Source organism: Enterobacter sp. BIDMC 27, assembly GCF_000534415.1.
Classification (GTDB): Bacteria; Pseudomonadota; Gammaproteobacteria; order Enterobacterales; family Enterobacteriaceae; genus Enterobacter; species Enterobacter hormaechei_C.
In genome coordinates this window covers 1414610-1471917 of the sequence record NZ_KI973178.1, presented here as the reverse complement: position 1 = coordinate 1471917, position 57308 = coordinate 1414610, and the positions used below count along the sequence as shown (strand labels likewise).

Sequence of the window (57308 nt, the reverse complement as noted above, 5' to 3'; positions counted from 1 at the left end):
CGGCAGACGCTTGCGCTGTTGAGCTGAAAACCGCCGGGTGGCGGCTGCGCCTTACCCGGCCTACGGTCTCCTGTAGGCCCGGTAAGCGTAGCGCCACCGGGCAACCCTATGCTCACACATCATATCGCGATAACCCGACGTCCTTGAGCTGCTCGTCGCTCATTTGGCTCAGAATACGGCGGGTACGGTTGATGCGATACCAGTTACGCAGCGTTTTCGCTACCCAGACAAACGCGATAAACGGACGTTTTGAACGATTCTCGTAGAATTCCATAATGCTCTCCTCGCTGTGCCAGTGGAGTTATCATCATGGAAAACGACCAGTACAATACAGATTCAAAAACTGCTTTTGTTTACCATACAGATCCGCTAAAACGGTATCTGCATGGTGGTTTACCCATCAATCTGTACTGGTTTAATGCTCTGTATGGTGAAAAAAAAGGATACAGCATGACGCGCTATCAACATCTGGCCAACCTCCTGGCGGAACGTATCGAACAAGGGCTGTATCGCAGCGGTGAACGTCTGCCGTCGGTACGCACGCTGAGCCAGGAGCACGGCGTGAGCATCAGCACCATACAGCAGACCTACCAGATCCTCGAAAACCGCCAGCTGATTACGCCTCAGCCGCGCTCCGGCTATTTTGTCTCGAAACGCAAAGCCCAGCCGCCCGTCCCGGCGATGACGCGCCCGGTGCAGCGCCCCGTGGACGTCACCCAGTGGGACGAAGTGATGATGCTGCTGGACGCCCGCGCCGACAAAGAGATGATCTCCTTTGGCGGCGGCTCACCGGACATTAACCAACCGAGCCTGAAGCCGCTGTGGCGTGAGATGAGCCGCATTGCGCAGCATAATCCGGGCGAAATGCTGAGCTATGACGTGCTCGACGGGCGCCTGGAGCTACGCGAGCAAATCGCCCGTCTGATGCTGGATGGCGGCTCCACCGTGGCGGCAAACGAGATTGTCATCACCAACGGCTGCCACGGCGCGCTGTCGATCGCTCTGCTCTCGGTGTGCAAGCCGGGTGACATCGTGGCAGTCGAGTCACCATCGTTTCACGGCACCATGCAGATGCTGCGCGGCTTTGACATCAAGGCCATTGAAATTCCCACCGATCCCGAGACCGGGATCAGCATCGAGGCGTTAGAGCTGGCGCTGGAGCAATGGCCGATCAAGGCGGTGATCCTGGTGCCGAACTGCAATAACCCGCTCGGGTTTATCATGCCGGAGTCTCGCAAGAAGCAGGTCTTAGCCCTGGCACAGCGGCACGATATCGTGATTGTTGAGGATGACATTTACGGCGAGCTGGCGGCGGAGTACCCGCGTCCGCGCACCATTCATTCTATGGACATAGATGGCCGTGTGCTCTTATGCAGCTCGTTTACCAAAACCGTGGCGCCGGGCCTGCGCGTCGGCTGGATCGTGCCGGGGCGCTATTACGACCGGGTGATGCACATGAAGTACGCCGCGGGCGGGTTTAACGTGCCGGGCACGCAGATGGCGGTGGCGGCGTTTATTCGCGACGGCCATTACCATCGCCACGTGCGCCGTATGCGTCAGATTTATCAGCAGAATATGGAAACCTATACCTGCTGGGTGCGGCAGTATTTTCCGGCAGAGATATGCGTCACCCGCCCGCAGGGAAGCTTCCTGCTGTGGGTTGAGCTGCCGGAGACGGTCGATATGGTGTGCGTCAGCAAGCAGCTGTGCCGTCTGAAGATCCAGGCTGCGGCCGGGTCGCTGTTTTCTGCCTCCGGGAAGTACCGCAACTGCCTGCGGATCAACGTGGCGTTGCCGCCGACGGAGAAGAACCGCGAAGCGCTGAGGAAGATGGGCGAGGCAATTGTGATTGCGATGGAGGAGTAGTGCGGCCTGTTGCCCTCACCCCAACCCTCTCCCACAGGGAGAGGGTGGAAACCGCCACCGGGCAATGGTCAACGACTCAGAACTTCCACGAAACGCTGCCCACAATGCTGCGTTCTGCACCGAAGTAGCAGTAAGAGAGTGAGTTACACGCCGCGACGTAGCTTCTGTCCGTCAGGTTATTGACGTTCAACTGCGCGCTCACGCCCGTGAGCCCCACTTTTGACAGGTCATACCCCACGGTCATATCCACCAGCGTGTACGACGGAAGCGTATGGGTGTTCTGGCGATCGCTGGCGATCCCGTTGACATAGCGCACGCCGGAGCCGACGGTCAGGCCGTCCAGAGGGCCGGTTTTGACGTCGTAGCTCAGCCAGGCGCTGGCCATGTTACGCGGGGCATAAACGGCGCGCTTGCCCTCCTCTTCCGGGCTGCTCTTCTTGTAGCGAATATCCGTGTAGGTATACGCCGCCTGCATACGCAGGCTGTCGGTCAGCTGACCAATCGCCTCCAGCTCAACGCCCTCGGATTCGATTTCACCGATGGAACGGTACGGATCGGTCGGCTCCTCTTTAGTGGCAATGTTCTTCTGGTTAATGCGGAACACCGAGGCGCTGAACTGGCTGTTCATCCCCTCCGGCTCATACTTCACACCCGCTTCCCACTGCTTGCCCTTCATCGGATCCAAAATGTTGCCCTGCTCGTCGGCAAAGCTGGTCGGCGTAAAGGCGGTAGAGTAGCTGACGTACGGCGCGACGCCGTTATCAAACAGATACAGCAGCGCCGCGCGGCTGCTGAAGTTGTTTTTATCCAGATCGCTGCGGGTGTGGTTGAAGTTGTCGACGTTCGACACGCTCACCTGGTCGTAACGCCCGCCCAGCGTGAGGCGCCAGCGGTCAATGGACATCTGATCCTGTAGGTAGTAGCCGGTCTGGCGCAGCTTGTGTTTTTCCCTGCTGTACTGGGTGATGTAGTCCGGCTTCGCGCCGTAAACAGGATGGAAAGCGTCAATCGGCGGGAAGCCGCCGTAGTAGCCGGTGACGTTGTTGGCGCGGTCCTGGTAGTCCATGCCGATCAGCACGCGGTGGTTTACCGCCCCGGTATCGAAGCTGCCGTCGACCTGGTTATCCAGGGTGATGGCGTTCATCTTCTCGTCGGAGCCGGAATAGCCGCGGTTCAGCTCGGTGTCATTCAGCCAGCCTGCGGCATACACCTGGTTCAGCTCGACTTTGGTGTGCAGGTAGCGCAGCTTCTGGCGCACGGACCAGCCGCTGTCAAACAGGTGCTCAATGTTATAGCCGACCATGTTTTCCCGACGATCGTACTTGTCGTAATCGTCCTCGCCCTCGAAGAAGGTGTTGGAGATTTTCTTACCGCTGTGCGGTACAACGGTGCCCTCAAATGGCAGGCCGGAGTGGCTGCCGCCTTCCGGATCGCGGTGCAGGTAGGCCATCAGATCCAGACGGGTGTTGTCGGTGATACGCCAGGTCAGGCTCGGCATCAGGGCGTAACGCTCTTCCTTCAGCGGATCGAACTGGGAATCGGCATAGCGGGTCATCCCGCTGAGGCGCACCGCCACGCGGTCGTTATCATCAACCGGGCCAGTGACGTCGAACATCGCCCCACGCTGGTTATTGTTACCGGCGAAGAGCTTGATCTCCCCGCCAGGATCGAACGATGGCTTACGGGAGGTGAGCGCCACAATCCCGCCCGGCGATGAGCGACCATAGAGCACGGAGGCCGGACCGCGCACGACTTCGATACTGTCCAGGAACCACGGGTCAACCACCAGCGAGCTGTGGGAGTTGGTGTCGCCCATCATCTTCAGGCCGTCGAGGTAGACGTTATCCAGGCTGCCGTCCGAGAAGCCGCGCAGCACCATGTAGTCAAAGCGGTTTGACGCCCCGATCTGGTTGCTGTAGACCCCCGGCGTGTAGCTCACGGCCTGACGCACGCTGGTTGCGCCCTGCTCTTCGAACTGCTCGCGAGTGACGATAGAGACCGACTGCGGGGTTTCAATATCCGGTGTTTCAAGCTTGGTGGCCGCAGACTGCATCTGCGAGGTCACCACCACGGTGTCAGTTTTTTGGGCATCCTGCGCCAGTAAAGGAAAAGCAACGCTACCGGTAACCCATCCCACCAGCAGTGCCAGACGCGATTTAGCAAACATAACCCTCTCCAGAGATATTTCTTATTGTTAATAAGAATTATTACCTTTTTGAGAGTGCAAACGGCTATGCGTGCCGCCAGGTTACGTATGCGCGATGCTAAACCACACGGAATGCATTCGCGCGACAGGAGAAATTACGTTAGCGGAGTTTGCGCACGTCCCCCGGTGAAATCCCGTAATGACGACGAAACGCGGTGGCAAAGTTGGTGGCATGCTGATACCCGCACATCCAAGCCGCCTGCTGCACGCTGTGGCCTTCCAGCAGATAGCGGCGCGCCAGCGCAAGGCGACAGTCGCGAAGGTAATCGAAAAGCGTGCAGCCGTAGCGCTGACGGAACTTGCTGCGCAGGCTGCTTGGGCTCATTGCGGCAAGGGCTGCCAGCTGCGCGAGAGTATGATCCCGTTCAGGAGACTGTTCCAGCAGGCTCCGCACGCGTTCAAGACGCGCATGCTCAGGCCGGCGCGGGCAAGGCTGCTGGCGCTGGTTGAGGCCATGGCCGAGCAGCTGATACATCAGCCCCTCCAGCAACAGCTTGCGTGAGAGCACGCTTCCCCCCTGCCGCTGCGCATGCAGAATACCTGACATCACAAACTCGGGAACCTGCCAGACAAACGCGGGTGCATTCAGGCTTTGCCATTCCAGAAGCAATGACTCAAGCAGGGCTTCACGTCCGGCATCGTGCGGGTAGACGCCAAACGAGAGCGTTTTCAGCGTGCTGTCGGCATCGTGACGCGCGCTCATCACCTGATCTTCACTCAGACGTGAGCTGAACGCCATGCCCGGGCGGACGGGATAATTGATACCATTGAGCGTGAGCGTCACGCACCCTTCCAGCACCACCAGCATATAGAGCGGGCTGCTGTGGCGAGAGGTGGTTTCATAGGGCTGTAATACACGTACGTCGGAGTGGGTCAGCGAAATGCCGGACGAGAGCATCATCTCTTCAACATTCCCCTGCAACACGGGGCTACCGCTGACCTGCGCCTCTTTTAACTGGGGGAAACGGTAGTCGATGCCGTAGCGCTCGCCGAATACCTGAAAATCTTCAACAAAAAATATGCGTTTCGCTGATCTATTTTCACTCTGGAGCATCATTCGGGGCCTGCATCGGGGAAAGGACAGGCAAAACAGTATCATCCATTTGTAATGGCAGCAATCACCGGGCGCAGACACTATTACGCTCCGGACGAAGCCGGAGCGAAGGCATATATTTCCTTGTGAGAAATATATTTATGCTTCCTGCCACTCAGCAAAAACCTCTTTATGGTTTTTGGTCAGGACAACTTTATTATCTTCGACCTTATCAACCCAGCCGAGAGGAATAAAGTGGTGTTTGCCGCCCGATTCCGGATCGCTCTTCGCAAGCTTGATACGCTCACCATCAAGATGGTCCACAACCCCGACGTGCGTTCCGCAGCTGGCGACAACCTGAGTGTGATCCTTAATTGCGCTTTTATCTACCATAATTATTCTCCTGTTTCGGTTATTTGCCTGTTGCACGAAATTAACTGTAGCGCATAAATTCAGGCTTAAACGTCTTATTAGCATTTTGAAACATCATTGACAGAACCGAATATTAAGTCTACTTAACGCCGAAATGAAAAAATAAGAATGAGATGAATTATTACCGACTGATTATTTCCCGTTCATAATTAAATTATCGCAACCAACGAGGAGGTATTTATGACGATTCGCAATAATCGGGCAGAAATTTCACTGGCTCTTGGTGAAGCGGTTTTAGACATCGTGCAAAAAGGCCATGAAGTATCGCGAGAAAATCTTGCCCGGGCGATGAAAATCAAAGCGGAGAAAGAGCGCGACGATGAGCGGCTTCTTAACTACTGGAAGGCCTGTAATATGCTGGTCTGAACCTGGCGGCGTTTAGCCTGACTAAACGCCGCCTGCTGTTACTCGTCGAAGAACCAGTAGCCCTGGTTAATCAAACCGGTCAGCTCTTCCACAAACGCCGGATTATTCAGCGCATCGCCCAGCTCAGCCTGGCCGAGCTCGGTGAAGCGGCACAGCGCGTCCGCCCCGTTCACATCCGCCGTTTCCAGCTGTTCGCTGTTGATAAAGACGCTGCCGTTGATGTTCAGCACGCGCAGCCCGCTCAGGCGGGAGAGCGTTTCGCCCCCTTGCAGCGCGTCGAGCACCTCTTCTGCGGAATACGGCGGCTCGGCGGCGGCAATATCCAGCTCGTGACGCGGCGTGGAGACGAAGCTGCCAAACCATTTCGTAAAATCATCTGGCTTGCTAATCATGTCGATCATCATCTGGCGAATGCGATCGAGCTCGTACTGCTCCACGCGGCCAGGGTGTTCGCGGCAGGTCAGATCCGGATCGCTGTAATGTTCGCCGCCCAGATCGTTCTCCAGCGCGTAGTCGGCAAAGCTGCTGATCAGATCGCGACCGTTCGGCCCGCGGAAACCGACAGAGTAGTTGAGCGCGGTTTCATGGGTGAAGCCGTCATGCGGGAATCCAGGCGGAATGTAAAGGATATCGCCCGGCGCCAGATCTTCGTCGATGATCGGCTCAAACGGATCGACATGCAGCAGGGCCGGATGCGGACAGAACTGACGCATCGGCAGCTTGTCCCCCACGCGCCAGCGGCGGCTGCCCATCCCCTGGATAATAAACACATCATACTGATCGATATGCGGCCCAACGCCGCCACCCGGGACGGAGAAGGAGATCATCAGGTCATCAAGACGCCAGTCCGGCAGGACGCGGAACGGACGCACCAGCTCTGCTGCGGGCATATGCCAGTGGTTCACCGCCTGCGCCAGCAGGGACCAGCCGGTTTCACCGAGGTTATCGAAATGCTCAAACGGGCCATTGCTCGCCTGCCACTTGCCGTTAGCATGGCTTACCAGGCGGCTATCAACTTCCGGCTCCATCGCCAGACCCGCCAGTTCATCAGGGGTAATGGGGTCGACAAAATTCGGGAAGGCATTTTTCAGCACAACGGGTTGTTTTTGCCAGTATTTTTCAAGAAATTCCGGCCAGTTCAGGTTCAGTTGATACGCCATGGATAGCACCAGTGAGAGGGGAGACAGGCGCGATTATAGAAGAGACAGCGAGGGGGGAACTTGTCATGGGTCAATCGAGCGCGCGTAGGTCGGGTAAGGCGAAGCCGTCACCCGACGCACACGCGGGCTTAAACTTAATCCAGGTTCAGCTCGTCATAATGGGTGATCAGTTTACCCACGATGCCGTAGTCCAGCGCTTCCGCCGGTGACATCCAGAAGTTACGGTCGGTGTCTTTCTTCACTTTCTCCAGCGGCTGGCCGGTGGCGTCAGCAATCAGCTTGTTCACGCGCTCCAGCATGCGGATGATCTCGCGCGCTTCGATTTCGATATCCGTTGCCTGACCGCGCACGCCGCCCAGCGGCTGGTGGATCATAAAGCGGGTATTCGGCAGAGCGTAGCGGTGCTCTTTTTTCGCCGCCAGGAAGATGGTGATCCCGGCGCTCGCCACCCAGCCGGTGCCGATCACATGCACTTCCGGACGGATAAACTTAATGAAGTCGTGGATGGTGTCGCCCGCTTCTACGTGGCCGCCCTGACTGTTGATGTACAGCTTGATCGGATCGTTGCTGACGCTTTGCAGCAGGATCATCTGAGTGATGACCTTCTGGGCCAGCTCCTGGTTAATCTCTCCGGAGATGACAATCGAACGGGATTCCAGCAGTTTTTGCTGTAGAGCGCCCGCGCCGTTTGTTCCTTCCGCTTTTTCCTTGTCGCTTTCTTTCAGTGTGTAGTGCATTGTTGTTTCCTCAGCTTGTCGCGCTCAAAACCAGAGTGTAGCCTGTTTTACCGGTGAAAGTCCTCACAGACAAATAACGAGGGATCTTATGAATATTGCACATGTCGCACTCTGGACCCGCAGCCTGGACGCGCAGGTTCAGTTCTGGGAAACGGTGTTTGGCGGCCGCAGTAATGACCGCTACGTCAGCAAAAATCGTCCGGGGTTTAAATCCCACTTTATTACCCTGGATGACGGGCCGACCATCGAGCTGATGACGCTGCCGGGCCTGCCCAGTGCACCTTCGCACCCGGAATTTGTCGGCTGGGCGCATATCGCCATCAACGTCGGCAGCAAAGCGCAGGTGGACAGTATGGCAGCGCAGGCGCAGGCAAGCGGCTCCCTGCTCAGCGCCCCGCGTATGACCGGGGACGGTTTCTATGAAGCGGTGATTGCGGACCCGGACGGCAACCGTATTGAGCTTGTCGGTGCATAAAAACAGCGTTTCGTTCCTTCATCGCCTCCGCTCCAGCTCGCTATACTTCATATGGTTATCATATTGCTAAATGATAATGATATTTAATGTGTTAAGATGAAAGTCAGCATAAACAGTCTCTTACGTAGCCATAGTGACTGTTTACATCCTCGACATTTAAATCAACACCGGGGCGGTGAATGGAACACATTGTTTATGTGGTTGATGACGATGACACAGTCAGGCAGTCCGTTGTCAGGCTGCTGGAATCTGCGGATATATATGCCCTTGGCTTTTCCTCAGCAGAAGCCTTTCTCAGCCATCCCTTTGAGGATCTGCCCTCCTGCGTGATCCTCGATATGCAAATGCCCACGATAACCGGGTTTGATGTCGCAGATGCGCTGAAAGACAGCGGGCGGGAAATACCGATCATCTTTCTCACCGGCCACGGCACCATCCCTATGTCCGTCCGGGCGATCAAAGGCGGGGCCTACGAATTTCTCACTAAGCCCGTTGAATCCAGCGCGCTCATCGGCTCCATCGAATCCGCGCTCAGGCTGGCACAGCACAACGCCGCCCGCGTCAAAGAGCACTACGCCCTGAAACAGCGCCATCTGTCCCTCACGCCGCGCGAGCATGAGGTGCTTGAGCTGGCCGTCAGCGGCAAGCTCAACAAGCAGATCGCCGCCGAGCTGGGCGTCAGTGAGATTACGGTTAAAGTGCACCGCCGCCGGGTGATGGAGAAAATGCAGGTCCGCTCCGTGGCTGAACTGGTCAGGGCCGTCGAGCGCCTGACCAAACATCAGCCAGCGGAATAACCGTTACATCTCCTGTCCGGCAAGCGGCAACGCGAAGGTAAACACCGTGCCGTACGGCTCTCTGCGGCGCGCGCTCAGTTTCCCCCGGTGCCGTTCAATGATGCTGGCGCTGATGGTCAGCCCCATGCCCATTCCCTGCGCTTTGGTCGAATAGAACGAGTCAAAGATCCGCTCGGTGAGCTCCGGCTCAATGCCGCTGCCGGTATCGGCGATCTCGAAGATCACCTTCCCCTCAGCGCAGTTCGCGGTGGCGATCGTGATGCTGCACGGGCGATCCGTCACTTCCGCCATCGCTTCCATCGCATTCATCACCAGGTTAAGCAACACCTGCTGGATCTGCACGCTGTCGCCGATGATAAAGCTGTCGTCAGCGTTCAGAAGATAATCAACGCTTATGTGTCGCAGCTCAAGTTCGCTGCGGGAAAGCATAATGATGTGGTGGATCAGGAAGTGCAGATCGATTCGCGTAAACGTGGGGTCCTGTTTGCGCGTCAGAGACTGAATGCTGCGGATGATCTCCCCTGCCCGCTCGCCCTCGGCGGCGATCTCCTCCAGCCCCTCGCGCACTTTTTCCAGCCGCGCCGGATCGCGGTTGAGCCAGCGCAGGCTCGCGCCGGCGTTCGAGACAATCGACATCAGCGGCTGGTTGATCTCGTGCGCGATCGAGGAGGTCAGTTGCCCGACGGTAGTGGCTCGTGAGACCCGCGCCAGATCCGCCTGCGCCACCCGCATCGCATCCTCCGCCGCCCGCTGGCTGGTGATGTCGGTAATGATGCCGTAATACTCATTCACCTCGCTGCCCACCCCCACCGGATCGCCAATCCCGAGGAGGTAACGAACGGAGCCGTCGGTGCGGATGATGCGAAACTCCGCGCGCATCGACAGCCCGTCACGCACGCTCTGATTAACGAGGGTGCTGATCCGGCCATAATCATCCTCATGCACGAAGGTCAAAAACTCCGCCATTGAGATCATCTTTTGCTGTTCCGGCAGGCCAAGGATACGGGCGTACTCTTCGGACATAAACATCAGATCCTGCACCAGTTCCCAGCGCCAGCTGCCGGTATGGCTGATCTGCTCGCCCAGCATCAGTGAGGTCTGGCTGGCGCGCAGCTCTTTCTCCACCCGTCGGCGCTGGATGTTTTCCGCCAGCAGCTCGGCGTAGAGCCGCGCCGTCTCCAGCGAAACCGCCGCCTGCGCGCCCAGCAGGCTGACCACGCGCGAATGTTCGGCGGTAAACACCTCCGGCATCAGGCGGTTTTCCAGATACAGAATCCCCACCAGCCGCGCCTGTTTGAACATCGGCACGCACATCACGGCGGCGCCGGACGTCACCAGATACGGATCCTGGCTGAACGGGTGGAACTCCTCCGGTTTGCCGGTGCGGATCTCCTGCCCGGTGCGGATCACCGCGGCCAGCACCGACAGCGGCATGTCCGTCGCCATCGGTGACGCTTTCAGGATGCGCACCCGCACGCCGTCGGTACTGGTCCAGGCGCTGGCTTCAATCTCCGGGATGTGATTATCGCTGACGCGCAGCAGCAGGCCACGCTGCGCCCCGGCCCGTTCAAGCAGCAGCGTCATCAGGTTTTCGATTAAACGTTCAAGGTTGATCTCTTCGGATAAGGCGCGTGAGGCTTTGATGACGCTCTGTAAATCGCGGATCACCTCGTTCTGGGCAAACGCCGCCGTGTCATACGCGCGGCTCTGCCCGGAGGCCAGCAGATGGGGGAAATCCTGCTCCAGCTGGCGCACCTTGGCCTGCGCCCCGACGCGCCCCCAGGCGGCAATCGCGCCGCGGAAATGGGCGTCGGAGGCGGTCGGGTAGCCGCAGGCCAGCGAGAAACGCCCGGCCAGCTCGTGCGCCAGGGCATTGATCGGGTTAAACCCGCCCTCCCGCGAGAGTCGCACCGCTTTTTCATACTGCTCCAGCGCGATGCTGTTCATGCCGTCCAGACGGACGATTTCGGCATAAATCAGCGCCTCTTTATCGGCAAACGTGCCCGGATTGATCCGCGCCCAGAGGGCAATTTTGTCGTAATGGTGATGAATACTGCGGCGATAATCCGCCGAAAAGGTTTCCGGCGTGAGCTGGCGGGAGAGCGCCAGCGCGCTGTAAAAATGGTAATCCAGCAGATGAATATGACCCGGCGCGGACCACGCATACCAGCCCGCCATTTCTAAATCCGCCTGTGCGTCGGCGTATTCGCCGCAGGAAAAGTGCGCCATCCCGCGATAGAGCCAGTACCAGAAGAGCATGGTCGAGGTCTGCTCGGGCGCCTGCTCCGGCGGCGCGGGCAGCAGATCGTCAGGCAGCGCCTGGGCGGCGCTCCATGGGCCCGTCACCGGCGTGCGTAAAAACTCCACGTAGCGGCGCTGAATGTGCAGAACGGTTTCAATGTCCTGGTAATCCGTTTTGCGCACAAAGGCCAGACCGCGATCGATGCTGGTCAGCACGCCATCCAGATGATCGCCCCGGGAGAGGAAGTTAATGATCTGATGACAGGCCGCGAAGCAGGCCATCGTCATGTCGCCGTGGGTCACCGCTGAGGTAAAGCAGGCCTTGGCGCACTCGATAGTGTACAACAGCGGCTGGGTCCAGACGCTGAGCTGGTCGAGCGGCAGCAGAGTTTTAGCTTCATAGGCATCATAGCCGTGGCGGTTCACCAGCTCACGAGCCAGCGTGCCGTACTCAAACCCGAGACGGTATTCGGCGTAGCGGTGGCCAATCAGCACGCCAAACCAGGCCATCGCCGTGGTGGAAGCACCGGTTATGCCGTGATCGAGCGTGAGGTGCATCATCCGGCACAGGAGTAAAAAGTGCAGGCGCGGGCAGGTAAAGCTGGCGAAAATACTGGCGCTGTAAAGCAGGTTCATCACCGCTTCGGTCTCTGCGTTCTCCATCAGCTTAAGCTGAGAAAACGGGTTCTGCGGCGCGTCGGCGGTGCGTTGACAGAACTGCTGCCAGGCCTCGTCACATTCGGCATTTTCCGGGTAGCGGCTGATCTGGATCCCGAACACGCCCAGCCAGCATAACGACGCCTCCAGCGCCAGGCGGATCTCCGACTGGCGCATATAAACTTCCGCCAGCAGGTTGGCGGCCAGCGCTTTCTCCGTCAGCCCGCCCGGTGAACCGAGGATCGCATCGCACAGCGCACGCGTGCGCTCCAGGTGTCCGAGCGCAAACTCACAGCCCGCCTCTTCGATATCCAGCATAAAGTCCGAGACCGGGCCCGCATTCCCCAGCGCTCTGGCGGTCTGGATATAGCTTAAGGCGGAAAGGTAATCGCCGGTACGCTTCGCACGCCGCGCGGCCTGAAGGCTCAGCTCCCGGAATCGCTGCCGCTGGGGTGCAGGCTGGATGCAGTCCAGCGCGGCGCTGACGTGGTGAACCGCGCGGAACAGCAGTTCGTTGCCCGCCGTCTGCCGCGCGGCATCCGCCAGCAGGCTGGCGGTGGTCAGGTGCAGATGGCTTTTCTCGCCCTCATCCAGCAGGGCAAAGGCGGCTTCCTGCACCCGATCGTGGGTAAAAGCGTACTCTTTCTCCGTCAGCACAATCAGCTGAGCGGTCACCGCCGGATGAAGCGCGTAGCGGATTTCCGCCGCCGACCGCCCCACCACGCGGCACAGCATCTCCAGCTCGCCCGTGCAGCCGAGGCAGGCGATGCTGCCCAGCAGGCGGCGCGTCTCGTCGGGCATCTCCTTGAGCTGTTCAAGCACCAGCGTCACCACGTTCTCGGTGTAGTGCCGGGCGCGGATGGCCTGGAGATCGTAATGCCATTTCCCCTGATATTTGTTGTGCACCACCAGTCCGTCATCGACGATGCGGCGTAAAAATTCCTGCACGAACAGCGGGTTGCCGCCGGTTTTTTCATGGATCAGCGTGGCAAGATCGGTGGTACCGGTACTGCGGGCATGAAAAATCCCCCCGAGCCAGCGCGCCACGGCCTTCACCGACAGCGGCTGCGGCACGATCGTCGTGGCGTGTTGCGCCGCCTCTGGCAGGCTCGCCAGCGCGGTCTGCAAGGTGGGCTCAGAAAGCGAACTGAGATCGCGGTGCGCCACCACCACCAGCAGCGGGATGGCGCCGCAGGCGCGCAGCAGGTGATCGAGCGTTTGCAGGCTGGCGGCGTCGATCCACTGCACATTATCCAGCAGCAGCACCAGCGGCGCGCCCTGGGTGGCGAAGGTTTTCACCAGCGCCAGCACCATATGGCTGAAGCGCGCCCGCGCGTCGATGGAAAAGGTATCCGCAGAGAAACGCGGTTTGTTCTCTAGGAGTAAATTCAGCTCCGGCACCAGGCTGACGGCCAGCTCCTCGAAGCCTTCCAGCGCGCGCGACAGACGGATTTTCCACGTCGCTACCTCCCCGGCTGGCAGCCCGAGCAGGTGCAGCGTGAGCGTCCGAAACGCCGAACTCAGCACGCCGTAGGGCAGCGTGGGAGAATATTGATCGACCTTGCCCACCGCCAGCAGCACCTTGCGCTGTTGCAGCGATTTCAGCGTGGTGGCGATCACGGAAGATTTGCCGATCCCCGAAGGCCCCCCAATCGTCACCAGTTCCGGCGCACCGCTCTGGCTGACCCGCTCAAACGCGGCGATGACGTCGCTGGCCTGCGGATGCGCAGAGAAAAGCGAATCGGCAAGATGGATCGCCGGAGAGCGATCCTGCTGGCCGGGAATAAAGTCGACGATCTCACCTTCGGCGGTCAGCGTCGCCTGGCAGCGCCTGAGGTCGGCAATCAGCCCGTCGACGGTCTGATAGCGATTCTCCGGATTCTTCTCCAACAGCTTAAGGATAATGGTCGACAGCATGCCGGGTACGTCCGGGCGCACCCGCCCCGGCGCAAGCGGCTCAGAGGCAATGTGGTAATGCGCCCAGTTGGTCTGGTCATCAGCGCTCAGTTCAAACGGCAATCGCCCGGTCAGAAGTTCATAAAGCACGATACCCAGACTGTAGAGATCGCTCCGGCTGTCGACGGCGCGCCGGGTACGCGTGGTGTGTTCCGGTGACATGTAGGCGGGCGTGCCGCCAGACGCGGCAAGCCGGGACTGGGAGAACGCGTCGGAGGTGCCGCAGGAAAGACCGAAGCTGCAAAGACGGCAGGTGGCGTCGTGATGAACGAAGAACGCCCCGGGTTTGATATCGCCGTGGATCAGGTTGTGCAGATGCATCTGGCGCAGGGGACCGCAGATGCGGATCGCCATTTCGATAAAGCGGGCGATCCCGGAAATCGCCTTACCTGCCCGGCACGCCAGCAGTTCAAAGCAGAACGGCGCGTAGACCAGCGCAAAACGTCCGCGGTACTGGGTTGAAGCGACGGGCCGGATAGCCCAGCCGTCATGAAGCCGGTCGCGCAGGGCAAACTCGTTTTTCAGCAGCCGCGTTGCCCGCTCCTCTTCTTCATCGCTGACCGCGGTGGCAATAATAAACGAACCGCCGGACTGGGGATGCCGCCCGTTCATCCAGGAGATGCCGCCCTCCTGCGCCAGCACGGTAAAAATGACATCCTCTTTCAGAACAAAAGCCCGCCCTTCATGGAGACTTCCCCGGGCGGGCCAAAATGCAGGCGACGTATGTTCGTTCATCCGCGATCCTTATTGTCGGCGGGTCAGCTCCCGCTGAATATGATCCAGCAGAATATCGATGTTAATCGGCTTACGCAAAAATGCAGCGGCGCCCAGACTGAGTGCATACCGCTGCATATTTTCATCAGCATGGCCGGAGATAAACAGTATTGGCGGTGGCGGCATGGCCAGCAACCGCAGCTTCTCAAACAGCTCGATGCCGTTCATGCCGCGTAGCTTGATGTCGGTGATCACCAGCGACGCGCCGGACAGGGCGAGAGGGTGGCTCAAAAACACCTCTGCCGAATCGAAGGTATCGGTAGCATACCCTTCCGATTGCAGCAGGTTACTGAGCCCGCTGCGAACAGAGCGTTCGTCATCAATGATGGCAATGCGCCACGGCAGCGTCATGCTGTCTTTCCTCAAACAAATCGTTACGCGTCGCGGCTTTCCTTCGCGGGCGCTGGGGGCGCGGTACCGCTGATCTTCGGTACGCATTCATGACGAAACCAGGCCAGGGTCAACGGTTCGCGGCTCACCAGACGCCGTCCGATGGGGATCAGCTGTTCACCCACCAGCATGCCGAACAGGCCAAGCAGCGCGACGACCGGCGGCGCCGGGGAATGCACGTCGAGCAGGGCGTAAAGTACCCCAGCCGCGACCCCGCACACCAGCGAAATAATCCAGGCCTTCATGATGACGCTCCGGACAGGTGCTGAACGTGGGGAACCGTCACCTGCACGCCCGCGGGATTGTCGCGGGATAAAAGATGACGCATCGCCTGTTCCCCCGCCAGCATCCCCAGCAGGCCAATCAGCGCCAGCGCGGGCGGCGCGGGGGAACGCACCTTCAGCACGGCATACATCAGGCCAATCAACACGCCTGCCGCGAGGGATATCAACCCTGTACTCATTGTGAACTCCAGAGAAAAAGGCAGCGGCGAGCCGGATGAGGGACCAGCCCGCCAGCGGGACTTAGCGTGCCGGAACCGGCGCTAAGGTGCGGTGCTCGCTCTTCTGACGAGACGGCGCTTTGTGCACCATGGTGTAGGCGTAATCCACACCCATTCCGTAGGCGCCGGAGTGCTCGCGCACGATATCCATCACCGCGGTGTAGGTCTCTTTGCGCGCCCAGTCACGCTGCCACTCCAGCATCACCTGCTGCCAGGTCACCGGGATCACGCCCGCCTGGATCATGCGCTGCATCGCGAAGTCGTGGGCTTCTTTGGAGGTGCCGCCGGAGGCGTCTGCCACCATATAAATTTCGTAGTCGCCTTCCAGCATCGCGCACAGGGCAAAGCTGTTATTGCACACTTCGGTCCACAGGCCCGCGACAACCACCTTCTTCTTGCCGTTGGTCTTCAGCGCGTCGCGCACCTTCTGGTCGTCCCAGGAGTTCATGGAGGTACGCTCCAGAATGTCCTGGCCCGGGAACACGTCCAGCAGCTCCGGATAGGTATTGCCGGAGAAGCTTTCGGTCTCAACGGTGGTGATGATGGTTGGGATGTTGAACACCTTAGCCGCTTTCGCCAGCGCCACGGTGTTGTTTTTCAGCACCTGGCGGTCAATAGACTGCACGCCGAACGCCATCTGTGGCTGGTGATCGATGAAGATGATCTGACAGTTGGCAGGGGTTAAGACTTCGAGCTTAGAAGTGGTCATAAGATTATCCAGTGAGGTTAAAGGTTAAAATCGCCGCGAACAGCACGCCGATAAAATCGCGTTCATCCTATGACCCACAGCGCTGTGGTGTAATTATCTCTTCGTATAGTTAACCTTAGGTATAGTTATACTTTGGTATACCTATCCTATTGTATAACTGGATCTTTGCCGAAACCGGTTCCCATAATCCTGACCATTCCCCTCTTAGTCTGGAGCTATTATGGTTACCCTCGGTAAAGCCGATCTCATTCTGGTTAACGGCCAGTTTCACACCGTCGATCGCGAGAATCCTGTCGCGGAAGCCGTTGCCGTGCGCGACGGAAAATTTCTGGAAGTGGGTACCGTCGCCGAGGTGATGCAACACCACTGCGACGGCACTAAGGTGGTGGACTTAAAAGGCCACACCGCCATCCCCGGCCTGAACGACTCGCACCTGCACCTCATTCGCGGCGGGCTGAACTACAATCTTGAGCTGCGCTGGGAAGGCGTGCCGTCGCTCGCCGACGCCCTGCGGATGCTAAAAGAGCAGGCCCTGCGCACGCCGTCGCCCCAGTGGGTGCGCGTGGTGGGCGGCTGGAGCGAGTTCCAGTTCGCCGAGCGCCGCATGCCGACCCTCGACGAAATTAACGACGCCGCGCCGGATACGCCGGTCTTCATCCTCCACCTGTACGACCGCGCCCTGCTCAACCGCGCCGCGCTGAAGGTGGTCGGCTACACCAAAGACACGCCGAATCCGCCGGGCGGGGAGATCCAGCGCGACGCCAACGGCAACCCGACCGGGATGCTGATTGCCCGTCCGAACGCCATGATCCTCTACGCCACGCTGGCGAAAGGGCCGAAGCTGCCGCTGGAGCAGCAGGTTAACTCCACGCGCCAGTTCATGCGCGAGCTGAACCGTCTGGGGCTGACCAGCGCCATCGACGCGGGCGGCGGCTTCCAGAACTACCCGGAAGATTACGAGGTGATTGCCGAGCTGCACGAGAAAAAGCAGATGACCATCCGCATCGCCTACAACCTGTTTACCCAGCGTCCGGGCCACGAGCTGGAAGACTTTGAAAAATGGACCGACATGCTTACGCCGGGCCAGGGCAGCGACTTCTTCCGCCACAACGGCGCGGGCGAGATGCTGGTCTTCTCCGCCGCCGATTTTGAAGACTTCCTCGAGCCGCGCCCGGATCTCGCACCGGGCATGGAGGACGAGCTGGAGCGCGTGGTGCGCCATCTGGTGGAGTACCGCTGGCCGTTCCGCCTGCACGCCACATACAACGAATCCATCAGCCGCATGCTGGACGTCTTCGAGAAGGTGAACCGCGACATTCCGTTCAACGGGCTGCACTGGTTCTTCGACCATGCGGAAACCGTCACCCAGGCTAACATCGACCGCATCAAAGCACTCGGCGGCGGCATTGCCGTCCAGCACCGCATGGCCTTCCAGGGGGAATACTTTGCCGAGCGCTACGGCATCGAAGCCACCCGCCACACGCCGCCGGTGGCGAAAATGCTCGAGACCGGCGTGCCGGTGGGCTTAGGGACGGACGCCACCCGCGTGGCGAGCTATAACCCGTGGACCGCGCTCTACTGGCTGGTCTCCGGCCGCACCGTCGGCGGGATGCAGATGTACGACCACAGCGCCCGTCTGGATCGCGATACCGCCCTGATGCTCTGGACCCAGGGCAGCGCGTGGTTCTCCAGCGAGCAGAACCAGAAGGGGCAGATCAAAGCTGGCCAGCTCGCGGATCTGGCGGTGCTCAGCAAAGATTACTTCCGCGTGCCGGAGGAGGAGATCAAGGGCATCGAGTCCGTCCTCACCGTGGTGAACGGCGATATCGTCTATGCCGCAGGCGCTTTTGGCCCACTCGCGCCGCCCGCCATTCCGGTCCTGCCCGAGTGGTCCCCGGTGGTGAAGGTGCCGGGCCACTACCGCAGCGCGCCGCCGCAGGCCGCACGCGTGGGTATGAGTGTGGCTCACCACTGTAGCGGCCCGTGCGGGGTTCACAACCACCAGCATGACTTTGCCCGCACGTCAGAGATGCCGGTATCCGACGATAACGCTTTCTGGGGGGCGCTGGGTTGCAGCTGCTTTGCATTCTGATGAAACAAAATGACGCTTCGCCCCGGATCGATCCGGGGCTGTTCTTTCTGCGCCTGACCGGCAGTCTGCTGCTGCTTTACGTGCACGGTCTGCCGAAGGTGCTGCACTTCAGCGAAGAGCTGACGCGCATCGAAGATCCGTTTGGTTTTGGGCCGTATGCCAGTCTGATCCCGGCGATCGTCGCCGAGGTGATCTGCCCGCTGTTTATCATTGCGGGGATTTACACCCGCCTGGCGTGCCTGCCGATTATCGCCGTGCTGCTGGTGGCGATGCTGGCGGTCCACCCGAACTGGTCGATTGCCGAGGGGCAGTTTGGCTGGCTGCTGCTGATTATCTTCACCACCCTCGCCCTTACCGGGCCGGGCCAGTGGCGAGTGCAGCCTAAAACAACGGAGAGGTTCGCATGACCCAGGTAAACGACGTTCGCGACGCACACGTCGAGACGACGCCCGCCCCCGCGGTTTCACCCTGGCAGCCGCTGAGCCAGCCGGTGTTCCGCATGCTGTGGATCGCCACGGTGGTCTCTAACGTCGGCTCATGGATGAGCGACGTCGGTATCAACTGGAGCATGCTGACGCTCAGCGCCGATCCGCTGGATATCGCGCTGGTGCAGGCGGCGAGCAGCCTGCCGATGTTCCTTTTCGCCCTGCCGTCCGGGGTGATGGCGGACATCGTTGATCGACGTAAATACCTGCTCTTCTCCCAGCTGTGGGTGTTCATTGCCGCCGCCGGGCTGACGCTGCTCTCTTTTACCGGACACGTCACCCCCACCGTTCTGCTGGCGGCGACGTTTCTGCTGAGCGTGGGTGCGGCCATGAGTTCGCCGCCGTTTCAGGCGATTGTCCCTGACCTGGTGAGCAAGTCCGAGCTGGGTTCCGCCGTGGCGCTTAACTCGCTCGGGGTCAATATCAGCCGGGCAATTGGCCCTGCGCTGGGCGGTTTTCTGCTGTCGCTTGCCGGGCCGTGGATGGTGTTTGCCCTGAACGCGCTGTCCGTGATGGGCGTGGCGTGGGTGCTGTGGCGCTGGCGTCCGGCACCGTCCATGCAGCGTTTGCCACCGGAGCACTTCTTCTCTGCGGTGCGCTCCGGGATTCGCTACGTGCACGCCGCGCCGGTGCTGCGCAACGTGCTGGTGCGCACCGTGGCCTTTTTTGTTTTCGGCAGCGCGGGCTGGGCATTGCTGCCGCTGGTGGCGCGCCGCGAGCTGGGCTTAGGCCCGGCGGGCTACGGCGTGATGCTGGCGTGTATCGGCCTTGGCGCCATTGCCGGGGCCATCCTGCTGCCGCGTCTGCGCCAGCGGCTGAACGCCGATCGGCTGATGGTGGCCGCCAGCCTGACGTTTGCGATCACCATGCTGGCGCTGGCATTTGTACGTCACTTTTGGCTGCTAAACTTGTTTGAGTTCTTTACCGGCTTCGCGTGGATTGCGGTGCTCTCCACCCTCAACCTTGGCGCGCAGCGCAGCGCCGCACGCTGGGTAAAAGCCCGGGCGCTGGCGGTGTATCTGACGGTCTTTTTCGGTTCGATGACCGCAGGCAGCGCCGTCTGGGGCCAGATCGCCTCGCAGTTCGGCACTCCGGCTTCGCTGGTTGTCGCCACGCTGGGGATGGTGCTGGCGAGCATGACGGTGTTCCGCTGGAAGCTGGAGAAAGATCCGGATTTAAATCTCGACCTGAGCGGGCAGCCGCTGGACGGGGTGGAGATTGAACTCCCGAACGAGCGTGGCCCGGTGCTGGTCTCGCATGAGTACATCATCGACCCGCAGAACGCGAAAGCGTTTTTGCAGGCCGTGCACGAGCTACGCCGGGTGCGCCGCCGCGCCGGGGCGATGAGCTGGGCGGTGTACGAAGATATTGAACGTCCGGGTCTGTTTATCGAAACCTTCCTGATGGGTTCCTGGATCGAGCATCTGCGCCAGCAGGAGCGCCACACCATGAATGACCTCCTGTTGCAGAGCCGCGTTCTGGCTTTTCATCAGGGCACAACATCACCGGCAATTCGTTATCTGGTCGCGCCGGTCTGAACATAACAATCACCTGTAGAGGAACACACTATGGCAACGTTTAAGGCAAAAGATGGTACGCAGATTTATTACAAAGACTGCGGCGCGGGCAAACCGGTTCTTTTCAGCCACGGCTGGCCGCTGGATGGGGATATGTGGGACAGCCAGCTGAACCACCTGGCCGAGCGCGGCTACCGCACCATCGCCTTTGACCGTCGCGGGTTTGGACGTTCAGATCAGCCGTGGAACGGCTATGACTACGATACCTTTGCATCCGACATTAACGACCTGATCACCACGCTGGATCTGCGCGACGTGACGCTGGTGGGCTTCTCCATGGGCGGCGGCGATGTGACGCGCTACATCAACAATTACGGCAGCGAACGCGTGGCCGGTCTTGCCCTGCTGGGCGCGGTAACGCCCATTTTCGGCAAATCCGAAAGCTACCCGGAAGGGGTCGATCAGAGCGTGTTCAGCGGGATTCGCGACGGACTGCGTAAAGATCGCGCCCAGTTCATCAGCGATTTCGCTACCCCATTCTACGGCACCAACGCCGGGCAGACCGTTTCTGCCGGTGCCCTGACGCAGACGCTGAACATCGCCCTGCTGGCGTCCCTGAAGGGCACCATCGACTGCGTAACCGCCTTCGCCGAAACCGACTTCCGCCCGGATATGGCGAAAATCGACGTGCCGACGCTGGTGATCCACGGCAGCAACGACCAGATCGTGCCGTTTGAAACGACCGGCAAGCTGGCGGCAGAGATGATCAAAAACGCCACGCTGAAAGTGTACGACAACGCGCCGCACGGCTTCGCGCTGACCCACCAGGATCAGCTCAACGAAGATCTGCTGGCGTTTGTAAAGTCGCTGTAAGTCATTACGCGAAGCCTGATGGCGCTTCGCTTATCAGGCCTACAAGGGCTGGTCCTGTAGGCCGGGTAAGGCGCAGCCGCCACCCGGCGCTTTCGCAGACGCATTCCGCTCCGCCAGCAGCCGACAAACCTCCGCATGCTTCTCCTCGGTAAAGGTGAAGCGCGACATAAACCCCATTCGAATCAGCGAGCCTATCGCCGGTAACAAACAAATCCCGAAGAACAGCCCCGCCAGCACGCTGTCGCTCTGGGCCTGTGCCTGCGGCACATAGTCGATCATCGTCAGAAACACGCCGATGAGCCCGCCGCCCACCGCCACCGACATCTTGCCGGTAAAGGTCTGCCCGGAGAAGGTGATCGCCGCGCAGCGCTTGTGGGTGTGATACTCCGCATACTCGATGGTGTCGGCAATCATCGACGAGGTGAGGATGTTGGTCATCATCACGAACAGCGTGCTCAGGCCGAGCAGGACAAACAGCAACGCCGTGTGCTGATAGCCCGTGAACCACATCACCACGCGCACCGCCACGTCCAGCCCGCAGAGGATCATAAACAGCTTCCGCTTCTGCATCCGACGGGTCAGCAGCGGGGCGACCAGGCACAGCACCGCCGCCACTATCCCCATCACGCCAATTGCCATTTGCAGGCTGCCGTCGCCCATATTGTTGATAAAGAAGTAGATATAGAGACCGCCCGCCACGTTATGGAACACGCAGAAAAAAAACGACAGCAGGACGATAAACAGCGGCTTGTTCTGGCGCAGGTTGTGGAAGGTGTCGCGCATCGTCACCTTTTCCGGGCTCGGCGGCACGCGCTCTTTGATCTGCATAAAGCCGTTGAGCATCAGCGGCAGGCCCACCAGCATCATCACCAGCGCCGCCATAAAGTAGCCTTTATCGTTGCTGTACTGGGCAAAGAACGCCGCCAGCTTCGGGAAGAAGATGTTGGCGCAGGCGATCCCGGCGTTCACTCCAAGCATCGCCGCCGTCACCGCGCGGGTGCGCTGGCCGGAGTCGTTGGTCATCACCGATGACATCGACCAAAACGGGATATCGGAGATGGCGTACAGCGTCCCCCACAGGATATACGTCACCCCGGCGTAGAGGATTTTGGTGGTCATGTCCGCTTCGATTTTATAGAACGCCAGCAGGGTGACCCCGGTGATCAGCAGCGGGGCGATCAGTAAAAAGTGGCGAAACTTGCCGAACCGGCTGTTAATGGTGTCCATAATGCTGGCAAACAGCGGATCGTGAACCGCATCCCACGCACGGGCAATCAGGAAGATGGTGCTTGCCGCCAGCGCCGAGATCCCCAGCACGTCGGTGTAAAAATAGTTAATAAACGAACCCACTAAACCAAAGCTAAAACACTGACCTAAACCATAGCCAAAGTAAGACCACAACTCGCGAGACGGTATTTTCATTGTCATTGCCATAGTGCGTACCTGGTTGCCCGGCGACAGCGCGCCGGGTCATTATTATTAGCCCTGCGGATTCGGGGCGATTTTGCGCAGCTTCTTCATCAGCGCGATTTCAGCGCGTGAGAACGGGATACCGTTCTCCTCAAACACGTCGTGGAACCACAGGCGGCAGTAGTCCGTGGACTCCTTCATCACTACCGGCCACGGCAGCCAGGTCTGGGTTTTACCGCGCACCAGCCCCCACTGATACGGCGCGACCTTCGCCATGTACATCAGCGGGAGCTGCTCTTCGATGGTGCCGCCCACGTGACGCGCCAGCCATTCGGTGCAGAAGATTGGGCGGCCCAGCGCCTGAAGCTGCTGGATAATCGCCGTCATGCGCCCGGTATTGGTATAGGCGTGGTAGCTCACCACATCTGACAGCGCCAGCGCGGTCTGGTCCAGCGGGTGCTGGTAAAACGTCTCGCCCTCTTCTTCCGCCGGCAGACGCCACGCGCAGATGGTGAGCGGCTGGGTCGGGTCTTCCTCACGCACCCAGCGGAACGCCTGCTTCATCAACTCGTGCGCGCAGGTTTCCAGCTTCTCGTCGTACAACACCTCCTGCGTGCCGGTCGCGAAAATGCCGCGGTTGCCCGGCTCGTTATACAGATCCCAGAGCAATACGCGCTTATCCTCGCGGAACTGGCGCACAACGTCGCGGATATAGCGCTCAATCTGTGGCCAGCAGTCGCGATCGCACACCTTATCGCGTCCCGGGCTCGCTGCCGCCTGGCTGTTGTGCTTGCCCGGTACGGGCGGCTTTTGCGGGCCGAGGTACGGCTCGTCGCCGGAGAACCCGCAGTCGTCCATCAGGGTCAGCATGGTGCTGAACCCGTGACCGTCGGCAATCGTCAAAAAGCGGTCGATGCGCGTCATCAGCCCGTCGCGGTCGTGCTCCCAGACGATGAACGGCAGGTTGATGCGCAGGGTGTTATAGCCCGCGTCCGCCGCCCAGCCCAGCTCGCGTTCGATGGTTTCGGCATCGAAGGTCTCTTCCTGCCAGATATCGGTCCAGTTCACCGCCGTCGACGGCAGATAGTTAAACCCGCACAGCCAGCCTTTTTGCTGATACCACGCCTGTGCCTGCTCCCTGCTCCACTGCTCTTTCATTACGCATCCTCTTACTGATAATGTTTAGCTAATAAATATTAGTTGCAGAATAAATGCGCAAATCGCGGCGCTCAGAAAAGCGACGCCTCTCACAAAGTTCACGCTTCGATGGATGAGAAACGTGATCGACGGCGCTAAAGCGTGCGGTTAGGGTATGATGCAAAATCGCGAAAGGGAGAGGACGGATGAAGCGAAAAACAAAAGTGACGATGAACGATATTGCGCGGGCGGCAGGGGTGTCGCAGGCGACGGTATCGCTGGTGCTTAACCAGTCCCGCAACATTAAGCTCAGCGACGATACCCGCCAGCGGGTGATTAATGTGGCTACCGAGCTCGGCTACGACCGCCTCCCCGCCGTTCACGCCCCGCGCAACCAGGAGGAGATCGCCCTGCTGGTCAGCTCCATGCAGAGCTTCGACCCGTTTATCGACGCCATCAGCCAGGCGCGGGAAGCGGCGTGGCGCAACGAGACCCTGCTCACCGTCTACGACTACGGCGACGACGTGGAGCTGGCCCTGAACATCATCCGTCAGCTGGACAAGCGCAACTGCATCGGGATTATCCTTGCCTCTCCGGTCACGAACGTCGTCGATATGACGGCATTCCAGGACTGCACCCGCATCCCGCTGGTGCTGCTCAACCAGCGCGACCCCGGCTCGCCGCTGCTGCCGTCGTTTATTCCGGACGACTACGCCAACGCTTTCCAGGTTACCAGACACCTCATCGCCTGCGGCGCCACGCGCATCGCCCACATCACCGGCGAGAGCTGGATGGAGGCCTCGCGCCAGCGTCTGGCGGGCTACCAGGCAGCATTACAGCAGGCCGGACTCGCGTGCGACGACGGCCTGGTGCGCCAGACCAACTGGCAGTTCAGCGAGTCCTTTACCGCGACAGCTTCGCTGCTGGAACTGGCCGAGCGCCCGGACGCCATCTTCTGCGCCAGCGACTGGCTGGCGATCGGCTGCTACCAGGCGCTGGCGGTGAACGGCGTGCGCATTCCGCAGGATATGCTGCTGGCGGGCTACGACGACCAGAAGATTTCCGAGCAGCTCACCCCGCCGCTGACCAGCATCCAGTTGCCTTACAGCGAGCTGGGACGGCTGGCGGTGGAGTACCTGTGCAATCAGGAAGATGCCGCCACGCACGTGACGCTGGCGGGCAGGCTGAAGGTGCGCGCCTCAAGCCTTGTCTGAGGTAAACACCATGCCCGCATAGGGCTTCTCGCGACACGCCGCCAGCCGCGCGGCGAGGCTACCCACGTGCAGCTCCAGCTTGTGCCCGTCCGGGTCGAGAAAGTAAAACGATGCTCCCTCGCTTTTGTTCTGCTTCCAGACGGTGACGCCCGCCTGCTCAAGCCTTTGCGAGAACGGTTCAAAATCCGCTTCCGCCACGGTAAACGCGTAGTGGGTATAGTCGCTCTCCTGCGGCGGCACGTACCGGCGCGCCTCGTCGTACGACAGGCAGACCCACAGATCGCCGCAGGTGAGATAGGCCCCGGTATTCCAGCGGGCGTGCAGCGCAAGCCCCAGCAGCTCGTGCCAGAAGGTGACGCTTTTTTGCAGGTCGCTGACCGCGAGGGTCAGGTGGTTGAGTGATTGCAGCATGACGTGCCCTTTTGTTTTTCGCGCCGGACATGGTACGGTAAAGAGATGAACATAAACCACGCCGTGCTCACCGTAAACCGCTGGTGGCTGCCTTCTTAAAGGCGGCACGGAGTAGTTTTCCTCATTTTCAGATAGCCGCCGAAAGGCGGCTTTCACTTTTCTAAGACCCTTTCGGCTACTGCACATTAAGGAGTCTTTATGAACGCACCCACCATCCTCACCGGCGATCGCCCAACCGGCCCGCTGCACCTCGGCCACTTTGTCGGATCGCTGCGCCAGCGCGTGGCGCTCCAGCACACCCACAACCAGTTTGTGCTGATTGCTGACCTTCAGGGGCTGACCGACAACGGCAGCAACCCGCAAAAAATTCGCGACAACATCCCCGAAGTGCTGGCCGACTACCTCGCCGCGGGCATCGACCCGAACCTGACCACGATCTGCCTGCAATCCGCCCTGCCCGCCCTTGCAGAGCTGACGATGCTGTATATGAACATCGTCACCGTCGCCCGCGTGGAGCGTAACCCGACGGTGAAAAACGAGATTGTGCAGAAAGGCTTCGCCCGCTCGCTGCCGGTCGGGTTTATGGCCTACCCCATCAGCCAGGCGGCGGACATCACCGCGTTCAAGGCCAAGTGCGTGCCCGTCGGCGACGACCAGCTGCCGATGATTGAGCAGACCAACGAGATTGTGCACAAGATGAATAGCCTGCTGCCCGCCCCGGTGCTGCGCCACTGCAAGGCGATGCTGAGCGACACCAGCCGCCTGCCCGGCATCGACGGCGGTGCCAAGATGTCGAAATCGCTGGGCAACACGCTGCACCTTTCGGCCAGTGAAGAGACCATTCACCGTGCGGTCAGCGCCATGTACACCGACCCGAACCACCTGAAGGTGAGCGACCCGGGGCAGATTGAGGGGAACGTGGTGTTTACGTATCTCGACGCTTTTCATCCGGACAAGGAGAAAGTGGCGGCGATGAAGGCGCACTATCAGGCAGGCGGGCTGGGTGACCGGGTATGTAAGAACGAGCTGGAGGCGTGTTTGCAGGAACTGATTGCGCCGATGCGGGAGCGGAGGGCGATGTATATGCAGGACAAGGGGGAATTGATGGCGATGCGAAGGCCGGACTCGAACATCACAACTATCCTTATGATCTTAAGAGATTAAAATTTACCACATTGGACATAATACCATCATTGATACCATCAGTCCCGATTGATGATAATCGAACAGTATTATGAGCACCACTCATCAACTTTGCAATTGCATGTAAAGCGAGATAAATAGCATTAAAAACAATATCTTTTCTCAGTTAACCTACTGAATTATTTATGTTTTAATTGATTATCACTACCTTCAAAAACGCTTCAATTACAGATTGGATCTTCAAAACACATTACCCATATGCTATGTTAGTTACACTCTTCACAACAATATGAATTAACATGCAGATTTCTAAGAAGATTTACTTTTCAGATTACAAATGTTCCTCGGCTAACAAGACTGGGATTACGATTGCTTTCTCTGAAAGTGAATATAATTTATACAATAATATCAAACATTTAAGTTCAGCCACCCTGAGGGATATGATTGACATACAATCATATGAAAAACTAGAAACAATCGCAAATGAAAAGAATGTAGGCAAGTCAACATTTATAAAAGATATTTTGGCAAAAAAATTTGTGAATCAGAAAAATGAAAAATCATTTATGCGTTTGCAATCAACCTTTAGCGGTGGCAAAGGTAGTCCAATGCATGATTGGTACCCATATTTAGAGGGTTATTCTCCCGAATTTGTGAAATGCTTGATTTCACGATTTGCTCCTAAAGCCAAAACAATTTTAGATCCATTTTGTGGCTCTGGAACAACAGCCATTGTTTCCGTTTTAGAGGGTTTAAATAATTACTACTGCGAAGTAAACCCTTTATGCCAATATATTATTGAAACTAAACTAATAGCTTTAACATTAAGCGAAGAAGAAAAAACAAAATTAGTAAATGAACTTTATTGTATTTCTAATGAAATAACTAATGTACTCAAACCTTCTGCAACCGAGACAGATCTAGAGAAATCATTTAAATCCGTTTTTGGTAATACGAAATTTTTTGAGGATCACATATTTAAAGATATACTTAGTTATCAATGTTACATTAGCTCTATCGAAGATAACAATCTTAAGAGACTTCTGACAATAGCAGGGATTAGATCGTTAATCCCTTCCTCGTTATTGGTAAGACGAGGTGATTTACGATTCAAGACACAAAAAGAATTAGAGAAAGGCAACCAGGGCTTTCGCTTTCATGTACAAAAAAGCTTAGAATTAATTGCCAGTGATTTATTAGACATTACGGAAGGTAGTGGTTTAGCCACCTTCTTATGTGATGATGCCAAAGAAATATCTGGGAATAACCTGATTGATGCTGTAATAACAAGCCCGCCATATTTAAATGGCACAAACTATTTTAGAAATACTAAAATTGAACTTTGGTTTATAGGGAAATTAAAGACCAAATCAGATCTAAGACATTATAGGGATTTAGCTATTACCAGTGGTATTAACGATGTAACTAAAGGTAAAAGCTTATCTTCAAATAATACTATTATCTCAGAAATACCATTATTATCTGAATGTATTAAAGAACTAAGCATAAAAGAGTATGATAGTCGTATTTCAATGATGGTTGAAAACTACTTTTGGGACATGTTCAAATTCTTATCAAAACTCCCCAAATTACTAACTAATGATGCGACTATCTGTATAGATTTAGGTGATTCTGTTTATTGTAACGTCTACATCCCTACACAAGATATTTTGAAAGAAATGATGTCAAAGTTAGGTTTTGAAGAGAACGAAAGGGTCATTCTTCGTGAACGAAAATCCCGCAATGGAACAAAGTTAGTCCAGACTGTTCAGGTTTTTAAATGAAAAATAAATATTTTAGTAAAAAATGGGAGCAATTCAAGAAAGAATTACCCCATCAATCAGGTGAAATGGTAAAGAGAAATTGGGGCCATAACTGGCACTCTATGTGTTCATACCAAGGGAAACTTAAACCATCAATCGCTAGATCTTTAATTGATACATTCATGCCATCAAGTAAGGGACGTATATTAGATGTCTTCTCAGGTGTTGGCACCATTCCTTTCGAAGCAAGATTACTTGGTCATACTGCATATGGATTTGATATTAGTCCAGCAGCAGTTAATATTTCACGTGCAAAACTAGAAGTTATAAGTAAAAATGAAATTCAAGAGGTAATCAATAAATTATCTGATTTTATTGATCAAAACAAAAATTCAATAGATTATAACGAACATAATTTAATAAGGTTTAATGGTTCAATTGAATCCTATTTTCATCCTGAAACTTTTAAGGAAATACTGTGTGCTCGTAAATTCTTTTTAATAAAAGGTGAATTAGATGCATCTGAATCGTTAGTACAGTCATGTTTATTACATATTTTACATGGTAATCGTCCGTATGCATTGAGTAGAAAGTCCCATCCTATTACACCTTTCGCGCCTACTGGAGATTTTATATACAGTAATTTAGTTATAAAGTTAATTAAAAAAGTTGAAAGAGTCTTGCAAAATTCTGATGATATCCCAGATACTGGCAGCAAAGTATTTTATCAGGACTCTACAAAAAGTTGGCCTGAAGAAGTAAATAATTTAGATGCAATTATAACATCACCTCCATTTTATGATAGTACCCGTTTCTATTCAGCAAATTGGATGCGATTATGGTTTTCTGGTTGGGAAAAAGATGACTTCCAAACGAAGCCAAAAGATTTTGTGGACGAAACTCAAAAAAAAAGCTTTGAAATATATGATAATATATTCAAACAATCTCAACAATGCTTAAAAAAAGATGGCGTTTTTTTAATGCACGTTGGTAAAAGTAAAAAAAGTGATATGGCAGGACAAATTGCTAAAATTGGTAGTAATTATCTTAGCCTTATAGATATATTTGACGAAAGTGTTGAACATTGCGAAAGTCACGGAATTAAAGACAAAGGCACGACAACCCATCATCAGTACCTTGTCTTTACGAAAGATTAGATAAGTTTATCGGCTTCGATAACCCAATTAGCAGAAATTTTCAAATTAGGGTTATCGAAGAAATCGAACCCTGTAACTCTCTTAATTCGATTGCGTAAATTATATACCTCATTCGGATATCTGGAAAACTTATCGACTAAACCTTCAACGAATTTAGGATTTTTTAAAATATCAATTGCTTCTGGATTAAATATTGGTGCCCCAGCCAAAACACGAGCTTCAACCCCGGTCAATCTTGAGAGTGATGCCAATTCTTGCCTTGAATAAAACTCCCCAGGCCATTTCTCTGCTTTTTCTCCATTATGTACTTTACAGAGCAATGTGGCATTATCAGTAGTCAAAGGCCATAAGTAATATACAGGCAATGTATGATCCAAATTACCCATTTTTTTCTCAGAGTTGGCTACTAAATCAGCACTTAAATCCAAACCACATTTGAAACATTTATTATCAAATCTTCTATATATCTCGTTAACATCAATTTTATTTTTAGAATCGAATTGCACATATAGTCTTCTTTTTTGAGACGCTTCTCTATGCTGCTCAGTCAATCTGGTTTGATTTTTTATAGAATTATATACATGCTTGCATAATCTACATTCGCCCTGCCTACCGGTTTTACGTCTTGAGTGTATATCAAAAGATTGCAAAGGCTTTAATAAGCCGCAAATAATACAATATTTATACTCTAATGCTTCAGCTATATAATCATCATGCAATATTGAAAACTCTCCATTTTCAATAACACGGTTTTCTGTATTATTAATTAAATTATATTCATAAATGTTAATCACCTCACCTGCTTTATGTTGAAAACCGCATTCTTCGCATTCAAACTCAAAATCAGGTGGTAAATCCTCAGTTTGAATCTGTATCATGTTACGACATTGTGGATTCAAGCATTCAAATACGCGATATCCTACATCACCTTTACCTTTAACATGTTCAGGTAAATTGAAGTTGATCCTTTCAACCCTCGTGTATGCTTGCCTTCTGCTCATCTTTAGAACCTATCAATCTATGACCAGTAGATATCATCTCTCAATGTAATTCAAATATCTAGTCTGATTACTTCTCACAGACAATCTTGATGATATCACACGATGTTATCTAATTGATTTCAATGACATTTTATTGATTGATATCAATGTTTTGTTGCCCTAGAATAGCCACATGAGAATAAGGAGAGAAAAAATGAGTGGATCTTCATTAATGATTATGTCTGTTTTTGGCTTAAAAAATATATACGGAAAAGATCCCATATATATAGTTTTTAGAACAGGTAGCCATGAAATTTTAAATGCATTTCTATCATTTGACGAGGCTCAAAATTTCTGTAATTTGCATTTAGACAAATCCCCTACAAAAATATTTCCAAAAGTAGTGTCTACTAAATCCAAATTTATACCAAAAAAACTCTCCATAAAAAGCATTATCGCTATTGAATATACCGGTAAATGGGTATATCTGAGCAAAGTTGAGATTAAATTTATAGATAATAAAATTGAGGATATTGGGATTGTGTCACATTCTAATATCGATGAAAAAAACTTACTACTTTTAAAAAATTATCTACCACTTAGAATAGAACGAGATATACTCTCTAAAAGTATAGAAAAGCCTAATATTATTAAAAAGTTATCCGTGTAGGTTCTGTGCTCTGGTGATTTCTTTAATCACCTTAGTGCATCCCTCCTTTTCTTCATACCAAAAACAAACATCTTCTCCTACTCCAATATCGACTATATATGCATATAAATTTTTTCCATAAGAAAAACTCATCACATTTCCATTTAAGCTTCTGATTTTTAATTCTGATTTAATGCTAATAACTTTACCCATTGAAAAAAAATAATCATCTGAGTTTAAATTAACTTTATCCATTTTGTTTCCTTATATATTTTAACCATATAGATATACATATACACTAAATTATGGATTGTCAATTCAATATACTTATAAAAGCAAGAGCTAACTCAGCGAAGCTGAGTAGTCTTGCTTTACTTGCTCTTCGATTAGTAAAGGGAAGCAAAATCTCAAATTCTTATTGGTCGCTTCGAATTCGTCAACATTAACTCATTTGTGATTATTGAATTGAAGTAGCCCTGATCAAGGAAATATAATAGTTGCTTCACTTCTCTTTTAGAGTTTGGCATAGTGATTTTATTATCACCATTCACATTAGTAATACCTAATTGATATCCAATCTTCTGGGCACACTCAATTAGATTTTCAATAGGCTGATCGTTGAGTATTCCAGAACTTATTATCAAAGATACTTTCTTTTTAATTGCAGAATCTGCAAACATCATAAAATCTTCAGCATTTTCCACATGAAATATATCATTACCGATAAAGTTATCTAAATCCTCTCTAGTAGCTTCATTAAAATACTCTTCCATGTTAAAAAATCGCCGGAGCATAAAGAAACTCTTGAACAATAATTTATCACCCACAAGAATAGCAGTTAATCGATCACTAAGCGAAAAACCAGGACGAGTGGACACTGAGAATCTATTTCCAGGCTGAGTTACTACTTGGAAAAAGGATTTTTCATTATTAATTATTTGTCGTCTATCGAAACATTGAAGCCAAACTTGAGTAGGATTACCATTCGAAGCTGGCTCACCCGTAAATAACGCTTTGAAATAATGAACTGACACATCATCGGGGTCCCAAACTGGAACAGCATCAGGCCGTTCGATTGCATTAATAATGCCTATTTCGTCATCAAATGGATTGATGGAAAATATCTCACCATCCTGAACATTATAAGATGCACAAAACTCTATTTCTTCGATATCTTCATTTATAAACTCACTCCTCTGAGTTCTAAATAGATTTTCTACTACCGTTTGTGCGGGAGCATCTATGTCAATCTTAATTATTCTAGTCGGTATTTCGCTGTCTGTAATCGCAAAAAGTTCCATATAATATCCTTATACAATCATATAGGTATGTTCAGTAAGCTTCTTTACCCTCAAACCTTTGATCTTCGCATTGGTAAGAGGTTTTGTTGACAAAAGAACAAAACTCACCCCAGTGTCATCTTCGGCTTCATAAAACTTGAATCCAAATATGATAGACAAAATTGGATTGAAACTATACGAAGACGAGTGCTTTATGTAGAAGAAAAGACTTAAATAAAAAAACAGGGCTAATCGCCAATCCATAAAAGTGGTCGGCCCAGATATAAGTGGAAATAAGTAAGTCAAGAAATAGTTGGTTATTTCCTTATCTGCCGGAGATGCCGATTCTAAGTTTTTCAATGTGACCGGATTATATTTTTGTGCTTGCTTGATTATAAAGACACAAAAAACCACACTTACGACAGCCAAAAGAATTGAGGAAACAAGAATCTTATAATTATCATTAATATAAGCTAAGAATGCCAATGTCAGGCAAACTGGGGCAACCGAACTAGCAGTCAAAGCATAGCGAGCAAATCCATTAAGCATACACCACCCACCATAACTGTATAAAAAACCAGTATACATGAAGTCCGTGGTCATAGCGATCAGCTTTAGTGCTAAATTTCATCGAACTCAATACATATTATAAAGTTCAGATTGACAAACACAATTCATTTGGTAGATGTATTTTATCATCATAATCAATAAGTTAACCAGATTCACCATTTTTTGCATAAGGAAATGCTATGGAAAAATCTAAACATGACGATCAGCATCGTGATCGATTTAGGAAAGATAAAAATCTAAGGTTGTTACGCCATTATTGTATCAGTGTCCGTTTGAATCAGGCAGAGCTAGAGCTTTTAAACAACAGAAGGGGCAAGCATAAAAAAGGGGAGTGGTTAAGATTAACCTTTTTAAATCACACCCCAACCGACATCCCGTTAGTAAATGTTGAAGCTTGGAAAATGTTGTCAGACATATCGCAAAAGCTAAATCGAATTGCGATCCATATCGATGGTAAGAGCAAAGACAGCAAGCTTACGAATACAGAATTGTTTGCAGTCAGAAGACAAATTGTAGAGCTTCGCCAGCACCTGCTAAATGCTGACATATGGAGCAAATCCGATGAAGGGTATGCAGAAGATCAAAAGGGGTAAGAGCTTCGCTGGTGTCGTTCAATATGCATTGAAACCGGGAGCACATCATAAAAGTGATCCCATCATCATTGGCGGGAACATGTTAGGTGATTCAGCCCTTGAACTGATCGCTGAATTCGATAGCACCAAGCATCTTCGCCAGGATGTCGCAAAATCAGTTTGGCACAACTCGCTTCGCTTACCCAACGGTGAATCACTAACGAATGAACAGTGGTCTAGTATCGCAGATGACTATATGAAACGAATGGGATTCAGTGATACCCATCTCCGTTGCTATGTCTTACATGACGACGAGGGCCAGCATATACACATTATCGCCAGCAGAATCGACATAGCCAGTGGGAAGCTCTACTTAGGTAGGAACGAAAATCTTATAAGCACGCGGATCATCAGTGAACTTGAAATCACTCATAACCTGACAGTGACCATGACAGCACCAAAGCAACCGAAGCGAAGAAAGGTTTCCCGCAATGAACAGATGCTTTCAGAACGGACTGGCCTTCCCTCCCCCAAAGAAGCTCTCCAACAGATACTTGATAAAAGTTTATCTGATAAGCCGGACCTTCTAACTTTCACAAAACGACTGGAAGAAGCAGAAGTCGGCTGGACGGCGAATGTCGCTTCAACCGGGAAAATGAACGGGTTCTCATTCTCTTACCGCGATATAGCTTTCAAGGCTTCGCAGTTAGGTAAGGGTTACTCTTGGGCTAATCTTCAAAAGCAACTTAACTACAATCCTGACCACTTAGAAGCTATACGAGCGACCAAGAAGGCTATCCCTGCTCCTGCTCCTGCTCCTGCTCCTGCTCCTGCTCCTGCTCCTGCTCCTGCTCCTGCAATAGTTTTGAAAACCGCTGAGAGAAAGGAAAGTATCGGTAAAAAAATTGCAGAACTGGAACTACGGCTCAGAGAAGACAAACGGAACGAAATCGTAGAAAAGATCCTTCAAAAGAATGCAGCCAAACAGCAAAAGCATCTCAGGCTCACCGGCTGGATTCCCTTTTTACAACGGCTCATAGAGCTTCTCAGAAAATATGGAAAGAGCATCCTCCACAAGGTTCCTACAAACTTCTCAGAAGTCTATTCAACACATCATCTGAAACCTACAAGAAAAATTCGTTTATAGACAGCTAGTTGTAAACACCTTTCGTAACCTAACTCAATTGCTTAGTAATAAATTTGTGTTTAGTCAAGAAAATATTGATCGTTATTACAGATCGATAATCTAGCTATGATAGACAATAACTATCAAGTAACAATCATCGATCGGTACAAGCAATTTTACTAAAGCGAGTCGGTCATCGAGAATCCCTACAAACAGCAGTAAATCTTCCACCCTGGGGTTGCTATGAAAAACGAAACAATTAAGTGCCCGTTCTGCTTTCAGGAGAGTCCGTTTGGTGTCCGTGTCTGCACTGGCTGTCATTCAACTATTAGATATGGAGCCCTTTCAGCCTGGTTAGCTTTACTAATAGGAATTGTGCTGTTAGCGATTGCTTTTCTTATATTCGCTATCAGTCAAAATTTTATATTAACTGTCGTTATCTATTTTGCGTCAGCAATTTCTTTAAGATTTTTTTTACGTAAGAAATTTGCACACAGAGCCGTTTTCACACATAAAAGCTAACCCTGTCCAAATATAATAAGGAAGATAAAATGAATAAATTTATTGTTACATCATTTTTTATTGCAATATTTTCAATTTCTGGCTGTTCTACATCCGGCAACCAAAAAATCAAAAATGAAACGGCACAGAGTCTACAATCAAAAATAATTAAAAACAAAACAACTAAGGCAGAGCTAGTTGCTCAACTTGGTGAGCCTGATACCAGAACGACTCTTGACGATGGCAACGAGCAATGGAGATATTTCATGTATAACAATCAGTTCAATGCCTCGACTTTTATCCCTGTTGTTGGTTTGCTAACTGGCGGTTCCCAGACTCAGTCTAAAACTCTCGAAATCGACTTCAATGGAGAAACCGTAAGCAAATGGACATTCTCTACTGATAATAACAATACAAAATCTGGCATTCTTAATTAATCGTTTCCTGGACAAGAAAATGAAAACATACTCAATTCTCGCAGTTATCCTTTCTACTTTTCTATTAACAGCCTGTAATTCAGAACCTTCTGAAAAAGATATATTTAATGTTTTTAAAAGTGTTGTAGACAGGTCAAATGCAAGTATGAAAGCTCTGAACTCAAGTATTCCCGAAAAAGATCTTTTAAGAATCGATTATGTGAAGAAAGTAAGTTGCACAGAAGAAGCAAACAATGTTTATAACTGCATTGTCGATGCCTCGATTAGCAATATGAAACAGACAAAGCCTGTTAAGCTTGTGAAAGCTGATGGTATCTGGAAAGAAATACAACAATAGAAAGCCATATTGCTTTAAAGCCCCTAATAGTAGGGGCTTTTATTTGAATATTCATTAAATATTTAGCTGTTTATTATAATTGTTACAGAAACCTTGTGCATCTTCAAGTGTAGTGTATTGAGTCGCTTCTGGACCATCATAAACATCATTAGTCCCTTCATAGTAGATAAAAATGACTTTTTTACCTTCGACTTCTTTTATCTCTGCGGTAAGTCTTTTTTGAGAGGTTTTAAAATCACCTGTTGGGAGTGGTGATTTTGAGAAGGGATTTTTTCCATAAGCCATGAGGTTGTTCTCTTATAAACCAAATGAGCTATAAGTATGATGCTATCCGTTGGGAAAATCAAACAAAAATTAGATTACTTAACAATATACAATTCTGGTTTCATTAATCGAAGTCTTTCAATCATTTCCTTAATATCAAAGAGAGTAATGTCCTTGCTATTCGCTCTGACACTAACTAATCTTATAGCTCTTTTTTGTTTGTCCAGATACTCTAAAAATTTGATGTAATCATTTCGTTTTTTCATATAGTATATTTTCATGTTAATATTCTCTTGCTCTGTTCGATACCATGCCTGCTCTTCATCCCAGAGAGTAATGTCCTCAATATTCATATAGCGGGGATAATGCACCTGAAAGCCATTTCCCAGAAGTATTTCAATACCTCGTTTCATTTTATCAATGTGGGATAAATGTATATCCCTGATATGAATGTCAGTAGACTTTATTTTGCCCCTGTGCTTCATAAATATTTCAGGATGTCCAAAATAACCCATTCCCGATAAAACATGCTCACCTTCAAAATTTAAAAGATCTGGATTAATACCTGCTTCAAACAATCGATCTATTATTTCAATTTCATAATCATAATAACCCGATTTCCACAGTGCGGTTTTACCAACGAAATTTCGGTGGTTGATATCAACACCATTTTTAATCAACCAGTTCACTTCATCAACGCTTGTAGCTTCAAATAAAAGAGTCTGGTCAAGCATCCCCCTATGTGTAGAAAGTGGTAAAACCTCTGGCTCTAACTCTAACCATTCTGTTCTTATCATAATTAATCCTGCAAAAATATTATCGTTTTCTTTTATTTAGCGCGAAAAAAGATAATATTCAAATAAATTACAGATTTATATTTATAATAATTAAAGCCGCAAATTTCTAACTTTTACAACTTCGTGAGTAATTTCTTTCTCTATAACTCTCATTTCATACTGAGCTTTAAAAATTGTATAGATTTCTTCTGCTTTTTCTTGATTGTTGTCAATATAGTTCACGAGAGAGTTTAGCTCTCTGATAACAGCCTCCTTATTGTTCAATCGCTGCAACAAAGTACTTGTAAGGCATTTGTATACAGAACTGAACATCGTCATAATGTTGTCTATGTTACGATTAGAGCGAATGTATAGCTGTCTTGGGTAGAAATACTTTAAATGATAGCCAACAAAAAGCAGATATAGCTGGTATGAGAAACTTTTATCGCCTGGCTGGTATCTTTTTGAGATATACTTATCGACAATAATGATAAGTTGCTCTTCTAGAGTAAACTCTGGATTGATGATGTTTTTGTCCATAAAATGCATCCTTGCATAATGAAATAGTCTTCCTGACCATATGTTTATATTTATCTCATTTATTTAACTTGTCAATAGGTGTAACCTATCAACTATTATTTTTTATTAAATGGTCTATTCAATTGTTCCATAGTGAGACCATGTCTGTAAGCATTATACTGCCAATAGCTAAATTGCTCTTTGTATCTATTGTTCTGTTTTTTCAACATTTCGTTTTCGGCTTTAAGGTTTATTATTTGTTGTGCCGCAATAGTTAAGTTAGCTGGTTTCTTTAGACCAGATTTTTTCAAATTGGACAAACTTTTCTTTATTCTATATGCTTCAACAACTTCATCATGAGCACTTAAAGATTGCCTTGTGATAGTTCTGTTTAGATTCTTATACACTGATTCACATAAATCACTCCATGTGATTTTACCGTCCCAAGTCAGTATAATGTGTTTAATTGCTTTTATTTCACTCCTGTTCAAATGTTTTGCCATAAGTATCTCCTGTTTTAATTATTCAAAAGCTTATTAATTCTTTCCAAATTTTTTTCATGGTGTTGCAACCATTTGTCTGCACCATAATCACCATTTTCATAAGCGATCTGAGTTATTCTCTTTAATTGCATTACTTTCTCTCGGACAGATTGCAGTCTAATTCTATCTACTGAGTTAATGTCCGGTGTTTCATTATCACATTCAATAAGATGATTAATTTTTGTACAAGGCTTGATTAAATAGTTATGTACACAGTAACCAAATTCAGTTAAGTGTATTGCACCTTGATTAAGGTTATCAAAATCAATTGTCAATTCATTTGTGGGTATTGACTCCCTTTGACAGTAATTACTCCTATTCAATTTAATAGCTTTGATTTTATCTAACATATCTTCTTCTGACACATGGTTATAAACTCTGTTCTGATTCGCATTGATACGACCAGACCATTTAGCTATATCCAGTTCAGACATTTCACCATAATGGGCTATTGTGTTTAAAAGGTGCCGTGGCTGGTGTGAGCGAATAAGTAGTGGTTTACCTTCATCATCATAATACCCATATCGGGAAAATATATTTTTATAATTCATCTCATAGCTTTTTTTTCTTTGTATGTCACTGAAAAAGAAACTTTTAGTAGGTTTGTAAAATGTGAAAATTGAAGTCATTCTTGATAAAGAAAATTGATCAGTATTGAGCAAGCATAAAGCATTACTAAATTTTATGGATTTTTCTTTATCATACCATGGAAAATCCCTGCTAAAATTAGAACTAATAATTTCCCACAAATTACTCAACGAATAGTTGTAATCATTGTGGTTTAAGAAACTTTTCCCACCATCCAAACTCGTTCTTTTAATTTTTAAAACACATGATTTATGATCAAATAAATTATACCCCAGTGCATGGCAAACTTGTACAACGGTCAATTTAGCTTTTTCATCAACTGTTGGGCAAAGCTCATGTCGGTAAAATTTATCCGGGTACTTTTCGCACCAGTGAGCAAGTGCTCTTGCATTTTGTGATAAGGAAAGTAATCTTCTAATCGCTTTCTTTGCAACTGGTATCATAACCCGTGGAATCCATTTGATATTAGGGCCATACCCTTTTACCGAATAAAATCTCAAACCATATCTTTCGATACCCTTGCCATCTATTTGTGTAATCTCACAATCAGCAGGTAAGGCTAAAATTTCAGAAATTCTGCTCGGACAACAAAGTAGAAGTGCAAATACTGAACTGGTGAACTTATCCCTTGGACTCAGTAACTCATCATTTTGAGAAAAAATATCAGCAATAGCGAGCAATGCTTCTTCATCTGGTAACTTATCGCTTCGGTGATAATCCTCAATCTCAGGAAGATAATTGTTTTTGACTTTCTGTTTTACATGGTTTTTCCATGAGATATATCCTGACTTCACAAGATTATGTTCACACAGAAACTTTGATATTTTTTCAAGCTGTATTCCACATTTAGCCAAAACGTTACCTTCAAAATATTTACTCCCGATCTGCATTGCCTCATCGAAAACAACGGCTGTAACATTATAAATGAGACCAGTGTTCTGAACCTGCAAAAGGGCCTGTTCGAGACATCGCAAGGCCATCATAATAACCCCATAATTTTTTAATGGTTTCAATGTGTGTTGATATCTGATATATGCTTTCGCAAAATTGATATAATCTTCGTGCATTGCATCAATGGAATCAAAGATTTTATTTCCAATCCCTATTTTTCTAAATGTGACATATCCTTTCCAGGCATACTGCTCCCAATCCTGAGTTTGGGTTAGTCCGGACAGTTGATAGCGACAAAATTTTATGAACTCATTATAATTTTCTTCTACAAGAATATGTTTTTTTGATTTGAACAAAATAATATTATTCATAGTTGATTCACCTCACTGCGATCAATCGGAATAAAAAATATACATTGATTGCAAGGGAATCCTGAATTCTGACTCTGGCATCTACTTGAAGAAAAAAATTTGAAATGACAACTCTTTTTCGATTTGATTCCGTTCATAAAAATATCAGCGACAAATGACAATTGTTCTGAAACAGCGGAATCAATCCTTTCAACACTGTCAGCATGATTTTTAATATAAATACCCGCACTTGAAGTAGAGGAATGATCCAATAACTCAGCTATAGTATTAACATTATGCCCATTCTTAGCCAGCATAGTTGCTATTGTATAACGAAGCCTACGAGGCGTAATATTTAGTATCGAACCGGTACGGTTGGATATTATATTCCCATTATTAACAATACCTTTCAATGCTACATTAGCAATTATAGGCTTCGCATATAATTTATTATATTCCAGAAGAATTGAACCTGTTATGGATAAATCTGAGAGTTTTTCCTCATTTAAGAAAATAGGAACTTCTCGTTTAGAATAATCATCAAGAGTTTTTCCAAGAGCTTGCTCAACGAGTTTCACTGATTGATTAGCTTGCAATTGAACAATTGATGCAACCTCTGATATTATTGCAAGTTCTCGATATCGTAGTTCTTTACCCCGTTGTTTTACTCGTGGCACTGAAATTACATATTCTACTTTGCCATTATCTAAGTTCTTTTGAAGAAGGTCTTTATATTTCAACATAACTAACTGCTGAGGTCTTCTACCTGTAAGACTGATCAATAGTGATATTGCATAATGTGGCAGTGACAGTTCACCTTTTCTATATGCATGATTCATAGCCTTAATCAAAGAAGTATGTTCTTCTTTATTTAATGGTCCCTCTGTTGGATCATCTTGAAGCACAGACTGACCAGATTTTTTTATTTTTAGGTCCAAATGCTTTAACAGTTCTACAGCACTTTCATCTATTCCCGGATATCCTAACTCAAACCATTTAATCAAAAATGGTCGTAAAACGCGAAATGATGCTGGGGCTTTTGATAATTTCTTATTTTGATATTCAATTAGAACCTTATCATCAATATGAGTAGGAGATAGTTTACGGATAAGACTCTCCATATTTCTAACAATATTTTTCACATACAAATAGCTGTTGCTATTAAAATAATATTGTACTGTATATACAAACCCACAAACCAAATTTTCGTTCATAGCAAATATTAAGTTTGTAAGATTGATTCCGTTATTTTCAATCGAACTGACGATTTTATGTTCATGCAAAGACATTTTATCCGAGTTGTATTTAATTAAATTATTCATCAAATTCTCCTTTGAATAGTTGCTCTTGTTGCTCAAGTGCAGTTTTTTTCGATAGCTCAAAAATATGCCTGCGATTATAAATTATTGAAGTTTCTGAACCCGGTCGCCATCCCATGAGATAAGAACGGATTTGTTGCTCTTTTTCATCGGATATGTCCTGATTCTTGTCTATTGCTTTCGAAAACTCATAATTCCATGTATGTCTGAGTTTGTGGCCTGTCAATCCCCCTAGAAGTGAGGAGGATTGACGAACAACACTCACCACTTTGTGATATGAAGAAAATGAAATAGGTTGCCCTTGAGTTTTTCCTTCCTTATAAGTAATAAACAGGAAGTCATGTTTGTTAGAATTTTTTATCTTTCTTCGATCATTCATAATATAATCTAAAATTTCAAACATGAGCTTTGTATCAGCAATTAATTTCCTCTCACAAGTTTTAACTAATGGCTGATACACTCGCGGATCTGTTTTATCATTTGCTCTTCTTCTTATTGCAATTGTCGATTCTGCAAAATCTATATCACCAATTCGCAGATTCAAAAGTTCACCTGCTCTCAGGCCAAAGCAGTATAATAGCAAGAATATTAGATTGTTTCTTTTTTGCACTTTTTCTGAAAAAGGATTTAATTTACTACCCGGTGCAAGAGTGCTAAACAAAGAATCCAATTGTTCTTTATCTAAGCTTTTTTCTATATCCATATTATATTTATCATTGTTTCTCGGTTTCTTTCTTTTTATGTTGTTAATGAAATCTAAAATATATTTGAGAGTATCCTTCTGTCCTGTATGAGAAAGATGTATTTTGCACAGCCATTCCAGATAGTTAGCTATGGTTGTAATCCGAAAGTACTTAGTTGGTTTTTTGACATTTGAACTCCTAAAGTTATCATCCTCGCCATCTCGGAAATTGAATGAAGTGAATTCAATCAAATCTTCAATTTCATGAGGAGCCAGAAATATATTTTTCTGAATTCTTTCATCAATATTGATCTCTTTCCTCATAAAGAATCGATATAACAATGAAATGCTACCGGCAATAACCTTCATTGTTGATATAGACTCTGACCGATTCCTGACCTGTGTTGTTATATACAAGTTAGGATAATACAATGGTTCACCAGTATTTTTATTTACAATATGACAATATCTCTCACCATTTTCGAACATAAAAGAATCCACACAAATACTACGCATATTTTCCTCCTAAACTTTACAAAAAGTATAATTCCAATATATTAATAATAAGCATTTCGTAGATTTACAAATTTATTTGAATCAATTAAGCCATTTAGTTAAATTAAAACAGTGAGATAGACGATTATTCCTGTCAAATTATCATCTGGTAGATCTAGTTATTATTATGTACACCTAATACTTCGAAAACTATCTCACTGCCTTACAAATAAACGGTCATAAAAATAATGTAAGTTATTCTGTAAGGTTTTAAGCCAAAATATGGAGCCAAACTTTACATTTTCATAAAAAGCTCTTAGTCCAATAGATATAAAATTATCTGCTTCGCTAGGAGTTTCGTTTCATCAGGACATTTAATTAGCGAGAACCAAGTCTCGTAAACATATATCTGTTTGGAAGCATTAAGCTCAGAGATCGAGTCTAAGGGTTCTCTCAAATTTCCTACAAGGTACTGACTGAGCCAGTAAATGATTTGTTTATTAAACTCGTTATTGGGTAAGTCGTAAATCACTTCTGGGTCAAAGATCTTGTAAAAAAGATCTCCGCATAAATTGCACATATGGTTATCTTCATTCACAAATTCTTCGATATTCATAAAATGTCTCCCCAAATCAATTAAGCAACATTATTTCGACTTGTTTCGATAACAGACTGAATCCAGGCATCTATCTCACTTTCGACGAAAGCTACGGCACGAGTTCCAATTTTGACAGGGGCAGGAAACTTACCATCTTTGATCAGACGATAGATCCAGGCTTTGCCGAAACCAGTTCGTTTCAAGACTTCTGGTAAACGAATTAAGCTTTGATTAGTTGTAGTCATTTGGCTGTCTCCTCCGCTTCCGTTACGAAGATATTAGCCACACAGATTTGTATCTATGAAGGGAATGCTGATAACTGAAAAGTTAGATGAGGGAAGAATGAAAGGAAATTCCGGGGAAGGAAAATATTTACGCCCTCCCCTTGACAATTAACATGATGATTTACAACTAGAAAGAGCCGAGTTCAGAAATCGGTATGTTGAGGAGATGGCTGTTTTTGCTGATAAAGTATTCGAGACTACGGGTTGTTTCTCCATTCAATGACTTCTCTGCAACAGGCCTGTCTGTATCTTTAATGTGATCTTCTCCTCTGATCTCACTTGTAAAGTCGGGATACAAGACACGAGACAAGACCATATTTGAGATTTTTACTTTTTTAAATTTTGCCCAAATCAATAGATCCATCATTGGGATAATATTGTAATCGACAAGTTTTCTTATCTTTGCCAGTCCAATTTTTTCTGTTTTTACTGGCTCAATTTCATATTCTTTCCTGAGAATGGGTAGCATCGTTTGTAAGGCTGTTATAATTTCTTCATCGCTGGACATTCCTAAATCAAATGAAACATATATTTTGCTGCTATTTTGGTTAAGAAAAAAGTCTCTCATAGTTTTTGTTATTGGTTTCTTTTTCAACTCTTTTTTGAAATCGCCATTTTCTTCAAAAAAATCCATGCTAAACATTATTAACTTGTTCTCTAATTTTTTTATATCACCAAAGCTAACCTGCGCAACATGTCTTTGGCCCTTGCCAAAATGACCATGATTATTATCTTGTATGCTTAAAATAGGATTACCTTCAAGGATAGACCTTAAATTTTGATTATCATCTTCCCAACCAAAATTTACACTGTCGAAAATCGCTTCTCTAAAGGCAAGCTCTGTATGCAGTTCTTTGATTGTAAGTGATTTTAACTGCTCATAGTTTTCGAGACTAAACCAGCTTTTTAATTCTTCATAAGGGCTTACTACTTTCATTAATCCCTCCACTGTATTCAAAGCTTGAATGAGTTAACACTGCTTATTTGAATTACTTCTCCCTTAACAAGGTTGATAAGGGAGAACGATTAATTAACTACTTATTCATAGTTAAGTCTTTTTAAAATCAAATGGTGAAACTTGTCGTATTCTAAGGAGGTCAAGGTAATCGGCCCACCACTGCAACATAAGCTTTCTCTCATCAAGGTGCTCTGCTTTATGTATGTAGGCAGCACGAACTGAGTTCCGCTCCTGATGGCTCATTTGCCGTTCAACAGCATCTTTCGACCACAAGCCGGATTCAATCAAGGCACTACAAGCCATAGCCCTGAATCCATGTCCACAGACCTCCACGGTTGTGTCATAGCCCATAGACCTCAAAGCCTTGTTTACCGTATTTTCACTCATAGGCTTTCTGAAATTATGGTCGCCAATGAACACGAGTTCATGATCACCGCTGATCTCTTTAATTTCCGTCAACACAGCCAATGCCTGACAACTCAAAGGAACAAGGTGTGGAGTTCGCATTTTCGAACCACGGTGCGAATGTTTCACTCCTGGTAATGGTTCTCGTTCAGCGGGAATAGTCCACATAGCATTCTCGAAATCGATTTCCGACCATCTTGCAAATCTGAGTTCACTGGAACGAATGAAAATGAGCAATGTCAGCTTTACGGCTAACTTCGTGAGTTTTCTACCCTTGAAACTATCAATTCGTTCTAAAAGTTCTGAGAATCGTTCGAATGGCAAGGCTGGCCTGTGGACTCTTTTAGCTACAGCAATAGCTCCTGCCATCTCCTGGGCAGGGTTGTAATCTATCAGCCCGTTCTGGACAGCATATCGCATTATTGCTGTGGTTCGTTGTTGCAAACGAGCAGCTACTTCTAGTCGTCCAGAAGTCTCAACAATTTTGACTGGAACGAGAAGATCTTTGGTTTTAAGCTCGGCTATTTTTCTCTTTCCTATGGAAGAGAAAAGGTTATCTTCAAGGCTCTTTAAAACCCTTTCACTATGAGATTCTGACCATTTCCTTTTACAGGCAGTATGCCAATCTCTTGCAACAGCTTCGAATGTCAGGGCTTCGCTCTGCTCGATTTTGTCTGCTTTTTTCTTCTCGGAAGGATCGATACCATCAGATACCAACTTTTTGGCTTCATCTCGCTTCCTGCGAGCTTCACCAAGAGAGACCATTGGATAAACACCCAATGCTAAAACTTTCTGTTTGCCATCGAAACGGTATTGGAGTCGCCAGTATTTTGAACCATTGGGATTGATTAGCAGGTGCATACCCTGCCCATCGGTGAGTTTGAAGGGTTTGTCGGAGGGCTTGGTAGTCCTAACTTTGATATCGGTGAGAGCCATCAGTTGATACCTCCAGTGTTGGTACCAAAATCAATCGAACCGGGAATACCATCAGTTATACCATCATCAGTTGGTATATGTTCAAGGAATTGAGTAGACGTGGACAGACTAAGAAAAGCCAGAAACCTGCTTAACTTACTGTTTTTATGGACTAAAGTAGACGTTAGTAGACTTGAAAAAAGCTTTGTATGGTGCCGAAGGCCGGACTCGAACCGGCACGTATTTCTACGGTTGATTTTGAATCAACTGCGTCTACCGATTTCGCCACTTCGGCACTGAAGGGGATGCGGAAACGTTGTGGATTATACCTGTCGCGCGCCGCCATGCAAGCGACGACGCGCTAAACCCGCGCTAAGTGCCCAAAAAACCAGCGCCCTGGTTACTCCAGCTCAGACACTGCAAGACGAATCACCCCCGCCGCCTTCTGCTCCGGCAGCGCCAGCACCTTCGCCCACATTTCCTGCACCATATCGCAGGAGAGCTTCTCCTTGCCCACCGCCTTCTCCGGCATCTGCAACAGCTGGATGTCCTCGCCGTACTTATCGGCAAGCGCCTTCATAACCGGCCGGACATCCTCGACAGCCGCCTCACGTTCGGCCTGCGTCACGGTGTGGCGTTTTTTGCCGTAGGCCGCACGCATCATGTCGGCGTCGGCCTGCATGCGCCGCGTCATCAGGTCTTTATCCAGCATGCGCATCGGATTCACGCCTCCCTTCACCGTCGGGTAGAGGAAGCGGAAGCAGGCGTCGTCGCTCACCTTCTGGATGGCGGCGGTCTGCTCCATGTTGATGGTCATGTAGTTCACCACGTTGGCGTCCGGGGCGTTTTGCAGGCGCGACATCTGCAAGTGCAGGATCTGCGGCTGGATGGTGTCGATAATCTGCTGCTCCGGCTCGCCCGCTTTTTGCAGGGCTGCCATCTGGTCGAGGATGCGCTGATGCAGCGCGGGCTCCTGCTCCTTAATCACCTGCCAGGCAGGCATCGCGTTGAGGGTGGTATCAATCTGCGCTTCCGGAGCGCGTTGCCTGTCAAAGAACACCCAGAACGCCACGGCGGCGACCGCGACAATAACAACGACCGTACTGATCCACGTTTTTTTCATCTCGCATCCTTATCCTTGAGTTGTGCCGGTTTACACCGGCACGCCGCTATGGAAGCGAAACTCGTGGTCCGGTGTCGAGATAAGTGTGGCTTCAATTTCGCCAAAAAGCTGTATGCGCGGTGAGATATCGTCGTCGCTCACCTGCCGGGCAAGCGTCAGGTAGTCCTGATAATGGCGCGCTTCCGAGCGCAGCAGCGAGAGATAGAACTTCTGTAAGTCATCGTCGAGGAACGGGGCCAGCGCGGCGAAGCGTTCGCAGGAACGGGCTTCGATGTAGGCGCCGCAGATGAGCTTGTCGATCAGCGTCAGCGGTTCGTGGGTGCGCACTTCCTTCAGCATCCCTTTGGCGTAGCGGCTGGCGGTGATTTTGACATACGGAATATCACGGGCCAGCATCGCCTCACGCACCTGCCAGAAATGGTGCAGCTCCTCTTTAATCAGCAGCACCATGCTGTCGATGAGCGCCTGGCCCCACGGGTCGTCGGTTTTGGGCATCACGCTTTTGCCAATCTGCTTGTGCAGGGCGATGAAGTCCGGCTCCGGGCCGTCGCGAAAGGTGAACTGTTCGTAAGGTTTGAGCCAGTCGAGCAGCGCGTCGGCACCACTTTCGTCGGCGACGTATTTACGCACCAGCAGCAGCGCGGTCTGGGCGGCCTTGAGCTCGCACACCATGTGGTCGGTGAGCAGCAGCGGCAGGTTCGCCGGGTCGCGGGCTTTATCAATCCATGCTTGCGGGGTCGGGCACTGGAGGAAGTTAAGTACGGGGGCGAGTATCTGCGGGTAATCCATGGTTCTGCCTTGAAAAAGCGGTGGCACGCGCCACCGCCTGAAACGCTTAGTGACGCACGCCGTCGTCGTCTTCGTCGACGTAATCTTCGTCGTCGCCTTCTTCGCCGTCTTCACCGTTCGGATCTTCGAAGTAGGTTCCCCAGCCGTCGTATTCCACTTCAAACTTCTCGGCCAGGTTCATCAGCTGTTCTACCTGCGCGTCGATCAGCTCCGCCTTCAGCGCGCCTTCGCTCAGGATGTCGCAGCAGATGACGGTGTCGCCCTCTTCCACTTCCAGCTCTTCCGGCTCGGTCACTTCGTAACCCAGCTTGAAGGCTTCCACGGCCATTTTTTCCAGCGCTTCAAAGTCGTCCGCAGAGAAATGGTGCTCGATGGTGTACAGCGCGTCCGGATCGCTACCGTCTTCCAGCAGTTCTTCAATAATCAGACGCGTCTCTTCGCGTTGCTCTTCCAGTAATTCCGGGTTTGCCATGGCTCAATCCTCTTTAAAGTGCGGCAGATACTTCTATTTTCACACACGGACGGGTTTGCCTCCACCTTTGTTGGAAAGATTTGTGAAACGGGGTTGCAAATGAATAATTACACATATAAAGTGAATTTTAATTCAATAAGTGGCGTTCGCCATGTGAGGATAAAATGTCTGATCTGTACAAGAAACACTTTCTGAAATTGCTCGACTTTACCCCTGCACAGTTCACTTCTCTGCTGACCCTTGCCGCACAGCTCAAAGCCGATAAAAAAAAGGGCAAGGAAGTACAAAAGCTTACTGGCAAAAACATCGCGCTCATCTTCGAAAAAGACTCGACCCGTACACGTTGCTCTTTCGAAGTTGCCGCATTTGACCAGGGCGCGCGCGTTACCTATTTAGGGCCGAGCGGCAGCCAGATTGGGCATAAAGAGTCAATTAAGGATACCGCACGGGTGCTCGGGCGGATGTACGACGGCATTCAGTACCGCGGCCACGGCCAGGAAGTCGTCGAGACGCTGGCGCAGTATGCTGGCGTGCCGGTGTGGAACGGGCTGACCAACGAGTTCCACCCGACGCAGCTGCTGGCGGACCTGCTGACCATGCAGGAGCACCTGCCGGGCAAGGCGTTTAATGAGATGACGCTGGTTTACGCGGGCGACGCGCGCAATAACATGGGCAACTCGATGCTGGAAGCGGCGGCGCTGACCGGGCTGGATCTGCGTCTGGTGGCCCCGAAAGCCTGCTGGCCGGAAGAGAGCCTGGTGGCAGAGTGCAGCGCGCTGGCCCAGAAGCACGGCGGCAAGATCACCCTGACGGAAGACGTGGCGGCGGGCGTGAAGGGCGCGGACTTTATCTATACCGACGTGTGGGTGTCGATGGGCGAAGCCAAAGAGAAGTGGGCGGAGCGAATTGCGCTGCTGCGTGGGTATCAGGTAAACGCGCAGATGATGGCGCTGACCGGCAACCCGGACGTGAAGCTCCTGCACTGTTTGCCGGCGTTCCACGACGACCAGACCACGCTCGGCAAGCAGATGGCGAAGGAGTTCGATCTGCACGGCGGGATGGAGGTAACGGACGAGGTGTTTGAGTCGGCGGCGAGCATCGTGTTTGACCAGGCGGAAAACCGGATGCATACGATTAAGGCGGTGATGGTGGCGACGCTTGGGGAGTGATTGGGTCCTCTGAGCGCTGGTGCCCTCACCCCGGCCCTCTCCCACGGGGAGAGGGAGAAAAACCTAAAAACGACAACAGCGTTATCGTCAGGCAGAAAAATTCATTTTACTGACGCTTTCTCAGATACGCATTAACCATAATAGGTATTTATGATTTTATTAACCATTATTTACTGAGTAGATAATGGTTAATATCAGGTCATTATCAATTACAAAACACCGTATATTATCGGCATAATATTTCCTTATTGCTGCATTTCATTAATAAGGATTTTTTATGTCATGGAATAAACATGAAGCTGTGTCATACGCCCGTAGCCACGCACTAACCCATACTGGACACTATTGCGCTCGAGCAATCGCCGCCGCCATTCGAGCCGGAGGGCTTAAAATCGAAGGGGCCAACCTATCGCCAACTTCAGCCAGCAATAACCTTATACAGGCATTATTAATATGAATAAGCTCATCTTAATCGTGTTATTCAGCACAGCAGCATTGGGGGCCGAAGATTTTCAGATACCGATGCAGCGCGCTCTTGAATTCAATCGCTGGTACATTAAACAAGTGAACAACGATCGTTATCCCATCCAACAGGGAAATGAAATCGATAAGTTCGTTACGGCCAGCACCATGAAAAAATTACGTCATGCAGACGATCCCCGTTATGCCGACGCTGAATTTTACGAGGCGGATTTTTTTATGAAATCGCAGTATATCGGCGAGGACTGGGCTGAGAATGTGGCTATTGATTCGTATGATTCAGACCCGGTCTGTGTAAACGTGAATATCACGTTTGGCAAAAAGACCCAGCACACCGTCATTGATTGCATGGTGAAAGAAGATGGGATCTGGAAAATCCAGTCTGTCGCCGCTCGGGATAATAATTGATGTCCCCCGCTAACAATAATGTAGCCGCCTTTGTTGCCGGGTGGCGCTGCGCTTACCCGGCCTACAAGTCCCGTAGGCCCGTGCAAGCGAAGCGCCGCCGGGCAAACCGGCTCCATTTCATTGATTTTTCACCCCGAAAAAGGTACGTTTTCGCCTTAATTCCAGCGTGGACATACCAGCATTATGCCGATTATTCAGTCTGTTGAACGTGCGTTGCAGATCCTCGACCTGTTCAACGAGCAGGCCACCGAGCTTAAGATCACCGACATCAGCAAACTGATGGGGCTGAGCAAGAGTACCCTCCACTCGCTGCTGAAAACCCTCCAGCTTCACGGCTATATCGATCAGAACCCGGAGAACGGTAAGTATCGCCTCGGCATGAAGCTGGTCGAGCGCGGTCATTTTGTCGTGGGCTCGATGGATATTCGGCAGAAGGCGAAAGGCTGGCTGACGGAGCTGTCCCGGCGAACCGGGCAGACCACCCATCTGGGGATCCTGGACGGGCGTGAAGGGGTCTATATCGAGAAGATTGAAGGCAAGCTGGCCGCCATCGCCTATTCGCGCATCGGCCGCCGCCTGCCGGTTCACGCCACCGCCATCGGCAAGGTGTTGATTGCCTGGCTGGGCGAGCCCGAGCTGAACGCCCTGCTGGAGGGCTATCAGTACACTACCTTTACGCCTTCCACCCTCGCCTCTCGTGAAGCACTAATGAGTGCCCTGGCGCAGACCCGCGAGCAGGGCTATGCCCTGGATAGCGAAGAGAACGAGCAGGGCGTGCGCTGCGTGGCGGTGCCGGTGTGGAATCACGAATCCCGCGTGATTGCCGCCCTGAGCCTGTCGACCTTGACCTCGCGCGTGGACGACGCCGAGCTGGCTGATTTCCGCGAGCAGCTTCAGCAGGCCGGGCTCCAGCTCTCACGCGCGCTGGGCTACCCGGCCTGAGCCGTCAGACCGGCTCGTAGGTGAAGTAGTCGAAGTCAGCGTGGCAGCCGTCGCCGCTGATGTCCTCGCAGTGCAGTCCCACAAACGCGCCGGTGAAGAAGCCGCGCCCGCCGATATAGTCGTCCGACAGCTTCCACGCCTCATACGTCACCGGCACGGTGTGCCACGTCTCGCCGTCGAACGAGTAGCTGTAGCGGTAGACCAGCGCATCCACATCCACCCTTAGCCAGACGCTCTCCGCACTCTCCGGCACGGGAATGGGCTGCTCGTGCAGCGGCCACGACGGCACGTTGTGGTCGAGCTGAATAACCTTAATCGTTCTGCCCTGCCCCTCCTCGTAGTCCACAAAGCAGTAGCTCCAGTTTTTGCTGTTGTAGTAGCAGGTCAGCCCCGCGCTCTGCTGGAAGTGAACCGGCGAGAACTGCATCCGCGTCTCGGCCCGGAAGATGAAGTGCTGCCAGCGGCGCGCCACGGTCGACTGGGTAAAGGTCGAGTTGAGCGAGTCGTTGCCGTACAACCGTAAATAGCCGGGGCGCGCGGTGAGCGAGCCGAGGGTGTCGTCGAACGGAATGCGCAGAGTCTGCAATTCAGGGTCAAGCGTGCTGCCGTCGAAATCATCCCGCCAGCTACCCTGAGCGGCGCCAGGCTGCTCCGCCACCTGCGGGCCTTTCACGGTCAGCTGCGCGTGCTTACCGCCCTCCACGTACGGCCAGCCATCGCGCCATTCAATGCGGGCGACGCCGGTCTCGCGACCCAGCGGACAGTAGCCGCGTCCGCCGGAGGCCAGCAGCGGCACGCCGGGCAGGCGCAGCGGGCGGCTGGTAAGGTAGGCCATATACCACTCCCCGGTGTGGGTTTGCAGCAGCGAGCCGTGGCCGCTCTTTTGCAGCGGGTTCTCCGGCAGGTGCCAGCTGGTCATCATCGTCACGTCCGGGTGAAGCTCGTACGGCCCGTCGATGGTTTTTGCACGCAGCACCACGACGGCGTGCTCGTAGCTGGTGCCGCCTTCGGCAACCATCAGGTAGTACCATCCCGCGTGCCGATAAAGATGCGCCCCTTCGGTGTAGCAGAGCGGCGTGCCGGTAAACAGCGTTTTGCGCTCGGGCGAGAGGGTGCCGGTCTGCGGGTCAAACTCCTGCATCACGATGGTGTTGTGCGGGTTGCTGTGATGGCGCGGCCCCCACGGGCGGTAGAGGTAGTATTTGCGGCCATCGTCGTCGTGGAACAGGGACGGATCGAACCCGCCGTTGCCCATCGGGATCGGCTCGCTCCATGGCCCCTCAATGGACGGCGCGGTGACGAGGAAGTTGCGGCCATTTTTCCACGGCGAATCGACAATCTTCACGTCGGTATAGAGCAGCCAGAATTTGCCGTCGGCGTAGCTCAGGCACGGCGCCCAGATACCGCCGGAGTCCGGGTTGCCCTTCATGTCCAGCATCGACACACGGTCCAGCGGCGTGCTGACCAGCGACCAGTTTTTCAGGTCGCGGGAGTGATAGATGCGCACGCCCGGGAACCACTCGAAGGTCGAGGTGGCGATGTAGTAGTCCTCGCCCTGGCGGCACAGGGACGGGTCCGGGTTGAAGCCGGTGAGTATCGGGTTAGTGATTTCCATGTTGCCTCCGGTTAATGGGATGCGGCTGTCGCGGCGTCGGGAATGGCCTCGCCCTGCGCCGCGCGGTGCTTGATCAGCTGCTGGCTGATGGCCTCCACGTGGGCGTCGGTGAGCTTATAAAACGACAGCATGATGAACATGCCCGCATAGAGCACCACGGGCACCACGCAGAACAGAATTTTGATGGTGGTGAGCACCTCGACCGGCTGCACGCTGCTGCTGGCGGAGTAGTTCACGTACGCCAGGATCCAGCCCACCACCGCCCCGCCAATCGCCAGGCCAATCTTCAGGCTGAACAGGTAGGTGGAGAACACCAGCCCGTCGAGGCGGCGACCGCTGCGGCTCTCCTCGTAATCCACCACGTCAGAGGCCATCAGCCACTGTAGCGGCGTGGTAGTGTTAAAGACGAACAGGAACAGGATGTTGAGGGCAAAAATGAGCGCGATGTGCTCCGCCGGGGTGACGAAAATCAGCAGGCTGATCAGCGAGTAGGCGACGATGATCCATTTAAAGGCGGTGACGCGGTCGAAGCGGCCCAGCAGACGAGACGAGCAGAGCGAGCCGAACATGGTGGCGAGGCTGCCGTAGAGTAAAAACTGCGTCGCCATCTCCGGGTGATCCATCACGTATTTCACGAAGTAGAGCGTCGCCCCGCCGCGCACCACGTTGGAGCAGGTCGCCATCATCTTGAACGCGCACATGATCCGCCACTGGCTGTTGCCCAGCAGCAGCTTAAGATCTTTCGCCACCGACGAGCCCGGCTGCACCTCAAAGGTGTAGCGCTCTTTGGTGGTGAAGAAGCAGACATAAAGCAGGACCACGCCGCTCAGACCCAGCACGCACATGGCGCCGAAATAGCCCACCTGCTCGTTCCCTTTGCCGATGATGCTGACCAGCGGCAACGCGATGCCGCTGATGGCGAGCGACCCCGCGGCGGCGAGGAAGAAACGCCAGGACTGAAGGGCATGACGCTCTTTCGGGTCGGCGGTGATCACCCCCGGCATGGCGCAGTAAGGGACGTTAACGAAGGTGTAGACCAGAGTCAGCAGAATATAGGTCACGCAGGCATAGATGATTTTGCCCTGCGCGGAGAAGTCCGGCGTGTAGAAGGTCAGCATGCAGACGATGCCGAACGGGATGGCGCCCCACAGCAGGAACGGGCGGAACTGGCCGTAGCGGGTGCGGGTGCGGTCTACCAGCAGCCCCATCAGCGGATCGGTCACGGCGTCGAGCACGCGGGAAACTAAAAACAGCGTCCCCATTATGCCCGCGGAGAGACCGAACACGTCGGTGTAGAAATAGGCCAGCAGGAACATCGTGGCCTGCCAGACGAAGCCGCAGGCGGTATCACCCAGCCCGTAGCCAATTTTGTCTTTCATGGTTAATTGCGTCATCAGAATTACACCCTTATGTAGTGTGCTGAATTACAACATTGTGTTACTGGAGTGTAATGAGCTGCTCAATTAACCAGCAATGGTCATATCTTATTTCTGAATTACGTTATTTCGCTTTTGTGACGCCAACGATATATCACAAGTCATTGTTTAAATTAGAAAATTAAAGACAAGCAGAAAACGTCCGCGGAATATTTTCCGCAGACGACTTTCTCTCAAAAAAAAATTAAAGGCCGAGTGCTTTTTTACCGGCGTTAATTACCTCAATGATTTTATCGGTGTCATAAATACAGCCTTTCCAGGCGCCGCCGCTCACGGACTGTAATGCCGCCCACAGCCGGGTATCGTCCGGCAAAAAGTCGTGAGCGTGCAGGTCCGGGTGCGTCTGCCGCCGCGCCAGCTCGCGCGCCCCCTCTTCCGGCGTAAGTGGGTTGTCCGCGGTACCGATGAAGTTCACGCTACCGGTCAGAGTCAGGCGGTCCACGGCAATCTCAATGATGTCGTTATCGCGCAGCTTACCAATCGGCCCTCCCGCCAGCGCCTCCGGCGATACGTGGCCGAAGCAGGCCCCCGTCGACACGCCCGAGAAGCGCGCATCGGTGATTAACGACACCGTCTTGCCCCACGAGATATGCTTCAGCGCGGAGGTAAGCTGGTAGGTCTCTTCCATACCGGTGCCGGACGGCCCGCCGCCGATCACCACCATGATATCGCCCTGCGCAATCTCTTCCCGCTTTATGGCCTTGATGGCCTGCGCTTCCGAGACAAACACCCGTACCCGGCCAGTGTGGCGGTAAACGCCATCTTCGCCCACCACCGACGGGTCGATCGCCGTGGCCTTGATCACCGATCCTTCCGGCGCGATGTTGCCCGTCGGGAAGCAGACCGTCGAGGTCAGCCCTTTCGCTTTTGCCTTCTCCGGCGGCAGGATCACGTCATCCGGCTCCACGCCGTCCTGCTCGCGCAGGCACTGGCGGAAGCGCTTACGGCGCTCGGACGTCTGCCACCAGTCGAGGTTCTCGCCCACCGTCTGGCCGGTGACGGTCATGGCGTCCAGATGCAGCAGGCCGAGATCGCGCAGGTGGAGCATCACCTCCGGCACGCCGCCCGCGAGGAAGGCGCGCACGGTCGGGTGATAGTCCGGGCCGTTGGGCAGCACGCTTACCAGGCGAGGCACCCTGCGGTTGACGCGCGTCCAGTGTTCAACGTCCGGGATCGTGCAGCCCGCCGCGTGGGCGATGGCCGGAATGTGCAGCAGTAAATTAGTGGAGCCGCCGAACGCCGCGTGGATCACCATCGCGTTTTCGATGGCTTTGTCGGTGAGGATATCGCGCGTGGTGATGCCGCGGTTATCCAGTTCACTGACCGCGCGCGCCGACTGGCGGGCGATCTCCAGCCACACCGCCTGCCCGGACGGCGCCAGCGCGGAGTGCGGCAGCGCCAGACCCAGCGCTTCCGCCACCACCTGCGAGGTGCCCGCCGTGCCGAGGAACTGACACCCGCCGCCCGGCGAGGCGCAGGCGCGACAGCCCAGCTCGGCGGCCTCCTGCAAGGAGAGCTCATGGTTGGCGAAGCGCGCGCCGATGGTCTGCACCTTGCCCGCGTCTTCCCCCACGGTGGGCGGCAGCGTCGCCCCGCCCGGCACCAGAATGGTCGGCAGATCGTGCATGGAAGCCAGCGCAATCATGGTGGCGGGCAGCCCTTTATCGCAGGTCGCCACGCCGATCACCGCCCGACGCGTCGGCAGGGAACGAATCAGACGGCGAAACACGATCGCCGCGTCGTTGCGGTACGGCAGGGAGTCGAACATGCCGTGCGTGCCCTGCGAGCGACCGTCGCACGGATCGCTGACGAAGGCGGCGAAAGGGATCCCGCCGTTGCGGGTGATCTCCTTCGCCGCCGCCTGCATCTGCATGCCGATCTCCCAGTGCCCGGTGTGGTAGCCCAGCGCGACCGGGCGTCCGTCTCCGGCGCGGATGCCGCCCTGGGTGCCGATGATCAGCACCTCTTTGCCGGTGAGCTTGTTGGCATCCCAGCCCATCCCGGCGTTCTGCGTCATACCGAACAGGTTGCCGCTGGGGGATTCCATCAGCATCTGCGGGGTCAGCGGCAGCGTGCCCTGCGGCCCCGCCGCGTGGGTGATCACCGCATAAAACGCATCGTCCTGTGGGGTGAAAATTTTCTCAATGGTCATCGTTATCGTCCGGCTCAGCAGAGTTTGAGCTGTTGTAACAGGGTTTTCAGCTGCGCCTTGCGCGGCTCGTCCAGCGGCGAGGCTGGCGGCAGGACGTGCGTAGAAATCGGACGACCGCAGAGCACGATCGCCTCTTTAATGACGTTCACAAACGGCGTATCCAGCTGATACATCTGCGGGATTTGCAGCAGGGTCTGATGATACTCAGCCGCTTTCGCCACGTCTTTATCCCGCCAGGCTTTCAGAAGATTCACCGACACCTGCGGTGCAAAGTTGCCACTGGCCGAAATCGCCCCGTCGCCGCCGAGCAGCAGGGTATTAAACAGATGATCGTCGTAGCCGCACAGCACCGTGAAATGAGGATGGGCGCCTTTAACGGTGTGGATCATGCTGCGCAGGTGAGCGACGGAGTCGATGGTGTCTTTGATGCCGACGATGTTACTGCGCGAGTCGGCGAGGGTTTTCACCAGCGCCGGGGTCAGATCCTGCCCGGTCAGCGCCGGGAAGTTATAGAGCATCACCGGCAGCGTGACGCTGTCGGCCACCTGCTCGAAATAGCGGATCAGGTTCGCTTCCGACACTTTCCAGTAGTAAGGGTTGATCACCACGATGCCGTCCGCGCCCGCCTGCTGCGCGTGCTGGCTGAGCTCAATGGTTTCCCGGGCGTTGGTGCCGCCGGTGCCGATCAGGACCGGCACACGACGATCGACATGATCGATCGCAAACCGGGCAATGGTTTTACGCTCTTCGGCGCTGAGCTGGGAGAACTCGCCGCCGCTGCCCAGGAAAAACAGGCCGTCGACGCCCGCAGCAATCAGATCGTCGATCAGCGCGGCGGTACCCGGTTTATCGAGCTGGCCATCGGCGGTAAAAATGGTGGAGACAGGGGGAATGATACCCGTGAACAACGCGGACTGCGGCATGAGATCTCCTTGTTGAAACATTTTGTTCTACATTATAGAACGGCGTTCATTAATTTAACGATAATACTATGACGCAGAAAAAGCGCAGGTAAATGGGAAGGGATGAGGGAGTGCGGGAAGTTTAAGCTGGATCACATTATGCGTGGGTGCGGTCTGGTGCCCTCACCCTAACCCTCTCCCAAGGGGAGAGGGAACTTTTACACCCTCTCCCCTTGGGAGAGGGCCGGGGTGAGGGGTTACTCTACCAGCATCTTCACC

58 protein-coding genes, 1 tRNA gene and 1 pseudogene (2 of these 60 running past the window's edge) are annotated in these 57308 nt (G+C 51.4%); 22 read left to right on the top strand and 38 right to left on the bottom strand.

The features are described from left to right. Positions 1-27, top strand: partial view of a MocR-like pyridoxine biosynthesis transcription factor PdxR gene (locus tag L463_RS15560; protein ID WP_017694575.1) — the final stretch only. 1362 nt of this gene lie to the left of the window's left edge; only the last 27 of its 1389 coding nucleotides appear in the window; the start codon falls outside the window, past its left edge; it ends in the stop codon at positions 25-27. An 85-nt stretch (positions 28-112) separates the two neighbouring features. Here the strand turns inward: L463_RS15560 and L463_RS15565 are convergent, their stop codons facing one another. Next, positions 113-274: a DUF1127 domain-containing protein gene (locus tag L463_RS15565; protein ID WP_003863073.1), complete on the bottom strand. Its 162-nt coding sequence runs from the start codon at positions 272-274 to the stop codon at positions 113-115. Positions 275-450: 176 nt separating this feature from the next. Here L463_RS15565 and L463_RS15570 point away from each other — a divergent pair, with 176 nt between their 5' ends. Then, positions 451-1866, top strand: coding sequence for an aminotransferase-like domain-containing protein (locus L463_RS15570; protein ID WP_032673332.1), 1416 nt, complete (start codon positions 451-453; stop codon positions 1864-1866). A gap of 76 nt (positions 1867-1942) precedes the next feature. On the opposite strand, the gene foxA is transcribed toward L463_RS15570, so the two are convergent. The 3 genes from foxA to L463_RS15585 form a co-directional block, all read right to left on the bottom strand. Then, positions 1943-4051 carry a ferrioxamine B receptor FoxA gene (foxA, locus tag L463_RS15575; protein WP_108454221.1) on the bottom strand — a complete coding sequence of 703 codons (2109 nt, stop codon included), beginning with the start codon at positions 4049-4051 and terminating at the stop codon, positions 1943-1945. Between the two features lie 121 nt (positions 4052-4172). Further along, complete coding sequence (locus tag L463_RS15580; RefSeq protein ID WP_017694577.1) at positions 4173-5129, bottom strand: helix-turn-helix domain-containing protein; 957 nt, start codon at positions 5127-5129, stop codon at positions 4173-4175. A 135-nt stretch (positions 5130-5264) separates the two neighbouring features. Next, on the bottom strand, positions 5265-5498 hold the full coding sequence (locus L463_RS15585) for a DUF2171 domain-containing protein (protein ID WP_003863067.1): 234 nt from the start codon (positions 5496-5498) through the stop codon (positions 5265-5267). Between the two features lie 219 nt (positions 5499-5717). Here L463_RS15585 and L463_RS15590 point away from each other — a divergent pair, with 219 nt between their 5' ends. Beyond that, complete coding sequence (locus L463_RS15590) at positions 5718-5903, top strand: hypothetical protein (protein ID WP_015572568.1); 186 nt, start codon at positions 5718-5720, stop codon at positions 5901-5903. Between the two features lie 38 nt (positions 5904-5941). On the opposite strand, the gene L463_RS15595 is transcribed toward L463_RS15590, so the two are convergent. Further along, a complete protein-coding gene (locus tag L463_RS15595) occupies positions 5942-7063 on the bottom strand; it encodes a ribosomal protein uL16 3-hydroxylase (RefSeq protein ID WP_015572567.1) in 1122 nt (373 codons plus the stop codon). Between the two features lie 134 nt (positions 7064-7197). Next, positions 7198-7803 (bottom strand): annotated as a pseudogene (locus tag L463_RS15600) (ATP-dependent Clp protease proteolytic subunit); the annotation flags it as partial. An 85-nt stretch (positions 7804-7888) separates the two neighbouring features. Here L463_RS15600 and L463_RS15605 point away from each other — a divergent pair. Then, on the top strand, positions 7889-8275 hold the full coding sequence (locus L463_RS15605; protein ID WP_017383871.1) for a VOC family protein: 387 nt from the start codon (positions 7889-7891) through the stop codon (positions 8273-8275). A gap of 179 nt (positions 8276-8454) precedes the next feature. Next, a complete protein-coding gene (locus tag L463_RS15610; protein ID WP_032104365.1) occupies positions 8455-9072 on the top strand; it encodes a response regulator transcription factor in 618 nt (205 codons plus the stop codon). A 3-nt stretch (positions 9073-9075) separates the two neighbouring features. Here the strand turns inward: L463_RS15610 and L463_RS15615 are convergent, their stop codons facing one another. The 5 genes from L463_RS15615 to L463_RS15635 form a co-directional block, all read right to left on the bottom strand. Continuing rightward, complete coding sequence (locus tag L463_RS15615; protein WP_032104363.1) at positions 9076-14661, bottom strand: trifunctional serine/threonine-protein kinase/ATP-binding protein/sensor histidine kinase; 5586 nt, start codon at positions 14659-14661, stop codon at positions 9076-9078. A gap of 9 nt (positions 14662-14670) precedes the next feature. Beyond that, positions 14671-15051 (bottom strand): response regulator transcription factor, encoded by a 381-nt coding sequence (locus L463_RS15620; protein ID WP_023295862.1) that lies wholly within the window; start codon positions 15049-15051, stop codon positions 14671-14673. 23 nt (positions 15052-15074) lie between these two features. Then, positions 15075-15335 carry a XapX domain-containing protein gene (locus L463_RS15625; RefSeq protein ID WP_003863056.1) on the bottom strand — a complete coding sequence of 87 codons (261 nt, stop codon included), beginning with the start codon at positions 15333-15335 and terminating at the stop codon, positions 15075-15077. After that, the gene (locus tag L463_RS15630; RefSeq protein ID WP_017383875.1) at positions 15332-15553 is read right to left on the bottom strand and encodes a DUF1427 family protein; all 222 of its coding nucleotides are present in this window, start codon (positions 15551-15553) and stop codon (positions 15332-15334) included. The genes L463_RS15625 and L463_RS15630 overlap by 4 nt, the downstream gene beginning before the upstream one ends. Positions 15554-15614: 61 nt before the next feature. Next, positions 15615-16301, bottom strand: coding sequence for a hydrolase (locus L463_RS15635; RefSeq protein ID WP_015572562.1), 687 nt, complete (start codon positions 16299-16301; stop codon positions 15615-15617). A 220-nt stretch (positions 16302-16521) separates the two neighbouring features. Here L463_RS15635 and L463_RS15640 point away from each other — a divergent pair, with 220 nt between their 5' ends. Genes L463_RS15640 through L463_RS15655 form a run of 4 tightly spaced genes read left to right on the top strand, consistent with a single transcriptional unit; the run spans position 16522 to position 21268 of the window. Then, positions 16522-18393, top strand: a complete 1872-nt coding sequence (locus L463_RS15640) for an amidohydrolase (RefSeq protein ID WP_032104361.1) — start codon at positions 16522-16524, stop codon at positions 18391-18393. After that, positions 18393-18800: a DoxX family protein gene (locus tag L463_RS15645; protein WP_032104360.1), complete on the top strand. Its 408-nt coding sequence runs from the start codon at positions 18393-18395 to the stop codon at positions 18798-18800. Before L463_RS15640 ends, L463_RS15645 begins: the two co-directional genes overlap by 1 nt. Then, positions 18797-20416 (top strand): MFS transporter, encoded by a 1620-nt coding sequence (locus tag L463_RS15650; RefSeq protein WP_032104359.1) that lies wholly within the window; start codon positions 18797-18799, stop codon positions 20414-20416. The genes L463_RS15645 and L463_RS15650 overlap by 4 nt, the downstream gene beginning before the upstream one ends. Positions 20417-20446: 30 nt before the next feature. Then, positions 20447-21268 (top strand): alpha/beta fold hydrolase, encoded by an 822-nt coding sequence (locus L463_RS15655; protein WP_023295858.1) that lies wholly within the window; start codon positions 20447-20449, stop codon positions 21266-21268. A 39-nt stretch (positions 21269-21307) separates the two neighbouring features. Here the strand turns inward: L463_RS15655 and L463_RS15660 are convergent, their stop codons facing one another. Both L463_RS15660 and L463_RS15665 read right to left on the bottom strand, forming a co-directional pair. Beyond that, on the bottom strand, positions 21308-22702 hold the full coding sequence (locus tag L463_RS15660; protein WP_032104358.1) for an MFS transporter: 1395 nt from the start codon (positions 22700-22702) through the stop codon (positions 21308-21310). A gap of 45 nt (positions 22703-22747) precedes the next feature. Further along, entirely contained in the window at positions 22748-23836 is a 1089-nt protein-coding gene (locus L463_RS15665) for a cellulase family glycosylhydrolase (protein ID WP_032104357.1), read from the bottom strand. 185 nt (positions 23837-24021) lie between these two features. Between L463_RS15665 and L463_RS15670 the strand changes: the two genes are divergently transcribed. Continuing rightward, a complete protein-coding gene (locus L463_RS15670; RefSeq protein WP_017383881.1) occupies positions 24022-25029 on the top strand; it encodes a LacI family DNA-binding transcriptional regulator in 1008 nt (335 codons plus the stop codon). On the opposite strand, the gene fosA is transcribed toward L463_RS15670, so the two are convergent. After that, positions 25015-25440, bottom strand: coding sequence for a FosA/FosA2 family fosfomycin resistance glutathione transferase (gene fosA / locus L463_RS15675; RefSeq protein WP_032104356.1), 426 nt, complete (start codon positions 25438-25440; stop codon positions 25015-25017). The two genes, L463_RS15670 and fosA, sit on opposite strands and share 15 nt — an antisense overlap. A gap of 198 nt (positions 25441-25638) precedes the next feature. On the opposite strand from fosA, the gene trpS reads away from it, so the two are divergent. The 3 genes from trpS (at position 25639) to L463_RS15690 (ending at position 29503) form a co-directional block, all read left to right on the top strand. Then, positions 25639-26604: a tryptophan--tRNA ligase gene (gene trpS / locus L463_RS15680; RefSeq protein ID WP_050596929.1), complete on the top strand. Its 966-nt coding sequence runs from the start codon at positions 25639-25641 to the stop codon at positions 26602-26604. A 278-nt stretch (positions 26605-26882) separates the two neighbouring features. Then, on the top strand, positions 26883-28367 hold the full coding sequence (locus L463_RS15685) for a DNA methyltransferase (RefSeq protein WP_023316367.1): 1485 nt from the start codon (positions 26883-26885) through the stop codon (positions 28365-28367). Continuing rightward, entirely contained in the window at positions 28364-29503 is a 1140-nt protein-coding gene (locus L463_RS15690; RefSeq protein ID WP_023316366.1) for a class I SAM-dependent methyltransferase, read from the top strand. The genes L463_RS15685 and L463_RS15690 overlap by 4 nt, the downstream gene beginning before the upstream one ends. Here L463_RS15690 and L463_RS24230 read toward each other — a convergent pair. After that, positions 29500-30504, bottom strand: coding sequence for a hypothetical protein (locus L463_RS24230; protein WP_023316365.1), 1005 nt, complete (start codon positions 30502-30504; stop codon positions 29500-29502). The genes L463_RS15690 and L463_RS24230 overlap by 4 nt on opposite strands. Positions 30505-30697: 193 nt before the next feature. Here L463_RS24230 and L463_RS15695 point away from each other — a divergent pair, with 193 nt between their 5' ends. After that, positions 30698-31153, top strand: coding sequence for a hypothetical protein (locus L463_RS15695; RefSeq protein ID WP_023316364.1), 456 nt, complete (start codon positions 30698-30700; stop codon positions 31151-31153). Here L463_RS15695 and L463_RS15700 read toward each other — a convergent pair. The 3 genes from L463_RS15700 to L463_RS15710 all read right to left on the bottom strand — a co-directional run bounded on the left by L463_RS15700 (position 31142) and on the right by L463_RS15710 (position 32961). Further along, on the bottom strand, positions 31142-31387 hold the full coding sequence (locus L463_RS15700; RefSeq protein WP_023316363.1) for a hypothetical protein: 246 nt from the start codon (positions 31385-31387) through the stop codon (positions 31142-31144). The two genes, L463_RS15695 and L463_RS15700, sit on opposite strands and share 12 nt — an antisense overlap. Positions 31388-31539: 152 nt before the next feature. After that, positions 31540-32433: a Kiwa anti-phage protein KwaB-like domain-containing protein gene (locus L463_RS15705; protein ID WP_001676873.1), complete on the bottom strand. Its 894-nt coding sequence runs from the start codon at positions 32431-32433 to the stop codon at positions 31540-31542. A gap of 9 nt (positions 32434-32442) precedes the next feature. Further along, positions 32443-32961: a hypothetical protein gene (locus L463_RS15710; protein WP_000931689.1), complete on the bottom strand. Its 519-nt coding sequence runs from the start codon at positions 32959-32961 to the stop codon at positions 32443-32445. 200 nt (positions 32962-33161) lie between these two features. Here L463_RS15710 and L463_RS15715 point away from each other — a divergent pair, with 200 nt between their 5' ends. The 4 genes from L463_RS15715 (at position 33162) to L463_RS0122635 (ending at position 35955) form a co-directional block, all read left to right on the top strand. Beyond that, positions 33162-33575, top strand: coding sequence for a hypothetical protein (locus tag L463_RS15715; protein ID WP_023316361.1), 414 nt, complete (start codon positions 33162-33164; stop codon positions 33573-33575). After that, positions 33544-34701, top strand: coding sequence for a relaxase/mobilization nuclease domain-containing protein (locus L463_RS15720; RefSeq protein ID WP_032673109.1), 1158 nt, complete (start codon positions 33544-33546; stop codon positions 34699-34701). Before L463_RS15715 ends, L463_RS15720 begins: the two co-directional genes overlap by 32 nt. Before the next feature lie 530 nt (positions 34702-35231). Beyond that, a complete protein-coding gene (locus L463_RS15725) occupies positions 35232-35618 on the top strand; it encodes a hypothetical protein (protein WP_001549551.1) in 387 nt (128 codons plus the stop codon). 19 nt (positions 35619-35637) lie between these two features. Further along, positions 35638-35955, top strand: coding sequence for a hypothetical protein (locus L463_RS0122635; RefSeq protein ID WP_001549552.1), 318 nt, complete (start codon positions 35638-35640; stop codon positions 35953-35955). A gap of 54 nt (positions 35956-36009) precedes the next feature. Here L463_RS0122635 and L463_RS23420 read toward each other — a convergent pair whose 3' ends face one another. From L463_RS23420 to rraB, 15 genes are all read right to left on the bottom strand, one after another. Next, positions 36010-36240: a hypothetical protein gene (locus L463_RS23420; protein ID WP_001549553.1), complete on the bottom strand. Its 231-nt coding sequence runs from the start codon at positions 36238-36240 to the stop codon at positions 36010-36012. 74 nt (positions 36241-36314) lie between these two features. Continuing rightward, positions 36315-37016, bottom strand: coding sequence for an ankyrin repeat domain-containing protein (locus L463_RS15730; protein WP_001549554.1), 702 nt, complete (start codon positions 37014-37016; stop codon positions 36315-36317). A gap of 90 nt (positions 37017-37106) precedes the next feature. Continuing rightward, positions 37107-37535, bottom strand: a complete 429-nt coding sequence (locus tag L463_RS15735) for a hypothetical protein (protein ID WP_023316358.1) — start codon at positions 37533-37535, stop codon at positions 37107-37109. Between the two features lie 95 nt (positions 37536-37630). Further along, entirely contained in the window at positions 37631-38017 is a 387-nt protein-coding gene (locus tag L463_RS15740; protein ID WP_001062149.1) for a hypothetical protein, read from the bottom strand. Between the two features lie 14 nt (positions 38018-38031). Next, positions 38032-39906 (bottom strand): hypothetical protein, encoded by a 1875-nt coding sequence (locus L463_RS15745; RefSeq protein WP_023316357.1) that lies wholly within the window; start codon positions 39904-39906, stop codon positions 38032-38034. Then, on the bottom strand, positions 39903-41207 hold the full coding sequence (locus L463_RS15750) for a tyrosine-type recombinase/integrase (protein ID WP_023316356.1): 1305 nt from the start codon (positions 41205-41207) through the stop codon (positions 39903-39905). The genes L463_RS15745 and L463_RS15750 overlap by 4 nt, the downstream gene beginning before the upstream one ends. Further along, positions 41200-42402, bottom strand: coding sequence for a tyrosine-type recombinase/integrase (locus tag L463_RS15755; protein WP_023316355.1), 1203 nt, complete (start codon positions 42400-42402; stop codon positions 41200-41202). Before L463_RS15755 ends, L463_RS15750 begins: the two co-directional genes overlap by 8 nt. A 295-nt stretch (positions 42403-42697) precedes the next feature. Further along, complete coding sequence (locus L463_RS24555) at positions 42698-42997, bottom strand: hypothetical protein (RefSeq protein WP_023316354.1); 300 nt, start codon at positions 42995-42997, stop codon at positions 42698-42700. Between the two features lie 20 nt (positions 42998-43017). Further along, positions 43018-43224: a helix-turn-helix transcriptional regulator gene (locus L463_RS15765; protein WP_023316353.1), complete on the bottom strand. Its 207-nt coding sequence runs from the start codon at positions 43222-43224 to the stop codon at positions 43018-43020. Between the two features lie 166 nt (positions 43225-43390). Continuing rightward, a complete protein-coding gene (locus tag L463_RS15770; RefSeq protein ID WP_023316352.1) occupies positions 43391-44200 on the bottom strand; it encodes a DUF6387 family protein in 810 nt (269 codons plus the stop codon). Between the two features lie 111 nt (positions 44201-44311). Continuing rightward, positions 44312-45562, bottom strand: a complete 1251-nt coding sequence (locus L463_RS15775) for a tyrosine-type recombinase/integrase (protein WP_023316351.1) — start codon at positions 45560-45562, stop codon at positions 44312-44314. Between the two features lie 189 nt (positions 45563-45751). Then, positions 45752-45836 (bottom strand) — tRNA-Leu (locus L463_RS15780). Between the two features lie 105 nt (positions 45837-45941). Continuing rightward, entirely contained in the window at positions 45942-46664 is a 723-nt protein-coding gene (locus tag L463_RS15785) for a hypothetical protein (RefSeq protein WP_032103165.1), read from the bottom strand. A 30-nt stretch (positions 46665-46694) separates the two neighbouring features. Further along, entirely contained in the window at positions 46695-47453 is a 759-nt protein-coding gene (gene miaE / locus L463_RS15790) for a tRNA isopentenyl-2-thiomethyl-A-37 hydroxylase MiaE (protein WP_032103164.1), read from the bottom strand. Positions 47454-47499: 46 nt separating this feature from the next. Continuing rightward, a complete protein-coding gene (gene rraB, locus L463_RS15795; protein WP_017694625.1) occupies positions 47500-47925 on the bottom strand; it encodes a ribonuclease E inhibitor RraB in 426 nt (141 codons plus the stop codon). Positions 47926-48024: 99 nt separating this feature from the next. On the opposite strand from rraB, the gene L463_RS24480 reads away from it, so the two are divergent. From L463_RS24480 to xynR, 4 genes are all read left to right on the top strand, one after another. Then, on the top strand, positions 48025-48120 hold the full coding sequence (locus tag L463_RS24480; RefSeq protein ID WP_213014347.1) for a putative translational regulatory protein ArgL: 96 nt from the start codon (positions 48025-48027) through the stop codon (positions 48118-48120). After that, entirely contained in the window at positions 48090-49094 is a 1005-nt protein-coding gene (argF, locus tag L463_RS15800) for an ornithine carbamoyltransferase (protein WP_032103161.1), read from the top strand. Before L463_RS24480 ends, argF begins: the two co-directional genes overlap by 31 nt. Before the next feature lie 453 nt (positions 49095-49547). After that, positions 49548-49982, top strand: a complete 435-nt coding sequence (locus L463_RS15805) for a DUF3828 domain-containing protein (RefSeq protein ID WP_017383897.1) — start codon at positions 49548-49550, stop codon at positions 49980-49982. A 183-nt stretch (positions 49983-50165) separates the two neighbouring features. Beyond that, positions 50166-50924, top strand: a complete 759-nt coding sequence (gene xynR, locus L463_RS15810; RefSeq protein ID WP_023295830.1) for a DNA-binding transcriptional repressor XynR — start codon at positions 50166-50168, stop codon at positions 50922-50924. Between the two features lie 4 nt (positions 50925-50928). Here the strand turns inward: xynR and L463_RS15815 are convergent, their stop codons facing one another. The 5 genes from L463_RS15815 to L463_RS15835 form a co-directional block, all read right to left on the bottom strand. Beyond that, complete coding sequence (locus L463_RS15815; RefSeq protein ID WP_023295829.1) at positions 50929-52539, bottom strand: glycoside hydrolase family 43 protein; 1611 nt, start codon at positions 52537-52539, stop codon at positions 50929-50931. Positions 52540-52550: 11 nt separating this feature from the next. After that, complete coding sequence (locus L463_RS15820; RefSeq protein WP_032103159.1) at positions 52551-53933, bottom strand: MFS transporter; 1383 nt, start codon at positions 53931-53933, stop codon at positions 52551-52553. Positions 53934-54159: 226 nt separating this feature from the next. Beyond that, on the bottom strand, positions 54160-56127 hold the full coding sequence (yagF, locus tag L463_RS15825) for a xylonate dehydratase YagF (RefSeq protein WP_032103158.1): 1968 nt from the start codon (positions 56125-56127) through the stop codon (positions 54160-54162). A 14-nt stretch (positions 56128-56141) separates the two neighbouring features. After that, positions 56142-57050 carry a 2-keto-3-deoxygluconate aldolase gene (gene yagE, locus L463_RS15830; protein ID WP_032103156.1) on the bottom strand — a complete coding sequence of 303 codons (909 nt, stop codon included), beginning with the start codon at positions 57048-57050 and terminating at the stop codon, positions 56142-56144. 236 nt (positions 57051-57286) lie between these two features. Beyond that, positions 57287-57308: the 3' portion of a YhcH/YjgK/YiaL family protein gene (locus L463_RS15835; RefSeq protein ID WP_032103155.1), read on the bottom strand. Its footprint extends 431 nt past the window's final position; the window shows 22 of its 453 coding nt (coding positions 432-453); its start codon lies off the right edge, out of view — the gene reads right to left on this strand; its stop codon occupies positions 57287-57289.

Coding starts and splice junctions, on each gene's coding strand:
- L463_RS24555 (WP_023316354.1), bottom strand. CDS start 42,997: ATGAATATCGAAGAATTTGTGAATGAAGATAACCATATGTGCAATTTA.
- L463_RS15625 (WP_003863056.1), bottom strand. CDS start 15,335: ATGAAGGCCTGGATTATTTCGCTGGTGTGCGGGGTCGCGGCTGGGGTA.
- L463_RS15720 (WP_032673109.1), top strand. CDS start 33,544: ATGAAGGGTATGCAGAAGATCAAAAGGGGTAAGAGCTTCGCTGGTGTC.
- L463_RS15805 (WP_017383897.1), top strand. CDS start 49,548: ATGAATAAGCTCATCTTAATCGTGTTATTCAGCACAGCAGCATTGGGG.
- yagE (WP_032103156.1), bottom strand. CDS start 57,050: ATGCCGCAGTCCGCGTTGTTCACGGGTATCATTCCCCCTGTCTCCACC.
- L463_RS23420 (WP_001549553.1), bottom strand. CDS start 36,240: ATGGCTTATGGAAAAAATCCCTTCTCAAAATCACCACTCCCAACAGGT.
- L463_RS15715 (WP_023316361.1), top strand. CDS start 33,162: ATGGAAAAATCTAAACATGACGATCAGCATCGTGATCGATTTAGGAAA.
- L463_RS15605 (WP_017383871.1), top strand. CDS start 7,889: ATGAATATTGCACATGTCGCACTCTGGACCCGCAGCCTGGACGCGCAG.
- L463_RS15785 (WP_032103165.1), bottom strand. CDS start 46,664: ATGAAAAAAACGTGGATCAGTACGGTCGTTGTTATTGTCGCGGTCGCC.
- L463_RS15665 (WP_032104357.1), bottom strand. CDS start 23,836: ATGAAAGAGCAGTGGAGCAGGGAGCAGGCACAGGCGTGGTATCAGCAA.
- L463_RS15755 (WP_023316355.1), bottom strand. CDS start 42,402: ATGCGTAGTATTTGTGTGGATTCTTTTATGTTCGAAAATGGTGAGAGA.
- L463_RS15585 (WP_003863067.1), bottom strand. CDS start 5,498: ATGGTAGATAAAAGCGCAATTAAGGATCACACTCAGGTTGTCGCCAGC.
- L463_RS15610 (WP_032104365.1), top strand. CDS start 8,455: ATGGAACACATTGTTTATGTGGTTGATGACGATGACACAGTCAGGCAG.
- L463_RS15640 (WP_032104361.1), top strand. CDS start 16,522: ATGGTTACCCTCGGTAAAGCCGATCTCATTCTGGTTAACGGCCAGTTT.
- L463_RS15630 (WP_017383875.1), bottom strand. CDS start 15,553: ATGAGTACAGGGTTGATATCCCTCGCGGCAGGCGTGTTGATTGGCCTG.
- L463_RS15570 (WP_032673332.1), top strand. CDS start 451: ATGACGCGCTATCAACATCTGGCCAACCTCCTGGCGGAACGTATCGAA.
- L463_RS15745 (WP_023316357.1), bottom strand. CDS start 39,906: ATGAATAATATTATTTTGTTCAAATCAAAAAAACATATTCTTGTAGAA.
- L463_RS15590 (WP_015572568.1), top strand. CDS start 5,718: ATGACGATTCGCAATAATCGGGCAGAAATTTCACTGGCTCTTGGTGAA.
- L463_RS15615 (WP_032104363.1), bottom strand. CDS start 14,661: ATGAACGAACATACGTCGCCTGCATTTTGGCCCGCCCGGGGAAGTCTC.
- L463_RS15635 (WP_015572562.1), bottom strand. CDS start 16,301: ATGACCACTTCTAAGCTCGAAGTCTTAACCCCTGCCAACTGTCAGATC.
- L463_RS15705 (WP_001676873.1), bottom strand. CDS start 32,433: ATGGAACTTTTTGCGATTACAGACAGCGAAATACCGACTAGAATAATT.
- L463_RS24480 (WP_213014347.1), top strand. CDS start 48,025: ATGAATAATTACACATATAAAGTGAATTTTAATTCAATAAGTGGCGTT.
- L463_RS15685 (WP_023316367.1), top strand. CDS start 26,883: ATGCAGATTTCTAAGAAGATTTACTTTTCAGATTACAAATGTTCCTCG.
- miaE (WP_032103164.1), bottom strand. CDS start 47,453: ATGGATTACCCGCAGATACTCGCCCCCGTACTTAACTTCCTCCAGTGC.
- fosA (WP_032104356.1), bottom strand. CDS start 25,440: ATGCTGCAATCACTCAACCACCTGACCCTCGCGGTCAGCGACCTGCAA.
- L463_RS15695 (WP_023316364.1), top strand. CDS start 30,698: ATGAGTGGATCTTCATTAATGATTATGTCTGTTTTTGGCTTAAAAAAT.
- L463_RS15770 (WP_023316352.1), bottom strand. CDS start 44,200: ATGAAAGTAGTAAGCCCTTATGAAGAATTAAAAAGCTGGTTTAGTCTC.
- L463_RS15620 (WP_023295862.1), bottom strand. CDS start 15,051: ATGACGCTGCCGTGGCGCATTGCCATCATTGATGACGAACGCTCTGTT.
- L463_RS15710 (WP_000931689.1), bottom strand. CDS start 32,961: ATGCTTAATGGATTTGCTCGCTATGCTTTGACTGCTAGTTCGGTTGCC.
- L463_RS15580 (WP_017694577.1), bottom strand. CDS start 5,129: ATGATGCTCCAGAGTGAAAATAGATCAGCGAAACGCATATTTTTTGTT.
- xynR (WP_023295830.1), top strand. CDS start 50,166: ATGCCGATTATTCAGTCTGTTGAACGTGCGTTGCAGATCCTCGACCTG.
- L463_RS15660 (WP_032104358.1), bottom strand. CDS start 22,702: ATGGCAATGACAATGAAAATACCGTCTCGCGAGTTGTGGTCTTACTTT.
- yagF (WP_032103158.1), bottom strand. CDS start 56,127: ATGACCATTGAGAAAATTTTCACCCCACAGGACGATGCGTTTTATGCG.
- L463_RS15725 (WP_001549551.1), top strand. CDS start 35,232: ATGAATAAATTTATTGTTACATCATTTTTTATTGCAATATTTTCAATT.
- L463_RS0122635 (WP_001549552.1), top strand. CDS start 35,638: ATGAAAACATACTCAATTCTCGCAGTTATCCTTTCTACTTTTCTATTA.
- L463_RS15655 (WP_023295858.1), top strand. CDS start 20,447: ATGGCAACGTTTAAGGCAAAAGATGGTACGCAGATTTATTACAAAGAC.
- L463_RS15730 (WP_001549554.1), bottom strand. CDS start 37,016: ATGATAAGAACAGAATGGTTAGAGTTAGAGCCAGAGGTTTTACCACTT.
- argF (WP_032103161.1), top strand. CDS start 48,090: ATGTCTGATCTGTACAAGAAACACTTTCTGAAATTGCTCGACTTTACC.
- L463_RS24230 (WP_023316365.1), bottom strand. CDS start 30,504: ATGAGCAGAAGGCAAGCATACACGAGGGTTGAAAGGATCAACTTCAAT.
- L463_RS15670 (WP_017383881.1), top strand. CDS start 24,022: ATGAAGCGAAAAACAAAAGTGACGATGAACGATATTGCGCGGGCGGCA.
- L463_RS15645 (WP_032104360.1), top strand. CDS start 18,393: ATGAAACAAAATGACGCTTCGCCCCGGATCGATCCGGGGCTGTTCTTT.
- rraB (WP_017694625.1), bottom strand. CDS start 47,925: ATGGCAAACCCGGAATTACTGGAAGAGCAACGCGAAGAGACGCGTCTG.
- L463_RS15735 (WP_023316358.1), bottom strand. CDS start 37,535: ATGGACAAAAACATCATCAATCCAGAGTTTACTCTAGAAGAGCAACTT.
- L463_RS15820 (WP_032103159.1), bottom strand. CDS start 53,933: ATGACGCAATTAACCATGAAAGACAAAATTGGCTACGGGCTGGGTGAT.
- L463_RS15650 (WP_032104359.1), top strand. CDS start 18,797: ATGACCCAGGTAAACGACGTTCGCGACGCACACGTCGAGACGACGCCC.
- L463_RS15565 (WP_003863073.1), bottom strand. CDS start 274: ATGGAATTCTACGAGAATCGTTCAAAACGTCCGTTTATCGCGTTTGTC.
- L463_RS15765 (WP_023316353.1), bottom strand. CDS start 43,224: ATGACTACAACTAATCAAAGCTTAATTCGTTTACCAGAAGTCTTGAAA.
- L463_RS15815 (WP_023295829.1), bottom strand. CDS start 52,539: ATGGAAATCACTAACCCGATACTCACCGGCTTCAACCCGGACCCGTCC.
- trpS (WP_050596929.1), top strand. CDS start 25,639: ATGAACGCACCCACCATCCTCACCGGCGATCGCCCAACCGGCCCGCTG.
- L463_RS15690 (WP_023316366.1), top strand. CDS start 28,364: ATGAAAAATAAATATTTTAGTAAAAAATGGGAGCAATTCAAGAAAGAA.
- L463_RS15740 (WP_001062149.1), bottom strand. CDS start 38,017: ATGGCAAAACATTTGAACAGGAGTGAAATAAAAGCAATTAAACACATT.
- L463_RS15775 (WP_023316351.1), bottom strand. CDS start 45,562: ATGGCTCTCACCGATATCAAAGTTAGGACTACCAAGCCCTCCGACAAA.
- L463_RS15700 (WP_023316363.1), bottom strand. CDS start 31,387: ATGGATAAAGTTAATTTAAACTCAGATGATTATTTTTTTTCAATGGGT.
- L463_RS15750 (WP_023316356.1), bottom strand. CDS start 41,207: ATGAATAATTTAATTAAATACAACTCGGATAAAATGTCTTTGCATGAA.
- L463_RS15595 (WP_015572567.1), bottom strand. CDS start 7,063: ATGGCGTATCAACTGAACCTGAACTGGCCGGAATTTCTTGAAAAATAC.